This window comes from Parasutterella muris (assembly GCF_943193095.1).
GTDB classification, from domain to species: domain Bacteria; phylum Pseudomonadota; class Gammaproteobacteria; order Burkholderiales; family Burkholderiaceae_F; genus Parasutterella; species Parasutterella muris.
This window is the reverse complement of record NZ_CALPCV010000021.1, coordinates 1-43,809: the sequence shown is the minus strand read 5'-3', so window position 1 is coordinate 43,809 and position 43,809 is coordinate 1. Positions and strand designations below refer to the sequence as shown.

General features: G+C 49.5%; 32 protein-coding genes, 7 tRNA genes and 1 pseudogene. 20 read left to right on the top strand and 20 right to left on the bottom strand.

From position 1 onward, the window contains the following. Positions 1-254 precede the first annotated feature (254 nt). The 4 genes from pckA (at position 255) to NFR90_RS08415 (ending at position 4,381) form a co-directional block, all read left to right on the top strand. Positions 255-1,862: a phosphoenolpyruvate carboxykinase (ATP) gene (pckA, locus tag NFR90_RS08430; protein WP_251452235.1), complete on the top strand. Its 1,608-nt coding sequence runs from the start codon at positions 255-257 to the stop codon at positions 1,860-1,862. Positions 1,863-1,946: 84 nt separating this feature from the next. Further along, positions 1,947-2,354, top strand: a complete 408-nt coding sequence (locus NFR90_RS08425; RefSeq protein ID WP_251452234.1) for a DUF4332 domain-containing protein — start codon at positions 1,947-1,949, stop codon at positions 2,352-2,354. Between the two features lie 148 nt (positions 2,355-2,502). After that, a complete protein-coding gene (locus NFR90_RS08420) occupies positions 2,503-3,936 on the top strand; it encodes an MATE family efflux transporter (RefSeq protein WP_251452232.1) in 1,434 nt (477 codons plus the stop codon). Between the two features lie 16 nt (positions 3,937-3,952). Beyond that, positions 3,953-4,381: a PaaI family thioesterase gene (locus tag NFR90_RS08415; protein ID WP_160336148.1), complete on the top strand. Its 429-nt coding sequence runs from the start codon at positions 3,953-3,955 to the stop codon at positions 4,379-4,381. A 45-nt stretch (positions 4,382-4,426) separates the two neighbouring features. Here NFR90_RS08415 and NFR90_RS08410 read toward each other — a convergent pair whose 3' ends face one another. The 3 genes from NFR90_RS08410 to NFR90_RS08400 form a co-directional block, all read right to left on the bottom strand. Continuing rightward, positions 4,427-5,719, bottom strand: a complete 1,293-nt coding sequence (locus tag NFR90_RS08410; RefSeq protein ID WP_251452230.1) for a TRAP transporter large permease — start codon at positions 5,717-5,719, stop codon at positions 4,427-4,429. 47 nt (positions 5,720-5,766) lie between these two features. Beyond that, positions 5,767-6,237, bottom strand: a complete 471-nt coding sequence (locus tag NFR90_RS08405) for a TRAP transporter small permease (protein ID WP_251452228.1) — start codon at positions 6,235-6,237, stop codon at positions 5,767-5,769. Positions 6,238-6,299: 62 nt separating this feature from the next. Continuing rightward, positions 6,300-7,379 carry a DctP family TRAP transporter solute-binding subunit gene (locus NFR90_RS08400; RefSeq protein WP_251452226.1) on the bottom strand — a complete coding sequence of 360 codons (1,080 nt, stop codon included), beginning with the start codon at positions 7,377-7,379 and terminating at the stop codon, positions 6,300-6,302. A 376-nt stretch (positions 7,380-7,755) separates the two neighbouring features. Between NFR90_RS08400 and NFR90_RS08395 the strand changes: the two genes are divergently transcribed. Both NFR90_RS08395 and NFR90_RS08390 read left to right on the top strand, forming a co-directional pair. Further along, positions 7,756-8,313 carry a phosphoribosyltransferase family protein gene (locus NFR90_RS08395; protein WP_251452224.1) on the top strand — a complete coding sequence of 186 codons (558 nt, stop codon included), beginning with the start codon at positions 7,756-7,758 and terminating at the stop codon, positions 8,311-8,313. A 77-nt stretch (positions 8,314-8,390) separates the two neighbouring features. Beyond that, positions 8,391-9,080: a 5'-methylthioadenosine/adenosylhomocysteine nucleosidase gene (locus tag NFR90_RS08390; RefSeq protein WP_251452222.1), complete on the top strand. Its 690-nt coding sequence runs from the start codon at positions 8,391-8,393 to the stop codon at positions 9,078-9,080. Positions 9,081-9,457: 377 nt separating this feature from the next. Here NFR90_RS08390 and NFR90_RS08385 read toward each other — a convergent pair. The 4 genes from NFR90_RS08385 to NFR90_RS08370 all read right to left on the bottom strand — a co-directional run bounded on the left by NFR90_RS08385 (position 9,458) and on the right by NFR90_RS08370 (position 10,268). Further along, a tRNA-Gln gene (locus NFR90_RS08385) sits at positions 9,458-9,534 on the bottom strand. 16 nt (positions 9,535-9,550) lie between these two features. Beyond that, positions 9,551-9,627 (bottom strand) — tRNA-Gln (locus NFR90_RS08380). A 21-nt stretch (positions 9,628-9,648) separates the two neighbouring features. Beyond that, a tRNA-Gln gene (locus NFR90_RS08375) sits at positions 9,649-9,725 on the bottom strand. A gap of 399 nt (positions 9,726-10,124) precedes the next feature. Continuing rightward, the gene (locus NFR90_RS08370; protein WP_160336142.1) at positions 10,125-10,268 is read right to left on the bottom strand and encodes a hypothetical protein; all 144 of its coding nucleotides are present in this window, start codon (positions 10,266-10,268) and stop codon (positions 10,125-10,127) included. Between the two features lie 271 nt (positions 10,269-10,539). On the opposite strand from NFR90_RS08370, the gene tig reads away from it, so the two are divergent. From tig to NFR90_RS08345, 5 genes are all read left to right on the top strand, one after another. Then, positions 10,540-11,901, top strand: a complete 1,362-nt coding sequence (tig, locus tag NFR90_RS08365) for a trigger factor (protein ID WP_251452220.1) — start codon at positions 10,540-10,542, stop codon at positions 11,899-11,901. A 102-nt stretch (positions 11,902-12,003) separates the two neighbouring features. Next, positions 12,004-12,648, top strand: coding sequence for an ATP-dependent Clp endopeptidase proteolytic subunit ClpP (clpP, locus tag NFR90_RS08360; RefSeq protein ID WP_251452218.1), 645 nt, complete (start codon positions 12,004-12,006; stop codon positions 12,646-12,648). A 27-nt stretch (positions 12,649-12,675) separates the two neighbouring features. Next, positions 12,676-13,983: an ATP-dependent Clp protease ATP-binding subunit ClpX gene (clpX, locus tag NFR90_RS08355; protein WP_160336139.1), complete on the top strand. Its 1,308-nt coding sequence runs from the start codon at positions 12,676-12,678 to the stop codon at positions 13,981-13,983. 244 nt (positions 13,984-14,227) lie between these two features. Continuing rightward, positions 14,228-16,633, top strand: a complete 2,406-nt coding sequence (gene lon / locus NFR90_RS08350; RefSeq protein WP_251452216.1) for an endopeptidase La — start codon at positions 14,228-14,230, stop codon at positions 16,631-16,633. Between the two features lie 376 nt (positions 16,634-17,009). After that, on the top strand, positions 17,010-17,519 hold the full coding sequence (locus NFR90_RS08345) for a hypothetical protein (protein WP_251452214.1): 510 nt from the start codon (positions 17,010-17,012) through the stop codon (positions 17,517-17,519). A 159-nt stretch (positions 17,520-17,678) separates the two neighbouring features. Here NFR90_RS08345 and NFR90_RS08340 read toward each other — a convergent pair. The 5 genes from NFR90_RS08340 to NFR90_RS08320 all read right to left on the bottom strand — a co-directional run bounded on the left by NFR90_RS08340 (position 17,679) and on the right by NFR90_RS08320 (position 20,994). After that, positions 17,679-17,755 (bottom strand) — tRNA-Asp (locus NFR90_RS08340). Positions 17,756-17,778: 23 nt separating this feature from the next. Continuing rightward, positions 17,779-17,854: transfer RNA gene (locus NFR90_RS08335), tRNA-Val, on the bottom strand. Positions 17,855-17,897: 43 nt separating this feature from the next. Further along, the gene (locus tag NFR90_RS08330) at positions 17,898-18,170 is read right to left on the bottom strand and encodes an HU family DNA-binding protein (protein ID WP_160335972.1); all 273 of its coding nucleotides are present in this window, start codon (positions 18,168-18,170) and stop codon (positions 17,898-17,900) included. Positions 18,171-18,350: 180 nt separating this feature from the next. Further along, positions 18,351-19,577: a YihY family inner membrane protein gene (locus tag NFR90_RS08325; protein WP_251452212.1), complete on the bottom strand. Its 1,227-nt coding sequence runs from the start codon at positions 19,575-19,577 to the stop codon at positions 18,351-18,353. Between the two features lie 10 nt (positions 19,578-19,587). Next, complete coding sequence (locus tag NFR90_RS08320; RefSeq protein ID WP_251452210.1) at positions 19,588-20,994, bottom strand: L-serine ammonia-lyase; 1,407 nt, start codon at positions 20,992-20,994, stop codon at positions 19,588-19,590. A 275-nt stretch (positions 20,995-21,269) separates the two neighbouring features. On the opposite strand from NFR90_RS08320, the gene NFR90_RS08315 reads away from it, so the two are divergent. Beyond that, positions 21,270-22,688 (top strand): DNA recombination protein RmuC, encoded by a 1,419-nt coding sequence (locus NFR90_RS08315; RefSeq protein ID WP_251452206.1) that lies wholly within the window; start codon positions 21,270-21,272, stop codon positions 22,686-22,688. Between the two features lie 11 nt (positions 22,689-22,699). Here NFR90_RS08315 and NFR90_RS08310 read toward each other — a convergent pair whose 3' ends face one another. Continuing rightward, positions 22,700-23,533 carry an AraC family transcriptional regulator gene (locus NFR90_RS08310; RefSeq protein WP_160335968.1) on the bottom strand — a complete coding sequence of 278 codons (834 nt, stop codon included), beginning with the start codon at positions 23,531-23,533 and terminating at the stop codon, positions 22,700-22,702. Between the two features lie 189 nt (positions 23,534-23,722). Here NFR90_RS08310 and NFR90_RS08305 point away from each other — a divergent pair, with 189 nt between their 5' ends. The 3 genes from NFR90_RS08305 to NFR90_RS08295 all read left to right on the top strand — a co-directional run bounded on the left by NFR90_RS08305 (position 23,723) and on the right by NFR90_RS08295 (position 32,310). Further along, a complete protein-coding gene (locus NFR90_RS08305) occupies positions 23,723-24,844 on the top strand; it encodes an efflux RND transporter periplasmic adaptor subunit (protein WP_251452205.1) in 1,122 nt (373 codons plus the stop codon). Further along, entirely contained in the window at positions 24,841-27,930 is a 3,090-nt protein-coding gene (locus tag NFR90_RS08300) for an efflux RND transporter permease subunit (protein WP_251452202.1), read from the top strand. Before NFR90_RS08305 ends, NFR90_RS08300 begins: the two co-directional genes overlap by 4 nt. A gap of 684 nt (positions 27,931-28,614) precedes the next feature. Beyond that, a complete protein-coding gene (locus NFR90_RS08295) occupies positions 28,615-32,310 on the top strand; it encodes an autotransporter family protein (RefSeq protein ID WP_251452200.1) in 3,696 nt (1,231 codons plus the stop codon). 238 nt (positions 32,311-32,548) lie between these two features. Here NFR90_RS08295 and NFR90_RS08290 read toward each other — a convergent pair whose 3' ends face one another. The 3 genes from NFR90_RS08290 to NFR90_RS08280 are packed head-to-tail and all read right to left on the bottom strand — an operon-like array spanning position 32,549 to position 35,599. Further along, complete coding sequence (locus tag NFR90_RS08290) at positions 32,549-32,875, bottom strand: hypothetical protein (protein ID WP_251452196.1); 327 nt, start codon at positions 32,873-32,875, stop codon at positions 32,549-32,551. A gap of 30 nt (positions 32,876-32,905) precedes the next feature. Beyond that, on the bottom strand, positions 32,906-34,240 hold the full coding sequence (locus NFR90_RS08285) for a sodium-dependent transporter (protein ID WP_251452195.1): 1,335 nt from the start codon (positions 34,238-34,240) through the stop codon (positions 32,906-32,908). A 24-nt stretch (positions 34,241-34,264) separates the two neighbouring features. Continuing rightward, positions 34,265-35,599 (bottom strand): sodium-dependent transporter, encoded by a 1,335-nt coding sequence (locus NFR90_RS08280; protein WP_251452194.1) that lies wholly within the window; start codon positions 35,597-35,599, stop codon positions 34,265-34,267. A gap of 539 nt (positions 35,600-36,138) precedes the next feature. Here NFR90_RS08280 and NFR90_RS08275 point away from each other — a divergent pair. Both NFR90_RS08275 and NFR90_RS08270 read left to right on the top strand, forming a co-directional pair. Continuing rightward, positions 36,139-36,384, top strand: coding sequence for a sulfurtransferase TusA family protein (locus NFR90_RS08275; RefSeq protein WP_277612610.1), 246 nt, complete (start codon positions 36,139-36,141; stop codon positions 36,382-36,384). 24 nt (positions 36,385-36,408) lie between these two features. After that, on the top strand, positions 36,409-37,719 hold the full coding sequence (locus tag NFR90_RS08270; RefSeq protein WP_251452193.1) for a M20/M25/M40 family metallo-hydrolase: 1,311 nt from the start codon (positions 36,409-36,411) through the stop codon (positions 37,717-37,719). Between the two features lie 42 nt (positions 37,720-37,761). On the opposite strand, the gene NFR90_RS08265 is transcribed toward NFR90_RS08270, so the two are convergent. The 3 genes from NFR90_RS08265 to NFR90_RS08255 form a co-directional block, all read right to left on the bottom strand. Then, on the bottom strand, positions 37,762-38,979 hold the full coding sequence (locus NFR90_RS08265) for a hypothetical protein (protein WP_251452192.1): 1,218 nt from the start codon (positions 38,977-38,979) through the stop codon (positions 37,762-37,764). A 70-nt stretch (positions 38,980-39,049) separates the two neighbouring features. Then, positions 39,050-39,835, bottom strand: a complete 786-nt coding sequence (locus tag NFR90_RS08260) for a hypothetical protein (protein WP_251452190.1) — start codon at positions 39,833-39,835, stop codon at positions 39,050-39,052. A 139-nt stretch (positions 39,836-39,974) separates the two neighbouring features. Continuing rightward, positions 39,975-41,384, bottom strand: coding sequence for a DASS family sodium-coupled anion symporter (locus NFR90_RS08255; protein WP_251452188.1), 1,410 nt, complete (start codon positions 41,382-41,384; stop codon positions 39,975-39,977). 336 nt (positions 41,385-41,720) lie between these two features. On the opposite strand from NFR90_RS08255, the gene NFR90_RS08250 reads away from it, so the two are divergent. From NFR90_RS08250 to NFR90_RS08240, 3 genes are all read left to right on the top strand, one after another. Continuing rightward, positions 41,721-41,797 (top strand) — tRNA-Asp (locus NFR90_RS08250). Between the two features lie 239 nt (positions 41,798-42,036). Next, the gene (locus NFR90_RS08245) at positions 42,037-43,182 is read left to right on the top strand and encodes a M48 family metalloprotease (RefSeq protein WP_251452185.1); all 1,146 of its coding nucleotides are present in this window, start codon (positions 42,037-42,039) and stop codon (positions 43,180-43,182) included. Between the two features lie 136 nt (positions 43,183-43,318). Continuing rightward, positions 43,319-43,395 (top strand) — tRNA-Asp (locus tag NFR90_RS08240). Between the two features lie 172 nt (positions 43,396-43,567). On the opposite strand, the pseudogene NFR90_RS08235 reads toward NFR90_RS08240, so the two are convergent. After that, positions 43,568-43,809, bottom strand: a pseudogene (locus tag NFR90_RS08235) (IS1634 family transposase); the annotation flags it as partial.

The following is a 43,809-nucleotide window of genomic DNA, read 5'->3' as shown; positions in this document are numbered from 1 at the left end:
ACCGAAGAGGGAGTTCCATTTCCGAAGCTTATTTCAAAAGAAAAATCCTTAAATTTTCTTTTAATTTTCATGTAGCTGGATAATCATTCATCAACAGATATGCTCAGGCTGTCGACGAGCGTAACGAATCATTTAAAAATATTACAAAAAGTTACAGCAGTGGTAAAATTTACTGCTTAGCTGGCCAGCCCGCTGTTTTTTTGCGGAATTGACCGGCTGTTTACGCAAGACAATTTTTTAAAGAAGATACAGCCATGACATTAGATTTATCAAAGTACGGCATAACTGACGTCAAGGAAATCATTTACAACCCTTCTTACGATACCCTGCGCAGCGAAGAAACCGCTGAGGGTCTGACCGGATATGAAAAGGGCGTTCTGACAGAACTAGGTGCCATGAACGTTCTTACAGGCGAATATACCGGCCGCTCCCCCAAGGACAAATTCATTGTGATGGATGATGTCTCAAAAGACACAGTTTGGTGGACATCAGAAGAGTACAAAAATGATAATAAACCGATCAGCGAAGCGACTTGGAAAGAACTGAAAGACAAAGCCGCTAATGAACTCTCTCATAAAAAACTTTATGTTGTCGACGCCTTCTGCGGCGCAAACGAAAGTACGCGTTTGAAAGTTCGCTTCATTATGGAGGTCGCTTGGCAGGCCCACTTCGTCACCAACATGTTTATCCGCCCGACCAAGGAAGAATTGGAAAACTTCGGCGAGCCGGATTTTCTTGTTCTGACCGCCAGTAAGGCAAAAGTGGAAAACTTTAAGGAACTCGGTTTGCACAGCGAAACCGCAGTGGTCTTCAACCTTAAAGAAAAAATGCAGGTCATCCTCAATACCTGGTATGGCGGCGAAATGAAAAAAGGAATGTTCTCGGTGATGAACTACCTCAATCCGCTTCGCCATATCGCGTCAATGCACTGCTCAGCCAACACGGATTTGGATAAAACCAATACCGCAATCTTCTTCGGTCTCTCAGGCACCGGTAAAACGACACTGTCGACAGACCCGAAACGCCTTCTCATCGGCGATGATGAACATGGCTGGGACGATGAGGGCATCTTTAATTACGAGGGCGGCTGCTACGCGAAAGTCATTCATCTCGATAAGGATTCCGAACCCGATATCTATAAGGCGATTCGTCCTAACGCATTGCTCGAAAACGTAATTGTGGATGAGGCAGGGAAAATCGATTTCAATGATTCAAGCCTTACCGAAAACACCCGCGTCTCTTATCCGATCTGCCATATCGAAAACATCGTTAAGCCGATCTCAAAGGGACCGCACGCGAAAGAAATTATTTTCCTTTCCGCTGACGCCTACGGTGTGCTGCCTCCGGTGTCGATTCTGACAGCGGATCAGGCAATGTATTACTTCCTTTCCGGCTACACCAGCAAACTTGCCGGAACCGAAAGAGGAATCACTGAACCGAAACCGACCTTCTCGGCCTGCTTCGGCGCGGCTTTCCTCTCACTGCATCCGTTCAAATACGCTAAGGAACTTTCGCGCAAGGCCAGAGCCAACAACGCTCATGTTTATCTGGTAAATACCGGCTGGAACGGTTCCGGCAAACGTATCTCGATTAAAGATACGCGTGCGATTATCGATGACATCCTCTCCGGATCCATCCTTAACTCTGAAACCGTGACAATCCCGTATTTCAATTTGGTCATTCCAAAGTACTGCGAAGGCGCCCACAACGAAATTCTAGACCCCCGTAATACTTATGCGGATCCTGCCGAATGGGATAAACGCGCCCGGGCGCTTGCAAAACAATTCATTGAGAATTTCAAGAAGTTCTCTAAGACCAATGAGGAGTGTAGGCGCCTTGAAGCTTACGGCCCGCAGCTTTGATTCTTAATTTGAGTGCAGGCAGGTTGTCAGAAGTATAAATTTATGTATGCTGTGCTTATAAAACTCTCTATTTGGAGGAATGGCATGGCATACAAAATTATTGATATCGAAGGCATCGGAGAGGCATTCGCTCCGAAACTTTTGGAACAAAATATTAAAACTCCGGACGATCTGCTTGCGAAGTGCGCAGCTCCCGCCGGCCGCAAAAAAATTGCTGAAGCAACGGGAATCTCCGAAAAGCTGATCCTCAAGTGGACAAACCATGCTGATCTGTTCCGTATTAACGGTGTCGGCCCTCAGTATGCCGAACTTCTAGAAGCCTCCGGTGTGGATACGGTAAAAGAACTTCGTCATCGCGTCGCGGCTAACCTTACCGCTAAGATGGCAGAAGTCAACGCTAAGAAAAATCTGGCTCAGCGTGATCCGAGCGAAAAAGAAGTCGCTAAATGGATCCAGGAAGCGGCCGAACTTGCGCCCGTGATGACCTATTAATCTGATCGGGTTCATCTTTTTTCGTCACAAGGAGTAGGCGCGTCCTGCTCCTTTTTTCGTTCCAACTGCGTTTCTCATCAAACCGTCAAATCACTGTCTAAAATGACAGCCTCGCAGTCAGGTTGGTTTATCGCGGCAAGCGTCCGGCATGAGCACTAAAGAAAGCAAAACAGAGCGGCTCTTCACAAAGATTCGTGAAGGTCTTGAACTCACCACCCGTGAGGAAATCGAATTGGTGGTGCGGCTCAGCATACCCGCGATTTTTGCGCAGATTTCTTTTGTGGCGATGCAGATTATCGACGCGTCTATGGTCGGCCATTTGGGAGAAATTCCTGCGGCGGCTGTGGCTCTTGTCTCTACGTCGATTTGGCTGATATGGGGCCTTGTTGTTGCCGTTACAACGCCGTTTTCCGTTCAGACCGCTCATCGGATCGGTGCTAAAAATTTTGATGAAGCACGGGATTTGCTGCGGCAGAGCTTTACGGCAGGATTCTTATTTTCAGCTGTTTTTGCCTTAATCGGCGCTTTGATCAGCCCTTATCTGCCGGGTTGGATCGGCGGCAATCCGGACCTGCATCAGGACGCCTCCGCTTATTTCCTCGTCTTTGCGCTCGGTCTGCCGTGCCTCATTTTTAATTTCATCGCGACAAGCATGCTGCGAAGCACCGGAGAGATAAAAATTCCGAGTCTGACCAACATCTTCATGTGCTTCCTGGACGTCCTCTTTAATTGGATTTTGATTTACCCGACCGACCGCTACGAAGTGTTCGGTTTCTCCTTTACGATGTGGGGCGCCGGTTTCGGAGTGACAGGCGCGGCTCTGGGAACCGTGCTTGCAGAGGCCGTGTGCGCTTTGATCATGATGTACTCTCTGCTGGTTAAAAACAACAAACTCGCACTGGTCGGTCATCCGGGATCATTTAAGCTGCGCAAAGCGGTTATGCGCCGCTGTTTTCAGATCGGTCTTCCTATGGCGCTCGAGCGCTGTGCGATGACGACCGCTCAGATTCTGACCACTGTGATTGTTGCGCCGCTCGGCAATGTGGCGCTTGCGGCGCATTCTTTTTCGATTACCGCTGAATCTCTTTGCTATATGCCGGGCTTCGGGATTTCGGATGCCGCTTCCACGCTGGTGGGGCAGAGCTATGGCGCCAAGAGAAGAGAACTCGCAAAGAAATTTGCTTGGATTAATGTTTGTCTTGCCATGTGCCTGATGGCGCTTATGGGCGGCATTATGTACGCGTTCGCGCCCGAAATGATTCGCGTCATGACGCCTTTGGAAAATATTGTCAGCCTCGGATCGGAATGCCTGCGCATCCAGGCCTTTGCAGAACCCTTCTTCGCAAGCGCGATTGTCTGCTACAGCATTTTTGTCGCGCTCGGACGAACTCTTGGTCCGAGCTTAATCAATTTCGGCAGTATGTGGGGAATTCGACTCCCGCTCGCTTATGTTCTGAGTTTAAAATTCGGTCTAACAGGTGTTTGGATCGCGATGGCTTTGGAGCTGACCGCCCGCGGATCAGTGTTTCTTTACCGTCTATATCGCCTTGATCTGAACAAACTCAAAGAAACCGTTGTTTAACTAATGTCGGACCGCAATGAATAAAGATTACACACGAGAAGAAGCCGTCTCTCATTCTATGATCGGCAGCTTGGGGATTGAGATTATTTCCGAAGAAGAAGGCCTGGTAAAGGCAAAAATGCCTGTGAACGACAGTACTTCTCAGCCGTTTGGCGTTCTCTGCGGGGGCGCTTCTCTTGCGTTTGCGGAAATTTTGGCCGGATACGGTTCCTTCCTGAGTCTTCCGGAGGGCTTTATTCCGGTCGGCTCTTCCGTCAGCGGAAATCATTTGAGCTCGGTGCGTAAGGAACCGGGCGTTTATGTATTTGCGGAAGCTAAGGCCCTTCATCTTGGAAGAAGCACACATCTTTGGAATGTGGATATCACCGCCGCAGACGGACGTCTGATTTCTACTGTCCGCGTCACCAACTTCGTAGTTAAAGATAAAAGCGGCAGCTGGAAATAAACGAAAGGCCGCTCAAAAAGCGGCCTTGTACTGCAGAAGCTCTCTTTAGAGCCCGAAGAGATTCGGAAGGAATGTCGTCAGAGGCGGAAAGAGAACAATAACTGCCAGCGCGAAGATCGTTGCAATGAGCAGCGGAATCACGGGCGGTGTAATGTCTTCCATCGTCAGATCGGCAATTTGAGCGCCGACGTAAAGGTTCACTGCAACAGGAGGCGTTACCTGGCCGACCGCAAGGTTTACCGTCATCATGACGCCGAACCAGACCGGATTCCAGCCGAAATGATGCACAATCGGAAGCAGGAAGGGAAGCAGGACGTAGTAGATCGAAATCGCGTCCATGATCATGCCTGCCGCAAACAGAATAATGTTGATCAGCAGCAGCAGTACCCAGGGGTTCTCAGACAATGCCAAAAGGACCGCGGCGCCTCTTTCTACTAAACCGACGGTGCTCGCAACCCAAGCGAAGAGACCCGCGCAGGTTACGACAAACATAATGACGGAAGTCGCTTTTGTCGATTCCACAAGAACGTGCGTCAGCACAGAGAGCGAATTAAAGGTCTTGTAAACGAAGACACCGACAAAGAGACCATAGAAAATCGCAACAGCAGCCGCTTCGGTCGGCGTAAAAATACCGCCGTAAATACCGCCTAAAATCACGACCGGAGTCAGTACGCCCCAGAAGGCGTCTTTAAAGACAACCCATGTGGATTCCTGTCTCGGAAGACCGCGGTAGCCGCGCTTCTTGGAAATCAGGTAGACCGCGATCATCAGGAAGCCGGCGACGATAAGACCCGGGATAATACCGGCGGCAAACAGCGCGGGAACAGAGGCGTCGGCAATGCCGCCGTACACAATGAATGCGATGCTCGGCGGAATAACAATGGCCAAACCGGAAGTTACGGAAACGTTTGCCGCGGCAAAAGCCTTGTCATATCCGTTCTTGACCATCGCGGGGATCAGAATCAGGCCGAGTGCGGCCACTGTCGCGGGACCCGAGCCGCTGACCGCGCCCCAGAAGGTGGCGACCGCGACCGTCGCAATGGCTAAACCGCCTGTCATGTCGCCGACCAGATTCTCTACGAGCCGGACAATACGCGCGGCAATACCCGCGCTTTCCATGATGAAGCCCGCAAGAATAAAAAACGGAATCGCCAGCAGCGGCACTTTGGCAACGCCGGCAAAGAAGTTATAGGGAAGCATGTCAATGCCCATGTCGAACTTCCAAGCGACTACGGCCGCGGAAAGTCCCAGACTGATCGCGATAGGTACGCGCAGTACAAGCATGACAATAAAAAGAGTCAGGAGCAAAAGCCCCGGATCACTCAGCAATGCAGTCATCTCTTCTCCTTTTGAATTTTGTTTTTATTCATTTTGTGCACAGCGCTCTAAAAATGATTGAGTCGGAAATCTTCAACCGTGCGCTGAAGAATTCGGACAATAATGAGAAGAGAAAAGAGCGGTGTTGCCAGGGTATAGAGCCAAACCGGAATATCCAGCGACTCGGACGAAACGTTCAGGTCCATTTCATCAATGACCTCAATTGCGCCGAGGTAAACCAGCCACACGAAAAATGCCAGACAGCAGATAACGGAAAAAATATACAGCGCTTTGCGCAGCCAGCCCTTGGTACAGCTGTAAACCACGCCCATCGTAAAGTTGCTGCTTTCGCGAAAGGCTAAAGATGTGCCTAAAAGCACGATCCATACAAAAAAGTTTACGGTGAGTTCTTCAGACGCGGAGAAGGAGAGATTGGTGCAGTAGCGAACAATAATGTTGATGAACGCGATGCACGCCATCACTGCCAGCAGGAAGGCGCCTAAGAGTTCTTCGAATCGGGTATTGAGGAAGTGAAGCATAGTTTTTTTGTAAATTGAGGCGGTTTGCACCGCCTCGTAACGCTTTAAATCAGAGTTCGGGCTTACTGAGCAGACTTCATGTCTTCTTCAGCGGCCTTGACCAGATCCGGACCGATCTTCTTGGTCCAGTCGTCGCGAACGCTCTTAGTCGCGTCGTAGAACTCTTTAACCATTGCCGGGGTGTACTCGGTAACAGTCATACCGTTCTTTCTGAGTTCGCCCTTCGGATCGGTAACGGCCGGTTCTTTGCCGATCTTCTTCAGGTATTCCAGAGCGGAGCCGTCATCGTTGCCGAGGCGGGACAGCGCTTTGCCGTAAAGTTCAGCGTTGACGGCGCAGCTGAGGATCAGCTCTTTGTCTTCGGGCGTAAATTCGTCCCAAACCTTCTTATTGGCGGTAAAGAAGAGCGGGTCGATCATGTAATGCCAGTCGGTAGAGTACTTGTGCCACTGCCAGACTTTTGTCGGGACGTTAATGCCGTTGGTCGGGTTTTCCTGTCCGTCAACAATACCTTGCTGGAAGCCGGTTACAGCTTCAGACCAGTTAATGGCCTGCGGATTGGCGCCAAGCTTGGTGAAGATGTCGATAAAGATCGGAGTGCCGCAGACACGAAGCTTCATGCCTTTCATATCTTCGGGTTTTTCGATCGGGCCCTTGGATGTTGTAAGTTCGCGGAAACCGTTTTCAGACCAGCCGATGAATTTAACACCGGTTTTTTCGATAGCCTGTTCGAGCATCTTGCCGGATTTGCCTTTTTCAATCGCGTCGAGCGCTTTGTAGCGGTTGGGGTTGTTGGCGATAAAGAAGGGCAGAGCGGTCAGGTTGAGCTCTTTAATCTGCGGAGACCAGTTAATTGTGGAAGCAAGCGCAAAGTCAATAGCGCCGCGGCGAACGAGCAGAAGTTCGGAGGTCTGTTTGCCGGCCATCAGCTGAGCGCCGAAGTAGGGCTTAATGTTGATGCGGCCGTTGGATTTCTTGCGAACGCAGTCGGCGAAGAAAGTAGCCGTCTGGCCCCAGCCGGAAGAAGCGCCGGGAACAACGCTGAGCTTGTATTCGGATTTATACGCGGCAGAGGCGGCAGAGGCAAACAAGCCGACGGCGGCCAGCGCGAGAGCGGCTTTACAAAGAAGTTTAACCTTCACGGTGATTGCTCCATTAGAAATTAAGGTGATTATTATTAAAAAGGCCATAACGACCGTTACCCGCATTGTACGGGAAGAGATTCACGGCTTATGGCCCTCGAATTACGACATCGAAGTTGTGATCAGGAGCGGATGTTCTTTGTGAGAACCTTTCCGTCCCCATGAGCCTTATTGTATAACTGTTCGGGAGAAATTCCGTTTTTTTGCGAATAAAAATCAGGAAGAGGAGCTCACAGTCAATTCAACTGCTTGAGATGTCGGTATTATTCCGTAGTGCAAATTTTCTCTTCATTGTGCCTGAGATTAGGCGCAAAGAAGAAAAAACAGACTTAATTGAAGTAGGATTTAAAAAAAGAGTTTCAACTCGGAGTTATAGATGGATTACGAGATCGAAGTAGCGGGTTTAAAACGTTCACTTAAACTTTGTCCGATTAGTCAGGACATCAATATTGCCGCCTTCATTATTATCGGAGATCAGGAGCTCACAGTAAAAAGCGCTGAGGCACTTCTGAAAATCGCGCCGGAATATGATTATCTGCTTTCTGCGGAAGCCAAAGGCATTCCTTTGATTCACGAAATGGCACGCCAGCACGGCGACAAAGAGTACATGGTGGCCCGCAAGGGAATTAAACTCTACATGGATAATCCCATCAGCGTTTCGGTGAAATCAATCACTACCGAAAAAGATCAGAAGCTTTATCTGGACGGAGAGCAGATTGCACGCATGAAAGGCAAACGTGTTCTGATTGTCGACGATGTGATTTCAACAGGCCGCTCATTGGAAGCGCTTGAGGAACTGGCTTCACTTGCGGGCGCTCAGGTCGTCGGAAAGATGGCGATTCTTGCCGAAGGCGACGCGGTCGGCAGAGATGACATTATCTATCTTCAGAAACTTCCGCTCTTTGACGCAAAGGGCAGCCCGCTGCCGTTCTGATTTAAGCGCGGACTACAGACATCATCCGGCTTTCTTCGTTCTCGGCGGGAAAGCCTTTCTCTTTTTAGGATTCAGAAGTGATCGGCATTATCGGAGCAATGCGCGTCGAAATTGAAGCGCTGAAAAACAGTTTGGAAGGAGCGGAAACCATCACGATTTCCGGTATTGATTATTACCGCGGCATGCTCGACGGCCAAAAAGTTGTGGCAGCGGTCAGCGGCGTCGGTAAGGTTTTTGCCGCTGTCTGCGCACAGACCATGATTCTGCGTTTTGGTGTGGAAGCCATTATTAATACCGGGGTGGCAGGCGGTATCGGCAAAGACATTTCTCTCGGAGATTTTGTGATCGCTTCAAAGCTCTGTCAGCATGACATGGACACTTCAGGTGTCGGTGATCCGAAGGGCCTGGTCTCGGGCATCAATAAGGTCTACTTTGAGACAGAGCCGAGATATCGGGAGGCGGCTCTCAAAGCGGCAGAAAAGCTCGGGTTTAGAGCGCAGATCGGCACGATTGCCTCCGGAGACCAGTTCGTCTGCGATGCTGAGCGTAAGCATTGGATACGTGATTTCTTTGACGCAGCGGCAGTTGAGATGGAAGGGGCCGCGATTGCGCAGGTTTGCTTCATCAATGAGATTCCGTTTGTGGTTATTCGCGCGATTTCCGATGACGCGTCGGGACACGCGCCGGCGTCTTATGACTCGTTTGTGAAAGAGGCTGCAGCAAAGTCTATTCAGCTGACGCGCGCGGCGATAGCCGAACTCGTCTGATAACTAAAATTCGGCTGTATCGCTCTTCTATTAATTGAATAAGAAGCTGCGGGTAACGAACTGAAGGTTAGAAAACGGGTCAGCGGCTGCCGTCAGCCGCAGCCTGCGGAACAATAGACCGGACGGATGCTCAGGAAATCGGAGTTAAAAGCAAATATAGATACAAAAGGGCAGTTTAAGAAGGTACAGGAAAGATTGACTGTGCCTTTCGATTTTGCGGCGGCCTTGCAATAAGGGGAGACCGTCCCGGCGAATGCTGCGAAATTTTGAAATTCACGGACCGCTAAAAAAGAAGAGAAGCCGCATGTCTTCTGCACAGCGCAAAAATCCTGCAAAAGTACAGAAAGTTTGAATAGGTAATGGGTATTTAAGATGAGTGGCAGGGGAGGAAGGATTCGAACCCTCGAATGCCGGAATCAGAATCCGGTGCCTTAACCAGCTTGGCGACTCCCCTACAATCTTGAATTGAGTGGCAGGGGAAGAAGGATTCGAACCCTCGAATGCCGGAATCAGAATCCGGTGCCTTAACCAGCTTGGCGATTCCCCTACAAACAAGATGTATGACAGCTGGCAGGGGAGGAAGGATTCGAACCCTCGAATGCCGGAATCAGAATCCGGTGCCTTAACCAGCTTGGCGACTCCCCTGCTGTCAGAATGCGAAATTATACACAAAAATCAGAAAAAAGCCAGAGGCTCAAAAAAGTGCCGTTCATCTTAGGCCTGAGCCGCGACTCATGAGTGCTGAATGCTTGATGCGGTTTTTATGGAATAGGCTGAGACTTCTTCGATTGAAGGAAAACATCAGAAATCTTTTTAAGGACTCGGCCTTTGGAAATGACAGATACGAAAAGCGAAGGAGGGATTAATGAAGCAGGATGGGAGGGCTTGGCTCTTTGAACGATCAAACTGAAAGGGGCCGCCTATATCGATGTAGATCTGCGGTGCCGACAAACCAAAAGGCCCGAATTAAACGGGCCCTTTAGTGCAGGTGAATCAACTTCAATTGGAGCAATTGGTCTAGGCTGCTCCGCACCTATCCCAATATCAAATAAGGTACGCAGCTATTTGAGCCAGAACAAAAGCGGCAAGCGTCAGCGTCATGCCGAATACGCAGCATTTACGCATCTGTTTTTCCTGTTCAGCTCTTAACTCAAGAACGCGGACCTGTGCATTTCTTCTATTACTCATCAGAACCTCCACGCGTTAAATTTCTTTAGGCTCATTATATCTGAATACGGGAAAGTAAGTAAGGTAAAACCCTAATAAAATCTATCAAAACGTCCATTTTGGGTGAGTGATACAGGTATTTAGTTGCAAATAAGAATCATTAGCATAAGAAATTGTTAAAGATTGCAGAAATTCCTTGATTGCGTGATGTTTATCGTTATAATCGCCGAATCGAAAAATTCATTAAATCAAGAAGTTTTCCGTGATCCCACGGTTCTAGAAAGGAAAAATAATGGCTGAAGAAACCAAAGTTGAAGACAAGACAGTTGAAGCTGCTGAAGCTGCCGCTGAAGTTAAAGAAGAAGTAAAACCGAATCCTCTCGAACGTAAAGTCGAGATCCTCCTTGACCGCAAGGAAGTTGAGAAACAGGTTGCCAAGGGTCTTCGCGAACGCGGCAAAAAAGCCCGCTTCCACGGTTTCCGTCCGGGTAAAGCACCGGCAGCTATGGTTGCCGCCGCTTACGGCCGTGAAGTCGAATACGACGTTATCAACAAACTCGCTATTGATGAATACATCAAGAAGATCGAAGAAGGCAAGTATCGCGTTTCCGGTATGCCTGACATCGCTCCGACAGAAGGCGCTCCCGCTGACGCTGACAAGATTTCCTTCACAGCGACTTTCGAGGTTTTCCCGGAAGTTACAGTTCCTGATGTCAAGGATGTTGAAGTCACCAAGTACGAATGCGAACTGACCGACGACAACGTCAATAAGACAATCGACGTTATGCGCAAGCAGAGAGCAACTTACAATCCGACTGAAAAAGCCGCTGCCGATACCGACGAAGTCACAGTCGACTTCAAGGGCACACTCGACGGTGAAGCTTTTGCCGGCGGTACAGCTTCCGACTACAAGTTCATTCTTGGCGCCGGCCGTATGCTTGCTGAATTCGAAAACGGAATCCGCGGCATGAAACCCGGTGAAACAAAGACTTTCCCGGTCACATTCCCGGAAAACTATCCTTCTAAGGAACTTGCCGGCAAGACCGTTGAATTCGAAGCTACTCTGAAGGCTGTCGGCGAAGAAGTTCTTCCCGCTCTTGACGACGAATTCGCTAAGTCTCTTCAGATCGAATCTTTCGAAAAGATGAAGAACGACGTTAAAGATAATCTGCAGCGCGAAGTTGAAGCCCGTCTTCAGGCTCGTACAAAGCAGAGCGCCATGTCCGCTCTTCTCTCTGTTTCCGACTTCCCGCTGCCGCACGCTGCTGTCGAAGAACAGAGACAGGCTCTGATTCACGACGCCGTCGAAAAGATGAAGCTTCAGGGTATCAAGCTTCAGCCGCAGGATATTCCTGCTTCTGCAATGCTCCAGGAAGCGACTCAGAGAGTTCGTCTCGGCCTTGAAATCAGCACTCTGGTTGAAAAAGAAAACCTTCAGGGAACTGACGAACAGGTCAAGGCTCTGGCTGAAAACATTGCTAAGAGCTACGAAGACCCGAAGGAAGTTGTTGATTGGTATATCAACAATCCTCAGCACAAAGCTGAGCTTGCCGCAGTCGCAACAGAAAGCAATGTTGTTGACTGGGTTCTGAAGAACGCCAAAGTTAAGAATGAGAAGATCCCGTTCGAAAACCTGATGGCTGACAGAGCTTAATCAAACCAATACATTACCGCTGTTTAGATCAGGGGTAAAAATATAGGCAGATCGGCAAGGCGGATGAACCTTGCCGTTTGCTTTTATAAAGCGGGGAATTTTATGGATAAAAATACGAAACACGCCGCCTCTTTCAATTCCGGATTGGTGCCGATGGTGCTAGAACAGAGCGGAAGGGGAGAAAGATCTTTTGATATCTACTCACGTCTGCTGCGCGACCGTGTCATCTTTTTGGTCGGCCCTGTCACAGATCAGAGCGCAAATTTGGTTGTGGCTCAGCTCCTTTTCCTCGAGAGTGAGGATCCGGATAAAGATATTTCGCTCTATATTGATTCTCCGGGAGGAAGTGTGTACGCGGGTTTGTCGATTTATGACACCATGCAGTTTATTAAGCCTGATGTCTCTACGATCTGTCTGGGCATGGCTGCTTCCATGGGCGCCTTCCTGCTCGCAGCGGGCGCTAAAGGCAAACGCTATGCGCTGCCGAACTCCAGAATTATGATTCATCAGCCGAGCGGAGGTACACAAGGCACCGCGGCCGATATCGAAATTCAGGCAAAAGAAATTCTGGAACTGCGTACACGCCTTAACAGAATTCTTTCCGAGCATACCGGTCAGTCGATTGAGCGTATCTCGGTGGATACCGAACGCGACAATTTCATGAGCAGCGCTCAGGCCTGCGAATACGGAATTATCGACGGTGTCTTTAACAAACGCGGGGAAGAGCCGCAGAAGAAGTTCAAATAACTGACGAATTCGTAGAAAGCAAATCGAATGAAAAGCAACAAAGACGATCCTGTGTGCTCCTTCTGCGGAGCACACCGGGGACAATATTCGGAAATCTATAAATCGCAGATCAGCGACGAGTACATTTGCAGAGAGTGTACGGAAGAGCTTGCGAAATACTCCGGCGTGATCGAAGAAGCGCTGAAGAGAAACGGAGTCCAAGCGGGCGGCTCCGATTCGGCTCCGAGAGAGCAGGCAGAGGACGCGGATAACAAGGATCCGATTCTGTATGGAGAGCTTCCGACACCTAAGCAGATCTGCAGAAATCTTGACGAGTACGTCATCGGCCAGGATAAGGCTAAGCGCGTGCTGTCCGTCGCGGTCTACAACCATTACAAACGCCTTCGCAGCCGTTTCCTTGAAAATAAGGACGATTCCGACGTTGAAATCCAGAAGAGCAACATTCTTCTGATCGGACCGACAGGCTCCGGTAAGACGCTGCTTGCGCAGAGCATGGCCAAGATGCTTGACGTGCCGTTCGCGATTGCAGACGCCACCACGCTCACAGAAGCGGGCTACGTCGGCGAAGATGTCGAGAACGTGATCCTGAAGCTTCTTCAGGCCTGTGATATGGATGTGGAAAAAGCTCAGAAGGGCATCATTTACCTTGACGAAATCGATAAGATCGCGCGCAAGAGTGAAAATCCTTCCATTACGCGTGACGTTTCCGGCGAAGGCGTACAGCAGGCGCTTTTGAAACTTGTTGAAGGCACGATCGCTTCTGTTCCGGCTTCCGGCGGAAGAAAGCATCCGAACGGAAAGAATATTCAGATTGACACGTCAAATATTCTCTTTATCTGCGGCGGCGCTTTTGAAGGACTCGATCGTATTATTCGCCGCAGGACCGAAAAGAGCGGTATCGGCTTTGAAGCGGAAGTCAAGAGCAAGGAGGCGGTCAGTGAAGGAGAGGCGCTTCGCGATATTGAAGCGAAGGACTTGGTCCACTTCGGCCTGATTCCCGAACTTGTCGGACGTCTTCCCGTGATTGCAACGCTTGAAGATTTGGATGAAGCCGCTTTAGTGCGTATTCTCACAGAACCTAAGAACGCGGTGATTAAGCAGTACGCCAGACTCTTTGAGATGGAAGATGTCGTGCTTGAAGTCGAACCGGAAGCTCTAAAAGAAGCGGCGGCCATGGCTAAGGAAAGAAAAACCGGCGCGAGAGGCCTTCGCTCAATTGTGGAAAACGCACTGCTTGAAGCAATGTACGAAGTTCCCGACCGAACTGATGTGAAAAAAGTTGTTGTCACCGCAGAAACCATGAGAGACGGCAAAGCAAAATTTATTTGCAGCTAAATCTCTGAGCGGATACATCAAGCAAAGGACGGGCCTAAAAAACCTGTCCTTTTTCACGATCAGCACCTACAGTTTGTAATTAGTAGCAATTCGGGCACCAAATATAGACGTATTCGGCTGAAACTTATTCTCGAATTTGATAGAGTGGACAAGTAATGCGATGCGGAGAGCAGAGGTTGAATTTTTGAGATTCAGCCCCAACTATTAATTTACTTATAAAGAAATTTAGCAGTATAGGATTTTAATGAGAACTAAGATTGTGAATTTACCGGTACTCCCGCTGAGAGATGTTGTACTCTTCCCGGGCATGGTCATCCCGCTGTATGTGGGCAGACCTAAGTCGCTGGATGCTCTGAATAAAGTACTTCGTTCTTCCAAGATTAACGAAGAGATTCTTCTTGTTTCTCAGAAGCAGGCGTCTACAGAGGATCCGGATCCTGAAGATTTAAACGAAATGGGTACGGTCGCTCGTGTGATTCAGTCCTTAAAACTGCCGGACGACACACAGAAAGTACTTGTTGAGGGCTTGTACAGAGCCAAGGTCATCGACTATTCCGTTGACAGCTGCATTTATGCAAATGTTGAAAAAGTGCAGAAAAGTACGCTGAGCGCTCAGAAATTTGAGCCGCTGCGCCGTGCGATTCTCTCAACGTTCACCTCGTATCAGAGAAACAATAAGCGTATTAGCTCTGAACAGCTCGACAAGATTTCAGCGATTGATAATGCGTCGGAGTTTGCTGATTCGATCGCCCAGGCCCTGGTCATTCCGCCCGAGCGCAAACAATTGCTGCTCAACGAGAGCGGTGTCGGCGAACGGCTCGAGCTTCTTCTTTCCATTTTGGAAGAGGAAGTGGATATTCAGCAGACAGAAAAGCGTATTCGCGGCCGAGTAAAGCGCTCTATGGAAAAGAGCCAGCGCGACTACTACCTGAATGAACAGGTTAAGGCGATTCAGAAAGAACTCGGAGAAACAGACGAAGAGTTCGAAGAGTACGAACGCAAGATCAAAGAGGCGAAGATGAGCCATGAAGGCCAGGAAAAAGCTCTGGCCGAACTCAAAAAGCTTCGCATGATGGGGCAGAACAGCGCGGAATCCAATGTGATCCGCAACTATTTGGATACGCTGATTGAACTGCCGTGGAGCAAGAAGACACGCATCAACGGCAACATGGTTAAGGCCGAAGAGGTCCTTGAAGAGGATCACTACGGGCTTGAGAAGGTCAAGGAAAGAATTATTGAATACTTGGCTGTTCAGACTCGTGTGAAAAACGTCAAGTCTCCGATTCTCTGCCTTGTCGGACCTCCCGGAGTCGGTAAGACTTCGCTCGGACAGTCCATTGCCCGAGCCACAGGCAGAAAGTTTGTACGCCTTGCATTAGGCGGCGTCCGCGACGAAAGCGAAATCCGTGGTCACAGACGGACTTATGTGGGATCGATGCCGGGGCGCATTCTGCAGTGCCTTGCCAAGATTAAAGTCAATAATCCGCTCTTTTTGCTTGACGAAGTCGACAAGATGGGCATGGATTATCGCGGAGATCCTGCGGCTGCGCTGCTTGAGGTTTTGGACCCTGAACAGAACAACACGTTCCAGGATCATTACGTGGAAGTGGATTTCGACCTTTCTCACGTAATGTTCATCGCGACGAGCAACTCGATGAACATTCCGGCTCCGCTGCTTGACCGTATGGAAGTGATTAATCTGTCCGGCTACACGGAAGACGAGAAACGCAATATCGCAGAGCGTCACCTGATCCCGAAGCAGATGAAACTGAACGGCGTGAAGGAAAACGAGCTTCGCATCGAAGAGTCCGCGATCATCGATATCGTCCGCTACTACACGAGAGAAGCCGGCGTGCGCGGCCTTGAGCGTGAAATCAATAAGATTTGCCGCAAGGTTGTTCGCGACTTCCTGATGAAAAAAGCGAAGTCTCTTCAGGTTGTGAATTCTGAGAATCTTGAGAAGTATCTCGGTGTACGCCGCTACACATTCGGCGTGACGCACAAGCAGAACCTTGTGGGACAGGTCACGGGGCTTGCCTGGACAGAGGTGGGCGGCGATCTACTGACCATTGAAGTCGCGACCATGCCGGGTAAGGGCAATATCACGCGTACGGGTTCGCTTGGCGACGTGATGAAGGAGTCCGTAGAGGCGGCGAGAACCGTTCTGCGTTCGAGAGCGACTCAGCTTGGCATCAGCTACAAGCAGGTTTCCGAGACGGACATTCACGTGCACTTCCCGGAAGGTGCGGTGCCTAAGGACGGTCCGAGCGCCGGTTCCGCGATCACGCTTGGTCTGGTATCCGCGATGACCGGCATTCCGGTTCGCGCTGATGTCGCGATGACAGGCGAGATCACGCTGCGCGGCGATGTTCTTCCGATCGGCGGCCTGAAAGAGAAGCTTCTGGCTGCACTTCGCGGCGGCATCAAAGAAGTGCTGATTCCGGAGGAGAATGTGAAGGACCTTGAGGAAGTTCCTGCCAACGTCAAAGAAGGTCTGGTGATCAGACCGGTTAAGACGATTGATGAGGTTCTGAGTTTCGGTCTTGAGCATTTGCCTCAGCCGCTTCCGGCGACAATTTCAACGGATCTTTCGGCTCACGACCTGAAAGTTCCGGAGCAGACTGTTCAGCCGGCCGCAGCAAGAAACTAAAGCTGAAGTAATCAAAGATGTCCCCGAGGACGAAAGCCTTTGGGGACATTTCTTTAGGTTTTTACGGTATCGAAGATCAGGCAGGCCCACTGAGAATCGATCATAATAATTTCGAAAAGACGGCTTCTTTGATTTGAAGTCAATGAAGCGCAAAGCGGATCTTTGCGATCATTCATGAAAAAAATATGTTTATTTCAAGATGATATTCGGCCGCTGCTTCTGAGGATTTTCGGCATCCGGAAAAGAATGAGCGGCAGAAGTCTTCGGAAGTCATTTTTTGACACTTTAAGGACTTTAATTTACTGCGGAGTCGGAAATTCTATCAGTAAACTCAGCAGTATTGAGCATCACTTTAAACTTGATTTTGGAAATGGATATGACGCAGAAAAACAGAATCGATCCCAAAGACCATGATGTACTTTCGGATGCAGAATTGCTCTTTTTCTGTCCTTACGACGAATATATTGACGCATTTGACGAAGGGACGCTGGACAAGTCTGCGTTAAAGTCGCTGCTTATGATTGCTTATTCGTTCGCATTTCTTTGCGAGGAAATTTATAAGAACAACACGGATGAAATTGAAAAGTTCACTCAGTTAAAGCATTCGGAAGAGCCCTTTATTGAAGTGCTTTTCGGGCTGTCCGTTGAGGCTGTTCAAAATTTAGTTGCGCTTTACGGTTTAAGAGGAGAGGTCCGTTTTATTCCGGCACTCTGCGACGCTGAAACTTCCGTTAAAGACAAACTTCTGTGCATCAGAGCGTTTCTGACTGAAGCATCAAAGGCAGTGGAACTCCAAAGACATAATCATAGTTTCAGAAAGATTGCGGGCGTTTCCGTGAGCAAAGCTTTTTCTGCCGGTATGACTGTAACCGACACAGTGCAGTAATCCAGCGGCATCACAGGGCCCTCTTGGAATGCGGATGAAGTTCCGTGCCTGAGAGTAGGGGGCGAAACAAACCTAGATTTCTCCGGCGGCGCCCCGCCGAATTTCTTCTCGCGCGGAAATGAAAAAAGCCTGAGACGCAAATCTCAGGCTTCAGAATCTTGGCGGAGTGGACGGGACTCGAACCCGCGACCCTCGGCGTGACAGGCCGATATTCTAACCAACTGAACTACCACTCCAATCAGTTGTTAACGAGAAACTGTGGTGGGTGCTGAGAGTCTCGAACTCCCGACCTACGCCTTGTAAGGGCGCCGCTCTACCAACTGAGCTAAGCACCCAGCTCTCGTTTGGAGAACTTGGTTCTCCTCAACAACAGAATGACTATTCTACACTATCTTTTAAGTTTTTGCCAGCGGCAAACTTAGGAATTTTGCGCGCAGGGATATCAATTGTTTCATTTGTTTTCAGGTTGCGTCCTTTACGGGCTGCTCTTTCAACTACCGAGAAGGTGCCGAAACCCAACAAACGAACTTCGTCTCCTTTTTTCAAAGTTCTCTCAATGTTTGCTAAAACAGAATCAACAGCTCTCGCAGCTGCCGGTCTGGTGATGTCGCATTCGATTGCGACAGCTTCAATAAGTTCAGCTTTATTCATTAATGCCCTCCTAAAATAAAGGGGTAAAAACTCTACAAGTGGGATGATAGCAGGGATTAAACTGCAAGTTTTCAATTTTTTGTGTATTTATAATCAGTGTTATCCATTAATGCGTAGAACGCGCAAAATGGCTATAAAAATACCGTGTCGAGATACAGCCCTTGTGACACAAGAGATGCATTAATTCAGTACTTCGATCATCGGTGTTTGAAGCCATTGGTCCTTTAAACCCGCATTGAGCCATTGCGCGATCGGAGAGCCTTCTTTCAGCAGTGAATTGCTTAAATCCACAGAAAATTCTTCAAACGCTTCTTCCAGTGTTTTGCTGTGCGCGTCCGCAAGCAGCGCCCATGAGCAGCCGGAGTCTGTGCCGATCTGTACAACATAATTCGTAGAGATAAGTCGGGACAGTGTGGCATTGACCGCGTCCGGATAGCTTCCGATCGCTTCCGCAAGTTCGATACTGCTCATCTGAGGACGGTTATCCTGCTTGGCTTTCATAAGGATGCGAAGGAGTGCTACAGCAGACAGCAGCTGATTGCCGGGTTTGTCAAAGTCCTTAAAGCGGGTGGCTCTCAGCATGGGCAGAATCGCGGTAATCGCGGCTCCGGCAAGCACAAACATCCAGTTGATGTACATCCAGGTCAGAAGGACCGGTATCGCCGCAAATGCCCCGTATATCGTCGTGTAGGAGCCCTTCATGACATAAATCCCGAAGGCCCAGCGAAATACGGTAAAGACCAAAGCGATGATGAGGCCGCCCACTAAGGCGTCTTTCCACTGTACTTTGCAGTTAGGGACGTATTTGTAGAACATCGCCAGAATCACTGCCTGGAAAAGAAGCTGAAAGATGGGAATCAGCCAGGAGGCAACAGAAGACAGATGCCCGGTCATCGCCATGCCGGTCAGATAGGAAGAAGTGGCAAGGCTGACGCCGATCGCGATCGGGCCGAGACTTAAAAGAGCCCAATAGATCAGTACACGCTGCCAAACGCTTCGAAGTTTTCTGACCTCAAACGTAGAGTTAAGTGCCGCATCAATGGTTGAGATACATAAAAGCGCAGACACCGCCAAACCGATAATACCGAAGGCGGTAAGGCCCGCCGCCTGGCTCGCAAACTGTTTGATATAGCCGAGAATCTGTGTGCTGTACTGCTCAGGCAGTAGCGTGGAGAACATGAAGTTCTCGAACGCCTCACGGTAGGGCGCAAACAAAGGAAACGCGGAAAAAGCCGCCATGATGACGGCAAGCGCAGGCACGATTGACAGAAGTGTCGTCAGAGTCAGAGAAGATGCGACTTGCTTCAGACTGGCTTTGTCGATTCTCGTAAAAACAAAGCTGCCGAATGTCCATAGTTTTTCGCACCACGGACGAGAGGCAATAATCGCGGGCATCTTCTGACTCATATCTATTTCCTTAGCATTCAACCACGCAGACGGCGAGTCCGCCGAGGCTGGTTTCCTTATATTTGTTTGCCATGTCTTTACCGGTCTGCATCATGGTCTTGATGACCTGATCGAGACTGATGTAGTGCGAGCCGTCTCCCATCATGGCAAGGCGTACGGAATTAACCGCTTTAACTGCGGCGACAGCGTTTCTCTCAATACAGGGGATTTGGACCTGACCGCTGACCGGATCACAGGTCAGCCCTAAATGATGTTCCATGCCGATCTCAGCCGCATTCTCGATTTGTTCGTTTGTCGCGCCCAATGCGGCAGCTAAACCGGCAGCCGCCATGGAGCAGGCGACACCCACTTCTCCCTGGCATCCGACCTCGGCTCCGGAAATCGAGGCGTTTTTCTTATAGAGCGAGCCAATCGCGCCTGCGACTAAGAGAAAGCGGTGTCTTCCTTCCTTGTCCGCGCCGGTAATGAAGTGGCTGTAATAATTGAGAACTGCCGGGATGACGCCTGCGGCTCCGTTGGTCGGAGCAGTGACCACTCGGCCTCCGGAAGCGTTTTCTTCGCTGACTGCAAGCGCATAGGCATTGATCCAGTCAATAATCTGAAGCGGATCCTCTGTCACGCGGAGCGGACTTGAAATCAGTTTCTCATAAAGCGCGTTGGCGCGGTGTTTGACTTTAAGCGGACCCGGAAGACAGCCCTTGCGGTTTAGGCCGCGGTCAATGCACGAGCGCATCACGTTCCAGATCAAGTCCAGCGTGTCGTCAATCACTTCCGAACTTCTTGAAGCTTCTTCATTGGCTCGAATGAGCTCATCAAGCCGCAGGTTGTTTTTTCTGCACAGCTCCATCAGTTCGTCTGCGGTCTGGTATGGATAAGGAATTTTTTCAGGCGTCAGATTTTTAGAGGAAGGGAAGACCGCGCCTGAATTCTCTTTAAGTTTGGCTTCTTCTTCAGTTTCAATGAATCCTCCGCCGACGGAATAATACTTTTGAGAGAGCAGCTCATTGCCGTCGCTGCCGTAGGCGCTGATGACCATTGTATTGGTATGGTACGGGTCGAGCTCGTTCGGCTCAAAGGACATATCAGTGCTGATATCGAACTGAATAGGGCGAGTGTCGTCAAGAATCAGCCGATGCGTATTTCTAATATTGTCCATCCACGTCGGAATCATATCCGTGTCAACGGTGGAAGGAGACTTGCCCATGAGACCTAAAAGAACCGCCTGATCTGTCGCGTGACCGACGCCGGTTGCGGCAAGCGAACCCATGAGACGGATTTTGACGTGTTCCACTGAAGCAAAAAGTTTGTTTTCGCGGAGCATGCGGATAAAGCTGCGTCCGGCACGCATCGGTCCTACGGTATGAGAGGAAGAAGGACCGATACCAATGCGGTACATGTCAAAAACGGAAATATGCATATTTGTCCTTTTATATATGTAAATATTTGCACGCTCTGAAGCTGATCGGAATTTCACGAGCCTAATTCGGTGATGCAGAGTTTAATGATCCGCTGAGGCCGAGCACTTATATTCAGCCGCTGAATCGATTCGCAGAGCAATAATAATCAGGCGGAGTTTTTTCCGCTATTGCGAATCATACTGAAATAGCGCTTCTTATTAGAGTTTGCTGAGTCAGTACGACAAAAGTGGAATAAATGAAGTCACTCTATAATCAAATTTTTTCCTGCGATTAAATGAACGGCTTCACTTCTGCGGCGGCTTCACTCTCTTTGGATTCCGGTACGCTGTTTTTACTTTGTCTTTGTCTTGCGACAGCGCTGCTAATCTGTGTTGTTTGTCTGATTTACGCGTTCACGCGCCTTCCGAGAGACTCTGAGCGTATCGCGGAGAAATCGCGAGCCGCCTGGCGGGAGGATATCAGTCTGGCCGCCGAACAAATCAGGACTGTGACGCTTTCCCAAATGGACGCAAAGCTGCTGAATATTCAGCTGAACCTTGAGCGGGCTATGCAGAGTCAGGCCAAGGGAGATCGTGAAGAAGCGTCTTCCGCGCTGAAGGCGATGCAGGATACGATTGCGACATCGCTCGCAAACAACGATAAAAGAATTCAGAACTTTGCCAATGAGCAGAATCGCCGAGTCGAGGCGCTGACAAGTTCGCTGAGCACGTCAATCGCTGAACTCAAGCACAGGGTTGATGAGGATCTCAAAAACATCAGTAAAGAGAATGAAACCAAGCTTGAGAAGATTCGAGAGACCGTGGAAGAAAAGCTTCAGAGCGCTTTAACAAGTCGGGTCAGCGAAAGTTTTGCTCAGGTGTCTCAGCAGCTGACGCAGGTTTATAAAGGTCTTGGTGAAATGAAAGAGCTTGCGGCCGACGTGGGCGGTCTCAAGCGTGTTCTTGTCAATGTAAAAAGCCGCGGCATGCTCGGAGAAGTGCAGCTTGAAGCGCTCTTGAGCGAATATTTCACGGCCGATCAGTATGTAAAAAATGCCCATACGCTTGCGGATCAAAAAAGCAAGGTGGTTGAGTTTGCCGTAGTGCTTCCCGGAATCGGCGGCAAGGAGTGCCTTCTTCCGATTGATTCCAAGTTCCCGATTGAAGACTACAAGCGGCTTCAGGATGCGGCGGAAGAGGGTGATTCTGAAAAGTTAAAGAAAGCTAAAGAAGCTATCCGAGGCGGGCTGATTCGCGAAGCGAAGTCCGTTTCAGCCTATATCAATCCTCCGCATACGACGGATTTTGCCATTATGTTTATTCCTTCGGAGGGCCTCTACGCGGAAGCGCTCTCACTCGAAGGTCTGACTGAGAGCCTCTATCGGGATTATCACGTTTATATTATGGGCCCCTCCACCCTCGCAAGCGCTCTGTGCGCTTATCGAGCCGGATTCCAGACTCTGGCCATTGAGAAAAAGAGTTCGGAAATTCGCAGCATTCTTCTTGCGGTTCAGTCCGAATTCGCTAAATTCCAGGGCACGCTCGATAAGCTTAGAACCCAGGCGGAGACGGTTGTTAAAACAGTTGAACAAGTGGAAGTCCGCACGCGGCAAATGAACCGCAAATTGGCGCACGCCTCCCAAAGCGAGGAAGACTCGAATCTGACGCTTGAAGAGGCGCCAAAGCTGGCACGGCTGCCGGATAGTTTGCAGTGACGCAATCATGGTTAGGTTCTGATCGGATTGGCCGGCGTTCTGCCGAAGAACGCCTTGAACTCTCGATTGAACTGACTTTGATTCTCATATCCGACGAGAAGCGCCGCCTTTCGACAGCTGAATTTTTCTTCGGAAATAAGCCGCTGCGCCTCTTTGAGCCGCAGAACTTTCTGAAACTGCTTCGGAGAGATTCCGGTGAAGGCTTTGAAGTGGCGATGGAAAGATGTCGGAGACATGCAGGCCAGTTCGCTTAGTGTCTCAATGTTATGCCGTCGGTCATAATTTTTGCGGATAAAGTCAATAGCTTTCATCACGCGGGCATAAGGCCGTTCAGGCGTGTAGACCTGCCGAAAGAATGAGCCGAGAGAGCCGCTGAGCACTCGGAAATGAATCTCTTCCTCCAGAATCGGGATTAAAAATTTTCGTTCCGTTGGTGAACGCATGGCAATCAGCAGACGTCTAAAAACGTCCAGAAGCTCGTTTGAGGCCTTTTCCGAAACGTCCGAAACCAGTTTGTCCTCGATGTGCGCACCCATTTTTATCAGCATTTCCTGAACTAAATCTTCATTGAGTTCGTAACTGATGCACAGATAAGGGACCTCTTTGGAACCTTCAAGGAAATGGTCGCCGTCGGGCAGTTCAAAACCAGCGGCGAGACAGTCACCGGCACAGTAAAGACTTTGATGAATTCCATCGATTTTTGCGGTTTTGTGCCCCTGAACAACGATGACAACACGAGGACGGTAGTTCTCGATCTCGCAACGTGTCCGACATTCCCTGCGGTGCAGACTGAGTCCGGGAATAACGTCGAAAAAACTGCCTTCGCTCGGAACGCTCTGAAGCATTTCATCTCTTAGTTCTAATAACTTATTTAGACTCATAGAAGTATCTTTGTGTTATTTGCTTACTGAATATTCTAGATGAAAAGAAATTAAATGATCATATAAGGTAGTTTTATGTCATAAAGGTTGGAAGTTTTGTCTCTTCTCGAGAAAAGTGTTTTTCTCCATCATTGCATCAGGAGAAAATCTTTTATGACAATGAATAAAAAATTGATGTGCACACTGTTGGCAGCTGCCGCGTTAAGTACGCTTTCAGGCTGTCGAAGCAGTGACTCAAGTCCGAGGGGAGAACCTCAGCCTACCGCGGTTCGAATGATGAAGCCTCGAGTCGATTCGATTGCTGAACGTATGGAGTTTCCGGCATTTATTCGGGCGTTCCATGAAGTACGGCTTAATGCCCGGGTTGACGGATATTTGAAAAAACGTTCCGTACAGGAAGGCAGCTCGGTACAGCAGGGAGATTTGCTTTTTGAGATCGATCCGAGGCCGTTTGAAGCGCAGGCGGAAGTTCGCCGTGCGGAATTAAGGCAGGCCGCCGCGCAAAGAACCTATGCGGCCGCTAAATATAAAAGAGCGCTCGAACTGGTAAAGGCGAACGCGATTTCCAAAGAAGAGCTTGAAACCCGTCGCTTTGAAATGCAAAACGCGGAAGCCGAGGAAGCACTGGCCAAGGCTCAGCTGGAAACTGCGCTTTTGAATCTGGAATTCACTCAAATTCGCGCGCCAATCAGTGGCAAGCTGGGAGAAATTCTTTTAAAAGAAGGTAATTTAGTGAAGGCGGGGCAGTCTGAACTCACCACTTTAATTGATGATCAGAACGCATATGCGGATTTCAAAATTAACGACAAGGCTTTCCTGAAACTCGTACGAGCCGGCGTGCTTGGAAATGTTCCCCCATTCGCGCCGATCCAAGCGTGGTTTGACGATGGAGAGCGACGGTATCCGGGAGAGTTGTCTTTCACAGATAACGCATTTGATCCGCAAACGCTCACATACACCTTAAAACTGCAGTTGAAGGCGAGCCCGGAACTAGCGGCCAATCGAATCGGTCGGGTAACACTCGAACTTCCGATAAGCAGAGATTTGATGCTGATTCCGGATAAGGCCGTTCAGACGGAACTGACAGATCGGTTTGTCTGGATTTCTTCCCAGGACGGAACAGCCCAAAAGGCAAAAGTTCGTGTAGGGCGCCTTTTTGGTTCAGAGCGAGAAATTTTGGAGGGATTGAAGCCGGAAGACACGGTGGTACTTAGCGCTCAGCAGAAACTGAGAATTGGGACAAAGCTTCGCAGCATCGAGGAAAAAGCGCAATGAGATTTACAGACTTTTTTATTAGAAACCCGATATTTGCCGCGGTTATCTCATTATTTATTGTACTTTTCGGTCTGATTAGCTACATGTCCCTGCCGGTCGCACAGTTTCCGGAGATTGTTCCCCCGTCTGTCGTTGTGACAGCGTCTCTTCCCGGCGCTTCCCCCCAGGCGTTGTCTGACTCCGTTATTGCTCCTCTGGAGCAGTCAATCAACGGAGTGGACGCGATGACTGAGCTGCAAAGCCAAGCGGCGTCAGACGGAACCGTGACGATTACGGTGAATTTTGCGCACGGAACAAATCCCGACCTTGCTCAGGTGCTGGTGCAGAACCGTGTATCGGCTGCTGAGCCGCGTTTGCCTGAGGCGGTCAGAAGAAGCGGTGTTACGGTGCGTAAGCGCTCTAGTGATCAGCTTGCGGCCGTTCATTTGTATTCGACCGATCGGACGCGTGACACGCTGTTTTTAACTAATTACGCGATTTCGCAGATGTCAGACCGATTGGCGAGGCTTTCGGGGGTCTCTGACATTACCGTCTTTGGCAGCCGAGAATACAGTATTCGAATTTGGCTTGACAGCGATCGCCTGATGCAGCTTGGACTTTCTCCTACCGAAGTTGTGCAGCGGGTACAGGAACAAAATCGAAATATTCTGGCGGGCAAGGTTAATGCACCGAAGATGACGGAACAGCCGGGTGCTTTTGAACTGCTGATCCGAGGCGAGGGAAGGTTAAGGGAGCCGCAGGAGTATGACAATATCGTGATCAGAAGAAGCGCAGATGGAAGAACGCTTTATCTGAAGGATATTGCTCGCACGGAGCTCGCTTCTTATAACTATGACGAAGAGTTTTATCGAGACGGAGTTCCTGCTATGGGTCTGGCAATTTTCCAGACGCCCGGAGCGAACGCGATTTCGACAATGAAAGCGATCCGAGCCGAGCTTGAGGAGATCCAAAAGGAGCTGCCAAGCGGTGTGGACTGCTATATGACGATAGACAATACCGAGTTTATTGAGAACTCCATCCGATCTGTCTATCAGACGCTCTTTGAAGCGACTGCTTTAGTGGTTCTGGTGATTCTGCTTTTTCTGCACAACTGGAAAAGCTCACTCATTCCGATTCTATCCATTCCTGTTTCGATTATCGGTACCTTTATCGTCATGAAAGCCTCGGGATTTACGATTAATAATCTAACGCTTTTTGGTTTGATTCTTGCGACCGGCATTGTGGTGGATGACGCGATTGTCGTGGTTGAGGCAATTGAAGCGAAGATTAGGAACGGCATGAGTCCGCTGGAAGCCGGATTTGCTTCAATGAAGGAGCTTAGCAAAGCGCTGGTTGGTATTGCCGCGGTTTTATCCTGCGTATTTATTCCAACGGCGTTTTTAAGCGGTATTACCGGAAGTTTTTACCGGCAGTTCGCACTGACCATTGCGGCTGCGACAATTATTTCAGCTTTTGTGTCTCTGACGTTGTCTCCCGCCCTCAGTGTGCCTCTTCTGTCGGACCGAAAAAAAGAGGGATGGTTTTCGTCAGCGTTTAATCATTTCTTTGGCGTATGTTCGGAGCACTACAGCCAGCTTGTTCGGATGCTTGTGAAGCTTCGCTGGTGGGTGCTTGCAGTTTATGCAGTCTGCATCTGCTTCACTGTGTTTTTGTATACCAATGTTCCTAGTGGTTTCATTCCGAGGCAGGACAATAATTATTTATCCGCGAGCATTCAGCTTGCGGAGGGCATTGCCCTGAATCAGACGGATGAGACGCTTAAGAAAGCTCAGGAAGCGCTCTCAAAGGTCAAAGGTGTTCAGCATTTTATGGTTATTGTCGGGCAAAGCGGAGCGACGCGATCTAAAGCTTCCAATGCCGCACTGATGGTGATAAAGCTTGAACCACAGCCTGAGCGTATTAAAGAGGGGCTTTCGATCGGCGTGATGATGAGTCGGATTCGATCGACCCTAAACGAGGCGATACCGGAGGCAAGCGTTAACGTTTTAGCGCCGCCCGCGGTTATGGGTATCGGGGCCGGCGGTGATTTCCAGTTTTATCTTCAGGATCGAATCGGTTTGGGCGTGAATGAACTTACAGATGCGGCGCAGGAGTTTATTCGAGCATTAGCCGCGTCGCCGGAAATTGAAAGCGCGTTTTCCTCCTTTAGAACGGACACTCCGCAGCTGGAGTTAAAAATCGACCGAGAAAAGGCCGCCATGCTGAGGATTGATTTGGAGGAACTTAGCAACACGATTCAGTATGAATTCGGAAGTGCGTACGTGAACGATTTTAATTTGTTAAATCGAGTATTCCGTGTCGTTGCTCAGTCCGATTCTGAGTTTCGTTCTCTGGAAACGGATCTAGATCGTGTTTGGATTAAAAATGAGCTCGGCAGAATGGTTCCCCTGAGTTCAGTGGTTTCGATCGAACGAACATCCGGGCCTCAGGTCATTGCGCGCTATAACATGTACCCCTCGGTATTTGTTCTAGGCAATATTTCTGATGGAGTCAGCAGTACTGAAGCGACCTCTGTGATTGAAAAGATGGCCGCCGAGACGCTTCCGGAAGGGATTAGTCTGCTGTGGACCTCAATGATTAAAGAGCAGAAGCAGGAGGACAACACAAATTTATATATTTTTGGTCTGTGTCTTTTATGTGTGTTTCTTTCCTTGGCCGCGTTGTATGAAAGTCTGAGGCTGCCCCTGATTATTATTTTGATTGTTCCTCAGGTTCTGCTGTTCGGGCTTATCGGACTTGAGCTTAGAGGTCTGGGCAACAGTCTGATGGCGCAGATCGGATTTGTGGTGCTTATCGGATTAGCCTGTAAGAATTCTATTTTGATTGTTGAGATGGCCAAGCAGTTTCAGCAGGAAGGATTGAGCCGGTATGACGCGATTGTTCGAGCCAGTGCCGTTCGTTTACGAGCCATTTTGATGACATCGTTTGCGTTTATTCTCGGCGTAGTACCTCTGGCGTTTTCGAGCGGCTACGGATCGGAGCTGCGTCAGGCGGTTGGCACGACGGTGTTTGCCGGGATGCTGGGCGTGACTTTTATCGGCTTGGTTTTTACACCGGTTTTTTACGCGCTGATCGCTAAAAAATGAAGTTAAGCAGACAGAGAGCGGCCGGCTTATTTCAGCGAAAGGTCTTACGTGGTAAAGTGAAAAATCCTATTGAGCACACATTGAACTGAGGATTTGACTTCTGAGCAGGCAAATTGATATCCGCCAAGCTCCCTAAAATTGTTGGCGCTTTAAAGCAGTTATGAGGCCGATAATGAAGGGAGCTTCAAATTTTTTGCTCCAGCTTAGGGGTAGAAGCCGGTTATTGAAGACCTGAACATATCTGCACATATTTTCCATTTTCAGAGAGAATGTGTATGTTAAGCAACAAGTTAGTGACTGGGTTTTTAGCTTGTCGTACAACAGTTGAGTGTTTTCCCTGGCTTTGCTTGAGATATACGTTGAAAAAAATATAATGTAGGCGATTATTTCAACAAACAATGGTGGTTAAAATGTCTACCCCCCCCCATATCTCTGGGATCAGAATCTGATTTAAACAATCGTAATTTCTCTAAAGAAATTATCGCTAGTATTTCTTCTTCAAAAAACCAAAGAGTCAGCCGATTTAAAACTGCAGCACTGACTCTGGCCGTATTTGGCGCAATTTCCTTATCAGCGCCGGTCAATGCTCTGACAATCACTGCTGATACAAATGAAGCCAACGGACTTACACTGACAGATGCGAATCTTGAAAACGCATCAAACGGTTGGTACGGTTTATCCGTAGTGAATTCAACACTGAGCGGCAAAAACGAATTTAAAGCGTCCGTCAGTAAAACAGAGGCAGCCAATCAGTATTCGACCCTTAGTATCGTCGACCTTACCGATGCGCAGCTGCAGTGGCAGGGAAATGCCGCACTGTCTACAAATTCCGCCCTGACGACCCTCAACGCCATCAGCCTGAGAAACTCATCGGTTTCAATTGAAGGAGCTCTGACTGCTGACTTGACAGCAACAAGAGTCAATGAGAACTCAAAGGTATCATCTATCAACGTCGGTGAAGGAAAGTCTGCTTTAACGGTCTCCGGAAACCTGGATCTGAAAACCACAATGCAGGGCGATGCCGCATCTTATGAAGCAGGTTTGGATAAAGATGAGGACGGGGATCACTCAAAAGCCATAGGCATTTCTTCCCGTTCCGGCGGATCCCTGACCTTAAAGGCTGCGGAAACCAGAATTGAGTCAACCGCCGAAAAACTGCAGGCGACCGGTATTCTTGTTAGTGATAATTCAAGTCTTACAGGAAGCGGAGCCCTTACGATTAACGCGGTTTCCGGCCGTGATTCACAAACACTGTTCACGAGGGACGGGGGACGAGTTGTTTGGAACGGAGATGTGACGCTGTCATCTACACTCCACTCGCTTGATACTACGTTCGCAGACAACGAGGCCGGCAACGTTGGAATTTTTTATTCTGATCATGATACGTACGGCAGTGAAATCACACTGAACGGCAACGTCAGTTTGTATGTTGAAGCCTCTCGGAATAAACTTCCCGAGCAATCCGATATGCTGATCTACAACGTTGGTCTTGATACCGGTAAATATACGGAGTCTGACTCAGAAAAAATCACGATTGGCGGCGAAGGAAAAACCGTAACAATGAAATCGGTTATTTCCGGAGCACTTGTAGATAAGGATGTCGCTTGGAATATTTATATCGCTGAAGGTCAGCTCAATGTTTACGGTAAATCCATTGTGCTTGAAGCGGTGGCCAAAGGTAAAGGCGGAGCAGAATCCATTGCTATCGAGGGAGGTGAGGTTAATCTCGGCAGCCCTAACGGGACTGTGACCATTAAGGCGACAGCTGATGATCCAATGCTCACTTCGGCAATTTCCGTGATGAACGGTACATTGAATCTCTTTGGTGATGTCACTATTGAATCCGGTACAGTCCAGGTTTTCTCGGAAGATCTGGGTATTTCGGACTATGCTAAGGGCGCAATCAATGTAAAAGGCAACATTAATCTGCCCGATCTTTCCATTATCCAGGTTGGAAAACTCAACATCGAAGGCTCCGTAACGACCAACAGCGCTCAGGTGTTCGAAAACGCCGCCAGCGCAGCCCAAACGCAAATCGGAGCGCTTCTGTATGAAGACAAACTGGATTTTCAGGAAAATTCCAAGCTGATTCTGACGGATGCTGAATATACTGTCCAGTACCTTGCTGACATTAAAAACACGTTGGCGAATAAGCCGATTATCCAGATGAATGGAACATTAGTAGGAGGAACTGTTACTCTGGAGACGCTGCCGTTGCTCTCTGGAACTATTGTCTCGTCCGCGCAGCTGAAAGTTAACGGAAACGCCGCGATTACTGATGATCAATTTAGTGGTTCAGCAACGCTGGTCGGCGTCGGATCGGTTCAGGTCACAGACGGCCAGAGCATTACGATTGCCGCAGGAGATAATACATTTACGATTGTCGGCGCTAACGGCGGCGACCTGGTTTCCGGAAATAAGGGGCCAGTTAGCGTGATCGTAGGCAACGACGACAATTCCGGCAAACTCACCATTGGCGGCAGCGGCACTCAGGGCGGTGTGATTCAGGGTTCTCTGACCGTTAACGCCGGCTCATCCGTCAGCGTGGAAGGTAATTCAGGCGCTGCGGCGAACTTCCAGATTGCTTCCGACTTTATTGTGAAGACAGATGCGTCTGTCAGCCTGAAGGATGGAGCAATCCTATCAGTGGACAACGCTGTCGTTGATTACAAAGGCATCATTCGCATTGGTCAAAACAGCTTAACGGGTGTTGGCAAATTCGTGAGCCGATTCGTCAGCTTGGCAGGTTCAATTTTCCTTGACCCAGCCTGGGAAAATGGTACACCGGCGCTTGGCGCAATTGAAACTGTCGAAATGTCTGAGAGCGGCAATATCACGGTCGGACAGAACTCCGCTCTGGTCCTCGGTTCTCAGGACGCGGATTTGGCATTGAACGCAATGAATAAAGCGGGTCTGTCACTGTCAGAGAACGGTATCAAGTCTGCTCTCTACCTTGCCAAACCTCTGAATGTCGGAAACGGCTCTATCGTCGTGGACGGTTCGCTGACAAGTCCTGCTGAAGGTCAGTCGGGTGTCGTTTCCGTTGCGGCTGACAGTCTGCTCGCTGTCGAGATGACAGACGAGCTTGCGATCGGCAGTGAAACAGCGATTACCGGAGCTAGCCTCAATCTGGCCGACGGAAGCTCCGTTTTGCTTGCAGGAATGGAGAAACTCACTGTCAGTGACGATCTCAGCGTAAAGCTTGCGGACTCAGTCGTTGTTGGCGAGAACGTCAATATTTACGGCAGCAGCGGTCTGTGGTATGGATACGGATTTAAGGACGGTGTGATCACTGCCCAGTACGATCCGACACAGCTGTTGGTTGATAACGGTTTGACAGCGCCTAATGTTATGCGCGAAGCGCTTCTTACAAATGCGGAAAGCGCAGCTGCGCTTCGTGAGCTCATCAATGTGGGTGACTATGCAGGAGCCGCCCGCTGGATGAATCAGAGAGCGCTGTTTGCCTCTGCCGGTGCCGCTCAGGCAATGACCGTGACGATATCCTCGATGGTTACCGACACAATTGAGCAGCATGGCTCATTGATTTCCAGCTACAGTCATGACAAGGCCGGAGTCGATCTGTGGGTTAATGTGGACGGTCTTTTCACTCGTGCAAACTCCTACGAAGCCGGAAGTTCGAAGTACGGCTACAGAGCGGATCTTGCCGGAGTCACATTTGGTGCAGATTACGCGATGGGCAACGGTTTGGCTGCCGGTTTAGCCGTTTCACTCGGTAAAGGCAATGCCAGAAGCCGCGGCGAAGCCTCCGGTATAAAGAACAAGATCGAATACTGGGGCCTGAATCTCTACGGTGCATGGAACACTCAGTATGCCAACGTGATCGGATCTCTCGGTTACATCCGGTCTGAAAACGATATGAGATCTGCCGGCCTTAAAGCTAAGCCCGATACGAAGGCTCTGACGGCAGCCGTTCGTGTAGAAAAAGACCTGAGTATTGGTGATGCGTTTACAGTAACACCGCATATCGGAGCTCGTTATTCGCACATTAAGCTGGATAACTTCGGCACCGCAGGATTCCGTTATTCAGCGGAAAAAGCGAATTTGTTCCAGATCCCGGTCGGCGTCGCGGTTAAAGGAAATTACGATGCCGCCTGCGGGGCGAAGGTTAAACCGTTCCTGGATCTCACGGTTTCTCCGACCATGGGTGACAAGAAAGTCAGCAACCGTTTCGCGCTTGAAGGCTCTTCGGCTTCGGATTCCATCGAAACCCGAATTGCGAACACCGCACTGTTTAACGCGAAATTTGGTTTGGAAGCGACTCGCGGAAATCATAGTCTCGGTGTGAGCTATGGCTTTGGTGCAGGCGATAAAGGCCGCATTGATCAGGCTCTGCAGGCGAAATATCGCTATGTCTTCTAGTTTCCGGCTTCTTGTTTAGCTTTGCAGAAACCGCCTTCGGGCGGTTTCTGCGCTTAAGCATTTACTAAACCGGTGGAGGTTTACTCTCAGCGATTTGCGCAGCATTCTCACGCATTCGAACAGGAAAAATTTGCCGAAGCAGCTGATGTTTGAACTAAATGCGTCCTCGTTTTTGAGCACGCAAAAAAAGACGGCCTCATGAAGAAAGAGGCCGTCCTTATTAAAGGAAACTAAACTGCTATGCCTGCTTTGCTTTCTCAAGCACGTAGGCGGCAAGTTCTTTTGCGGCTTCTTCGGCGCGCTCCGGAGTCGCATCAAAGATTTCAGCCAGAAGACGCTCGCTGACAAGTTCCGGATTAAAACGAAGCGTCAGGTCGTTGCCGTTCATCTCGCAGGAATGAAAGGCGCTGTCCGGGCTGCATTCCGAGGCGATTTCGGCAACTTTGCCTTTAGCCAGCATCGCAATGATCGGATTTTTAAAAGCCAGCTCAACATGATTTGCTGAGATGTTCTTGAGATTTACAAAATCTCTGGCCTTGTATAACTGTTCAATGGGTAGTGCCATTTATTTTTCCTTCAATGTAGTTGGCTTATTCTAATTGATCAGGCCGGAAATAAGAACCGCGAGAACAAGCGCAGGACAAAATACACCGATAATCAGCCGCATAATCTTAACGCGAGTCGGGTAGGCCGCAATAGTCGTCCATTCGGTGTGAACCCGATCCCACGCGGTCCAGGCGCAAAGCATGCATGCGATAATGCCGCCGATCGGAAGTCCGAGATTTGATACTAAGAAGTCCGCCAAATCAAATACCGTCTTGCCAAAGAATTTGACATCGGCAAGCACTCCGAAGGACAGCGCGCAAGGAACGCTTAGAATCAGCATGAAGATAAGACAGACAGCAACGGCAACAGGGCGGCTGAGTTTCAGTTCCTGAACCATCCAGGTAATGTCAATCTCCAACATCGACACGGCTGATGTGAGCGCTGCAACAACCAAACAGCAGAAAAAGACGATCGCGAAAAATTGTCCGGCAGGAAGCATGGAAAAGATCGCCGGCATCGTGATAAACGTCAGACCGGGACCGGCTGCAGGATCCATGCCGAAGGCGAAATTCGAGGGAAGAATCATTAAGCCGGCCATCAGCGAAATAAGCAGCGAAAGCGTGACAATCCAGAAGGTTGAACTGATCAGGTCGGTCTTTTTATCAATATAGGCTCCATAGGTCACCATGCAGCCGGCACCTACGGAATAGGAGAAAAATACAAGCCCCATCGCGTCAAGAAGCGCCTTCCAGCTGAATTTCGAAAAGTCCGGCATAAACAGATATTCCACGCCTTTCCAAGCGCCCGGCTGACAAAGTCCCGTGACGATCAGGATGCACATAAAAATAAATAACAGCGGCATCAGGATTTTGGAACAGAGTTCGATGCCGCCGCGAATGCCAAAAGCAACAACGAATCCGACAAGGGCGAGGAAGCCCACTTGAGCGCAAACGGCGATCGAAGGCGAAGAGGAGAGTTCTCCGAAAAGAGAACCAAGCGCCTGGGGAGTCGAAGCCGAAAAACCGACAATTGACTCAAACAGGTACATAAGACACCAGCCGCCCACGACAGAATAAAACGAGAGGACAACAAAGCCGATCAGAATGCCCAGATATCCAAGTACTGACCAGAAGGGGCCTCCGAGATTTCGGTAAGCGGTAACAATTCCTCCTTTTCCCGCTTTGCCGAGTGTGATTTCGGCAAGCAGCAGGCCGAAAGCCAGCGTGAAAGAAAAGAAAATATATGGAATCAGGAAAGCGGCGCCGCCTTCTGCGCCCGCCATGTATGGAAATTTCCAAATCGCTCCGAGGCCAATCGCGGCTCCGACGCTCGCAAGAATAAATCCAGCTTTTCCTGTAAACGTTTTTTCTTTGGGACGTGCCATTTTTATTATTTGTATATTTAAGCGTTAAAGGAAGTTAGAAATCGCAACAACTGCGATAAAGCAGGGAGCAACAAACGCAAGCATGAACCGTACAAATTTCATGTAGCCCGGAGAGCGCTTTTTGTTGACGTTCAGTTCATAACTGGTTTTGTCGAAGAAGAACCAGCCGGTGAGCGCAATAACAAAGATGGCGCTGAGCGGCATGAGAATGTTGCAGGCAAGATAATCGGTCGCGTCAAAGATGTTCTTTCCGAGGATCGTATAGTCAGACCAAGGTCCCATCGACAGCGCGGCCGGGATCGAACAGATAGTCAGCGCAACGAAAAGCGCGAAGGAAGCGCCTTTGCGGCTGAACTTCCATTCATCCATCAGATAAGCGAGCGGAACTTCAAAGAGGGAAATCATCGAGGTCAGAGCCGCGACAAGAAGGCAGCCGTAAAAACAAACTGCAAACACATTGCCTAAAGGAATGTGAGAGAACACTGCGGGCATTGTAATAAAGGTGAGTCCGGGACCCGCGGACGGATTAAGACCGAAGGCGATAACGGGAGGAATAACCATCAGTCCGGCAAGAATGCAGGAGATGAACGCCAGAACGGCAACCCAAATCGCTGAAGAGGGAATGTCTTCCGAGTGGTGAATGTATGAGCCGTAAGTAATCATAATGCCCATGCCGACGGATAGGGAGAAGAAAGTAAAGCCCATCGCATTCAGCAGAGAGTTTGCCGTCACTTCGTCCCATCTCGGCGAGAAGAGGAACTTCAGTCCTTCCATGGCGCCGGGCAGTGTAAGACCGCGGATAATCAGGACAACCATCAGCACAAAAAGAAGCGGCATAAGAATCTTGGAGATTCTTTCAATTCCCTTATTGACACCGAAGATCAGAACACCGGCAGTGATGGCAAGGAAACCTGTCTGATAAACAATTGCGGAAACAGGAGAACTGACGGTAAGTTTGAATGTTTTTTCAAGCAGTGCAAGGTCGCTTGAGGCGGCGTTTCCGCGGATCGCTTCAAAGAGGTAGGTCAGACACCAGCCGCCTACGGTACTGTAGTAGGTCATAATGACAAAGGCGGTCAGCACACCGATAAATCCCAGCGGAATCCAGGCTTTGCCCGCGATTCGTTTAAAACTGGTGACCACGCTACCGCGTCCGGCTCTGCCGATAATCATTTCTGCCATGATCAAAATGACGCCGAAGAACAGTACCATGGCGATGAACGGCAGAATAAAAGCTGAACCGCCGTTGGCACCTGCCATGTAGGGGAATTTCCAAATAGCACCGAGGCCGACAGCCGAGCCGGTCGCAGCTAAAACTAAGCCTATTTTGGAGCTCCAATTGGAGCGAGCATCAGACATTAACTACTCCTAATTTCTTCTTTTGGTGAAAAACATCTTCGATTATGGATGAAAACACGGATTAAATTCGCTAAAACCGCTACTAATTGCTGTAATTGCCGCAAAATGAGGAAAAAATACTTTTATCGTGGGCAATTAGAAAATTAGAGACAGCAGAAAAACAGTAACTGCGGCTCTGATCACGTACATAGGTAGTGATATGTCGCTTATCTCAAATGGAATAAGTAGTTGTACTAATCATTGACAGGATAATGCTCTAAGAATAAAAATGATTCGGCAATAAAAACAGCAAAAAATGTCAGTATTTCTATTGATTTAAGGATGCGTATGGTTTACTATGAACACGTGGTTTGAGGTGGTTGTGTAAAAACAACCGTTTATCCTGGTTGGAAACCCTGCTCACAAGCTGAGCAGGTTTTTTTTGACCTTATTGCCGACATCCGCTGCCGCCCAAAAGTAATATAGCGTCCGTCAAATCGCTTTTAGAAGACGTTTAAAGCTAAAATTTTCCATATACACATTAATTAATGAGGCGGATTGTGTCTGAGAACACTTTTGATCAAACGCTTGATGTTAAAGGACTGAAATGTCCGATGCCGATGCTGAAAACTAAAAAGGCGCTGGCGAAGATGGAGCCGGGGCAGACGCTGCTTGTGCTTGCCACCGATCCGCATGCGGTCCGCGACCTAAGTCAGTTTGCCGATCAGACCGGAAATAAAATGCTTTCTTCCTGTGAAAACGACGGGATTTACGAAATTCTCATGCAGAGAAAATCGGAAAGCTGATTCTCATAAGAGAGGAGAAATCATATGTCTCACTTAACCGACCGTATTCCGCTTCTTCCTGAATCTGCGGCAGCCGTCCAAGCGGTTCTTAATGATCCGAAAGTAAAGAAAGTGCTGGAGCAGGCCGTCTCCCAGGAAATCTTTACGATTGAGGAGCAGATTGAGATCTGCGAAGTTCCCGCGCCTCCGATGCGGGAACAAAAAAGAGCGGAATTAATCGCGCAGAAAATTCGAAGCTACGGTCTTGAGGCGGAGATTGATCCTGTTGGGAATGTTATCGCCCGTTTCAAAGGCGTTGAGCCTGACGGTCCGGTCTGCGCCGTGACAGCGCATATGGACAACAGCTTCCCTGAGGGCACGAACACCTCGGTGCGCCGCCAGAGCGGAAAACTTTTTGCGCCCGGTATTTCGGATGCGTCCCGAGGACTCGCCTGCATGCTGCAGGTGATCCGTATGCTGGTGAACTCCGGTGTCCAAACGAAAGGAGACATCCTCTTTATCGGAACGGTCGGGCAGGAAGCGGAAGGCGATCTGCGCGGCGTCAAGCGTATTTTCTACAGCTCCGGCATTCATATCGACGGAGTATTGGTCATTGACGGGGCTGATCCCGGACGAATCCTTTACGGATCCACCGGATCTAAACGCTATAAGATTGAATACACCGGTCCTGGCGGTCACAGCTTCCTGAATTTCGGTCAGTATCCGAGCGCGACACAGGCGCTTTGTCGGGCAGGGACGATGCTTTCGGATCTGGAGGTGCCGCAGGAGCCGAGAACCACTTTTGCGCTTGCCACAATGAAAGGCGGATCTTCCGTTAACGCAATCGCCGAGCATGCTGAATGCGAGGTGGATTTGAGAAGCGAAGACGCTCAGGTGCTCGATCGTTTGGTTAAGGAGGCGCTGCCGCTCTTTGAACTCGGCGCACAATTGGAAAACGCGCGCTGGAAAGTCACGGATCCTTCCCTGCAGATTACGTGCAAAGTGACGCCTATCGGTTATCGTCCTGCCGGCAGTCAAAAGCCCACGAGCCCTGTGCTTCAGGCCGCTCGCGCCGCTCAGGAGGCGCTTGGAATCGAAATGACCGCCTATATGAGCGCTTCAACCGATCAAAATGTGCCAATGTCTATCGGAATTCCCTCAACAACACTTGGCGCAGGCGGCCGGGAAGGGTTCAACCACTCGCTTTCCGAATGGTATGAGCCGGTTCGTTCCTATGAAGGTCCTCAGCTTTGCCTGCTGACCGCGCTGACACTGATCGGTATTGACGGAGGAGCCGCGCCTCTGCTGCCTGTTTACACGGCATCTCCCGCCGCGGAGTGGCAGGACAGTCTCTAGCGAGATAAAGAATCGGCTGCCTTGGGCAGCCGATTTCAGAATTTAGAAAGGATTGTGCGCGGTGTAGATTTGCATGCCGTTTGAGAGCACGGTTATCTTATCCGGCGATTTATTGGCGACGATCTGGGCCTCAAATTTGTCCTTATCAACACGCGTATAAGCCTTTCTCGGCACAAACATCTGAACGAGCGCGCCGATCTGAGGCTCTTTGCCCAAGAGGTTCAGATTCAAAGACGCAAACTGCGGTTTATCCGGAAGCCAGCGCAGATCACCCGACATATTCAGTTGGTATGCCTTAGTCTTTATGACGGTTGGATTCAGCTTCAGCCAGACGTCGCCGCTGAGGAACGAATTACCTAAACGTTCAAGCGCATCTCTTGAAACTGCGGCTTCATCTCCTATAAGTAGATTCGTGACCGCATCGTACATTTCCGGATCATTGGGAATATGAGTCTCAATCTGAGGATTAGCGCTTTCAATTGTGGATTTCAAACCGCTGATGCGTGCGGACAGATTCTGCAGATCAATTTTAGAGATCTGCGTAATTTCTGAAGGCTTTTTAGTGAGTGCAATGTCAAAAGAGACAGATTCAATCTTGATTGTGTCTTTTCCGTTAACCGTAGAGAGCCCGTTGAGAGCAGCTGAGAAATTTGAAGATTCGGAACCTTGAGAAGTCAGCCTGCCTGTGATTGAGCCGGACTGAATCACCTCTGTCGGCGAGAGACGCAGCGCGAAATTTTGAATATCAAAGACCGCATTGGCAGAATTGAATTTTAGATTTCCATCAGAACTGCTGGCCATATCCGGCAAAGCTTTTAGACTGACTTTACCGATCTCAAGCGCGGTGCCTGCAGATTCGTCTCTGGCCGAGAAAGGTTTGGACGCAAATTCCAGCACTTTAGGGATGAAACGATAATTTAAATCGACAGTGAGCGTCGGATCGGCGCTCTTGATTGCTTCGTTAAAAAGCGGCCGAGAGCTTGTCGCAAGCATCTTCATATTCGCGTGCGGCTTAAGACCGAAACTAACGCTGCCGCCAAAATGCACATCACCCTTATTTAAGATGAATTCGCGGCCGAAGATCGAAGAATTCGAGATCTCAACTGAGACATCTTTAAAGTTCTCGCCGAGGTAGCGAGAAGGATTTTCAGCGAATTGATCAAAGTGCGAAGCCTGGGTATGGATAAGAAATCCGTATGCTGCAGAGCAGACTAGGGTAGCGGCGACGACGCCGGTACCGATTTTTTGAGCGGTGTTCATAACTTCCGGAGCAGATATAAAAAAACGCGGCAGACTGAGCGTCCATGACACGGCGGCTTTTGATGAACCGCTATTGCGTGACGCCTTCAGCTACCTCTCCACCCAAATTATTGTACCACCCGCCCTTCGGATCGGGCGCCTGACTCTCATTGGGTACATTGTCCGGCTCGGCAAAGAACTTATCAAGCGAAATCTTATCCTGAATAACTTTAATGCACCGGTAAAAGAGCTGTTCATCAAGCTTATCGAGACCAACAAATTCACCCTGGAAGGTGTAGGCGGCCCGTGAGATTTCAAACGACTTTTGTTTGTAGGGGGCGTTGGGTTCGTCGGCAATCACGCCGCTTTGGACAAAGACGCTTTCCTCCTGAATGCCGGAAGTCACTTTTTTATCCGAGGAATTGATAAATGTGATTCTCATCTTTCCGACCTTGCGCTCCGTCCAGCGCAGTGTCGGAAGGATTGGAATGTAGCGGGTTCCCGGGTCTTCCGCGGAATCGGAAATTTCTACAAAGACGGTGCCGTCGAGCCCTCTGTCATTGATTACGGCCAACCCTGAGGATTCAAAGAGTTTTGACAGCAGTTTATTTAAATCTTCCCGATAGAGCCATTCGACGGAGTTTTCTAAAACCCCCGCGGAATCGAGATCGAGTCCCTGAATGATGATACGGGTTTTAAGTGAGAGGTTAAGCGGAACTTCCGGCCTTTTGATTTGATCGGGTTCGGTTAGCTGAGAATTGACGTCAAACCAGCCGTGTTTCGGGGTGGCGACAGAGATTCCGGTCGAAGCCAGTCCGAGTAGAGAGCAGCCCTGAAGCATCAGGCAGCAGACGGCAGCGGCGGCAAGCTTTCTCATAGTTATTTCTCGTCGACTCGTTGTGGATGAGAGGCTCTAGTATATACGTATCATTGGAATTTCCAATGAGTACTTTCGCAAATAAAGGAAAGGGCGTCCGAGGACGCCCTTTGATCAGAGACTTACATTGCCAAGCCGATTAGTACAGACCGATGATCTTCCACCAAGCCATACCGACGGTGAGCCAAATCACCACGTTAACCGTTGTGATGATAAAGCCGTTTCTCCACCATTCACCCTGAGAAACGTAGCCGGCGCCGAAGTAGACCGGGCCGCAGCCGTTACCGTAGTGGGTCAGAGAGATTGGGAGGTTGGCAAAGCAGCCGAAGGTGAGCGCGACCAGGAGAGCCGGAACGCCGCAGGCGGCCGCAACTGCAACGAATGCAGCGTACATCGCGGAAATACGCGCTGTAACGGAAGCGAAGCAGTAGTGCGAGTAGATGTAAATCAGCGAGATGACCACGAAGGATGTGATCCAGCCGAGGTTGGCGGCAGCGATTGCGCCGCCGATCATCTTGGCGAGCCAGGCGATAAAGCCAGATTTTGCCAAGGCGGTTGCCAGAGCGACGAGGCCTCCCATCCAGAACATAGCATCCCAAGCGCCTTTTTCGGAGAGGATGTCTTTCCAGTCAAGCACTTTGCAGATCAGCATGATTGCGACGGCAAGCATGGCGACCGGTGTCGCGCCGAGTTTTGTCCAGCTTCCGGTTGCCCAGAGGATGAGACACATGACGAAGACGAAGGCAAGTACTTTTTCCTGAAGGTTCATCGGGCCCATCTTCTGCAGTTCGCTGACAGCGAGGTCGTGCGCACCGGGGATTGCCTTGATTTCAGGAGGAGAAAGCTTGAGCATCAGAAGCGGGACGAGGAACAGGGAGATCAGACCCGGGACGATAGCAGCGATGGCCCAGCCCATCCAGGTGATTTCAACACCGACAGCAGACGCGGCTAAGCCGACGCAGAGCGGGTTTCCGGCCATGGATGTCAGGAACATCATGCAGGTGACCGCGTCAGTGTGATAACCGACCTGCATCAGGTATTTACCGATCTTGCCGGCTGTGGGTCCGGGTTCGGAACCGAACGCGCTGGCAAGAGACTGAACGATCGGATAGAAAACGCCGCCTCCTCGTGCGGTTGCCGAAGGCATCGCCGGAGAAACGATCAGCTCGGAGAGCGCGATCGAGTAGCCGAGAGAGAGGGAAGAACGGCCGATGTATTTGATGATCAGGAACGCGATTCTTCTGCCAAAGCCGGTTTTAATAAAGGCTCGGGAGAGGAAGAAGGCGCAGACGATCAGCCAAATTGTGCCGTTGCCGAAGCCCATCAGGGCCTGACCGGTTTTGAGGACGCCGGTGATCGCGCAGAAAGTTAATGCGATGAAAGCGACGGCACCCATTGAAATCGGCTGAAGAATAAAGCCGGCGATAGTGGCCGCAAAGACCGCGAACAGATGCCATGCGTTAGGCGTTAGGCCTTGAGGAGTCGGTATAAACCAAATCACAAAGCCGATGGCCAAAACGATGATCCAGCTTCTTAGGGATTTGCTCATTTTGTATCTACCTGTGGGTTGTTATAAGGATTTAGTGTTATTACATTTGTTAAGGTTTATTAACAAATCGTAACAAGGTTGATTGTATTCCTACTCTTGGTATTTCAACACTCTACAAAGGGTAATCCCGAATAATTCTCAGGCAATTCATTTGTTCGGCAAAGAAATCGTTTTGCTGACACGGCGTTTACATTTTTTTACCCGAATTAAAGTAGCGATGACTCAATAAGTTAAAAGCTTTTGGCTTTCAGAGGGTCTCAAAAAAGGGTATTTCGACTTGCACGATTTTTGAATCTCTGTAAAATTCGCTTCACCTCGAAACGAGAGTTAGAGCGAGGAGTGGTAGTTCAGTTGGTTAGAATACCGGCCTGTCACGCCGGGGGTCGCGGGTTCGAGTCCCGTCCACTCCGCCAGAATTCAAGAGCCCGGTTTTCCGGGCTTTTTCATTGCTCCTAATGGGTGAATAAGTCGCCCGATCCCGCCTTACAAGACTATCTTCTGACTTCAGTAATCGTAGTAATTCAAGGAAGTCAAAATGAACAGTGGTCTTACCTTCGAGACGATTTACCTGATCTTCCTTCTTGGAAATATCGTCTTGAGTGTTTTTCTTTATTTAAGACAAGTCCGGCTCATTAATCAGGAGAGAGGGCGGGTGCCTCACGTTTTTGCCGGTCAGGTTTCCATTGAGGCGCACCAATCGGCTGCGGATAAATGTCTGCGGATTGATCAGCTTTATGAAATCAGGCATATCGTGTTTCTGCTTCTTGTCTTTATTCTTTCGTTCTGCGGTCTTTTGCCATGGCAGGCCTCGGTGACGGCAGAATTTTTCGGTGACGGCGTTTTTGCTCAGACAGCGGTTGTGCTCGAAGCGGCTGCGCTCTTTCTGATTGTGGACGCTCTGTTTGCGGTTTCTTCGCAAAGCGGAACCGGAGGGCTGTATTTCTCGGCCCTGAGTAATCGGCCGCTTGCGCTCCTAATTGGTTTAGTGAGCGGACTTATTTTATTAATAGTGACATTTGCGCTGTGGGACTCAGAAATGATGGGCTGGTGGTTTTGGTCGTGGCTGATATCTGCGTTTCTAGTACCGGCTTCCGTTTGGCTTTATGAAGTGCTTGCTTTTAGAGGCAGGCCAATGCCGGAGAGTCCGCTGAAGGATCGTCTTAATGAATTTCTCACTAAAGCCGGATTTTTTTCCGGCAGTGTTTTTCTTTCGGACCGCTCTGCCGCTTCGCGTCCCGTGCGGATTGTGGGTTTAGGCAGCGCACGAAAAATTATTCTCGAGTCACGGCTGATTGATCAGCTGACTCCTTTAGAGACAGAGGCGCTGATTGCTATTGAGATAGGCCGAACCAAGTACTGCTCTGCCGTCAAAGCTTCAGTGATCTTTATGTTCCTTTCCTTCTTCTTTTTCATCTTTCTTGAGCTTGCGGTGCAGCAGCCCTGGTTCTATCAGGGGCTCGGCGTAAATCCGTCTGAAGTAATCGGACATGGAGAAGCGTTTGTCTTATACAGCATGGCAGTATTTGTCTTCATGTTTCCGCTGATTCCGATCAAGAATCTCTTCATGCGGAGTGTGGAAGAGAATGCGGAGCGTTTTTCCGTCAAGCTTTTGGATTGGAACTCTATGATCAGCGCGATAGTCAAAGCGTTTGCCGATAAGGCCGGGTCAATTGCGGCCGATCCGCTGTATAGAATTTTTTATATCTCTCATCCGGACGAACTCTGCCGCATTAAAGCGATCCAGAGAATGGCGCCGAGGCATACGCGTCAGAGAGATTCCTGGCTTCCGAATGCATAACGAATAGGGCGGTAACAGGAATTTTGAAACTAAAGAAATAAAATTTTACAAGTGCTTTTCGTCTTCAAGTTGCGAAAATTTTTCGATAAGGTAGAATCTCGTTTTCTCGATGACGTGAGTCGTTGAGAAGACAAATGGAGTGGTAGTTCAGTTGGTTAGAATACCGGCCTGTCACGCCGGGGGTCGCGGGTTCGAGTCCCGTCCACTCCGCCAAAATTCCTGAGCCCGGATTTATCCGGGCTTTTCCATTTTCGGTTTAATCGCCAAGCAGAGCGGGGCAGTCCGGACCTGAATTCCCGCTCCTAGATTACAAAAATCGGGCTGAAATATTGCAGAATCTAGAGCCTCTAGCAGAGGCTCAGCTCTTAATCCGAAGGCATCTTCTTTAGAAGTCTGTCTCTTCTTCGTCGTCTTCGTAGACTTGGGCCTTTTCGGGCTCTGCATCAGGAACCGGAACTCCAAGGGCTTCAAATAACATCCGCCTTTTCCCTGCGATTTCACCGAAATAGTAACCTCCGCAGAATCTGGTCTGCATTACATTGTTCAAAGTGTCCAGAACTCTGCAGTCACTGTCATACACCATCGGCAGACTATTATTCTTTTTGCACTCCTCACTGTATTTTCTCA

Bases quoted from the DNA above. Each gene is read 5' to 3' on its own strand.
- pckA (WP_251452235.1), top strand. From the start codon at position 255: ATGACATTAGATTTATCAAAGTACGGCATAACTGACGTCAAGGAAATC.
- NFR90_RS08425 (WP_251452234.1), top strand. From the start codon at position 1,947: ATGGCATACAAAATTATTGATATCGAAGGCATCGGAGAGGCATTCGCT.
- NFR90_RS08420 (WP_251452232.1), top strand. From the start codon at position 2,503: ATGAGCACTAAAGAAAGCAAAACAGAGCGGCTCTTCACAAAGATTCGT.
- NFR90_RS08415 (WP_160336148.1), top strand. From the start codon at position 3,953: ATGAATAAAGATTACACACGAGAAGAAGCCGTCTCTCATTCTATGATC.
- NFR90_RS08410 (WP_251452230.1), bottom strand. From the start codon at position 5,719: ATGACTGCATTGCTGAGTGATCCGGGGCTTTTGCTCCTGACTCTTTTT.
- NFR90_RS08405 (WP_251452228.1), bottom strand. From the start codon at position 6,237: ATGCTTCACTTCCTCAATACCCGATTCGAAGAACTCTTAGGCGCCTTC.
- NFR90_RS08395 (WP_251452224.1), top strand. From the start codon at position 7,756: ATGGATTACGAGATCGAAGTAGCGGGTTTAAAACGTTCACTTAAACTT.
- NFR90_RS08370 (WP_160336142.1), bottom strand. From the start codon at position 10,268: ATGAGTAATAGAAGAAATGCACAGGTCCGCGTTCTTGAGTTAAGAGCT.
- tig (WP_251452220.1), top strand. From the start codon at position 10,540: ATGGCTGAAGAAACCAAAGTTGAAGACAAGACAGTTGAAGCTGCTGAA.
- clpP (WP_251452218.1), top strand. From the start codon at position 12,004: ATGGATAAAAATACGAAACACGCCGCCTCTTTCAATTCCGGATTGGTG.
- clpX (WP_160336139.1), top strand. From the start codon at position 12,676: ATGAAAAGCAACAAAGACGATCCTGTGTGCTCCTTCTGCGGAGCACAC.
- lon (WP_251452216.1), top strand. From the start codon at position 14,228: ATGAGAACTAAGATTGTGAATTTACCGGTACTCCCGCTGAGAGATGTT.
- NFR90_RS08345 (WP_251452214.1), top strand. From the start codon at position 17,010: ATGACGCAGAAAAACAGAATCGATCCCAAAGACCATGATGTACTTTCG.
- NFR90_RS08330 (WP_160335972.1), bottom strand. From the start codon at position 18,170: ATGAATAAAGCTGAACTTATTGAAGCTGTCGCAATCGAATGCGACATC.
- NFR90_RS08325 (WP_251452212.1), bottom strand. From the start codon at position 19,577: ATGAGTCAGAAGATGCCCGCGATTATTGCCTCTCGTCCGTGGTGCGAA.
- NFR90_RS08320 (WP_251452210.1), bottom strand. From the start codon at position 20,994: ATGCATATTTCCGTTTTTGACATGTACCGCATTGGTATCGGTCCTTCT.
- NFR90_RS08315 (WP_251452206.1), top strand. From the start codon at position 21,270: ATGAACGGCTTCACTTCTGCGGCGGCTTCACTCTCTTTGGATTCCGGT.
- NFR90_RS08310 (WP_160335968.1), bottom strand. From the start codon at position 23,533: ATGCTTCAGAGCGTTCCGAGCGAAGGCAGTTTTTTCGACGTTATTCCC.
- NFR90_RS08305 (WP_251452205.1), top strand. From the start codon at position 23,723: ATGACAATGAATAAAAAATTGATGTGCACACTGTTGGCAGCTGCCGCG.
- NFR90_RS08300 (WP_251452202.1), top strand. From the start codon at position 24,841: ATGAGATTTACAGACTTTTTTATTAGAAACCCGATATTTGCCGCGGTT.
- NFR90_RS08290 (WP_251452196.1), bottom strand. From the start codon at position 32,875: ATGGCACTACCCATTGAACAGTTATACAAGGCCAGAGATTTTGTAAAT.
- NFR90_RS08285 (WP_251452195.1), bottom strand. From the start codon at position 34,240: ATGGCACGTCCCAAAGAAAAAACGTTTACAGGAAAAGCTGGATTTATT.
- NFR90_RS08280 (WP_251452194.1), bottom strand. From the start codon at position 35,599: ATGTCTGATGCTCGCTCCAATTGGAGCTCCAAAATAGGCTTAGTTTTA.
- NFR90_RS08270 (WP_251452193.1), top strand. From the start codon at position 36,409: ATGTCTCACTTAACCGACCGTATTCCGCTTCTTCCTGAATCTGCGGCA.
- NFR90_RS08265 (WP_251452192.1), bottom strand. From the start codon at position 38,979: ATGAACACCGCTCAAAAAATCGGTACCGGCGTCGTCGCCGCTACCCTA.
- NFR90_RS08260 (WP_251452190.1), bottom strand. From the start codon at position 39,835: ATGAGAAAGCTTGCCGCCGCTGCCGTCTGCTGCCTGATGCTTCAGGGC.
- NFR90_RS08255 (WP_251452188.1), bottom strand. From the start codon at position 41,384: ATGAGCAAATCCCTAAGAAGCTGGATCATCGTTTTGGCCATCGGCTTT.